Origin of the sequence: Embleya sp. AB8, assembly GCF_049739465.1 — a bacterium.
In the GTDB taxonomy this organism is placed as follows: Bacteria; Actinomycetota; Actinomycetes; order Streptomycetales; family Streptomycetaceae; genus Embleya.
The window spans coordinates 55,929-112,417 of record NZ_JBMHHY010000022.1 but is presented as its reverse complement, the minus strand read 5'-3'; the positions used below and the strand labels follow the sequence as shown (position 1 = coordinate 112,417).

The window sequence follows — 56,489 nt, the reverse complement described above, 5'->3', positions numbered from 1 at the left end:
GCGCCGGCTGGCCCCGGGAGTGCGCTGCGCGCTGCCCGCCGGGCGCGGCACCCCCGATGTCGCGGTACTCGTCCCGGAGGGTCGCCCGGATCCGGCCCCGGGTGCCCGACTGGTCCACCGGCGGGTTCCGCATCTGTACGCGGACATCCGCGAAACCACCGGAGTGATCGGGCCGTTCGTCCTGGTCGGGCGCTCGGCGTGCGGGCGCTGCCTGGATCTGGCCCGCAGCGACCGGGACCCGGGCTGGCCGCGGCTGCTCGCCCAACTCGCCGCGGCGCCCGGCCCCGGCGACGCGCCGTGCGATGTGGTGCTCGCCACCGAGGTGGCCGCCCGGGCCGCCCTTCAGGTGCTCACCTTCCTGGACGGCGGGCTGCCCACGACCGTGGACGGGACGGTGGAGATCGAGCTGCCGGACGGGCTGACCCGGCGCCGCAGCTGGGCACCGCACGCGCGCTGCGACTGCGGGGCCACCCGCCCGGCGCAAGAGGTGGGCCCCATCACACATGGGACGGCGTCCGGTCGGACACAATGGGTCGCGTGAGCGATCTTCCGCGCAGGGCCGTCACCCGCACCGCCAAGCTCGCGTCCCTCCCGCTGGGGGTGGCCGGCCGGGCGACACTGGGCCTGGGCAGGCGCATCGGCGGCCGACCGGCCGAGCTGGTCGCCGCCGAGCTCCAGCAGCGCACCGCGCAGCAACTCTTCAAGGTGCTCGGGGAGTTGAAGGGCGGCGCGATGAAACTCGGGCAGGCCCTGTCGGTGTTCGAGGCGGCGCTGCCCGAGGAGGTGGCCGGGCCCTACCGCTCGGCGCTGACCAAGTTGCAGGACGCCGCGCCACCGATGCCGGCCCGTACCGTACACAAGGCGCTCGCGGACAATCTGGGCACCGACTGGCGTTCGCTGTTCGAGGAGTTCACCGAGACTCCCGCGGCGGCGGCCTCGATCGGCCAGGTGCACCGGGCGGTGTGGCACGACGGCCGCGAGGTGGCGGTCAAGATCCAATATCCCGGGGCCGGCGACGCGCTGATCTCCGACCTCAACCAGCTCGGGCACGTCGCGCGCTTCGCCGGCGCGCTGATCCCGGGCATCGACGTCAAGCCGCTGATCGCCGAGCTCAAGGCCCGGGTGGCCGAGGAGCTCGACTACCAGCTGGAGGCGGAGGCGCAGACCGCGCACGCGGTGGAGTTCGACGGCGACCCGGACATCTTCGTACCGCACGTGGTGCACCAGACCGAGCGGGTGCTGATCACCGAGTGGATGACCGGCAAGCCGCTGTCCCAGGTGATCGACCGGGGCAGCCAGGACGAGCGGGACCGGGCCGGGCACATGCTCAGTCGTTTTCTGTTCTCCGGGCCGGCCCGGACCGGCATGCTGCACGCCGACGCGCATCCGGGCAACTTCCGGCTTCTGGAGGACGGGCGCCTCGGCGTACTGGACTTCGGTACGGTCAACCGGTTGCCCGAGGGGCTGCCCGAGCCGATCGGCCGGGCATTTCGACTCGCGCTCGACGGCGACGCGGACAGCGTCATGCAGGTGCTGCGCACCGAGGGCTTCGTCAAGCCGTCGATCAAGCTGGACGCCGCCGAGGTGCTCGACTACCTGCTGCCGTTCCTGGAACCGGCCGAGGCCGAGGAGTTCACCTTCACCCGGGCCTGGATGCGCGAGCAGGGCGCGCGGATCGGCGACCCGCGCAATCCCGCGTCCGCGCTGGCCCGGCAGCTCAATCTGCCGCCGAGCTATCTGCTCATCCACCGGGTCACGCTGAGCACCATCGGGGTGTTGTGCCAGCTCGGCGCCACCGCGCCGTTCCGCGAGGAACTGGCCACCTGGCTGCCGGGGTTCGCCGACACGGACGAAGCGGACTATCCGGACGAGGAGTTCGACTTCACCCTCGAGGACGTCGAGGAGTTCGAGGAGATCGACGGCGTCGCGGCTGCCGAGGGCCCGGAGGACGCCGCCGGGCGCTGACGACACCCACGCCGAAGGGCGGCACCCCGATCAGGGTGCCGCCCTTCGGCGTATCGGCGGGCCTCGCTACATCACCGCGATGGCGAGGGCGCGGCGCGCCCGCATGGAGGCGACCTCCGCCCGGCGGCGCATCCGGCGCGCCATCCGGACGTGGTACGCCCTGCGTTGGAGCTCCGCGTCGCGGAGCTGTTGATCCATCCGAGCCCTCGCGAGGGCTTCGTTGATCAGATGCAACTCCCTGCTCCTGTCATTGGGAAGAACGGCGTTCATGTCGTGGATGTGCTTCATCGGTTCCTGCGCGTACGCGGTGCTGCTTCGAGTGCTCGTGCGTCGGGGTCCGGCCGGCGGGGTCACGCGACGACCTCCGTCTTGCGCGGACGGCCGCGGGGACGCTTGCGGGCGACGACGACGCCCTGCACGAAGAGCTCGCCACCCCACACGCCCCAGGGCTCGCGGCGCTCGAGCGCGCCCTGCAGGCACATCTCGCGCACCGGGCACTCCCGGCACAGGGCCTTCGCGTACTCGACGTCCTCGGGGGACTCGGCGAAGAAGACCTCGGGGTCGTAGGAACGGCAGGGGATCGTGGCGTCGAGCTGCTCGGTGTCCTCGAACGCGGTGAGGGTCATCAGGTCTACCTCCGATGTCGCTGTGGCTGTGCTGCCGGGTGCGGGGGGTTTGACGTGGGGCACGGGGTGCTCCTGTGATTCGTGGGACTCGTGTCCCCGGTGGTCGCTACTCGGTTTTCGCTGACAGCCGACAAAAGACAAGGGCCGCGGATCCCGGTGTTCGGGATTCCGCGGCCCTGGAGGGTGCCGACCTGACTTCTCGTCAGGTCCTGTTCCTCCAGGACGGATACCCGTTGTTCCCGGCAAAACCGGCCATGGTCATTCCATTGGCCTGCTGCGTTTCCTGCTGCTGCGCCTGCTCGCAAGCCGCCGCAGCCGACGGTCGCTCGCTGCGACGCGTCGCCGTTGCCTGCTCGCCCTGCCACGGACCCTCGGCGCTGCCCGCCAGACCGACGAGACCTGAGGCACCCGCTGCTGCGGACACACCACTGCCGGTGCCGCGCAGTTGCGCGGAGGCGGTGATCAGGGCATCGGTCCCGGCATACGACGGCACCAAGGAGAGCCCGGCCAGGCCGGACTTGAGCAGGTGGAGATCGGCATGCGACAGCTTGGCGGAGCCCACCGACACCACGACCGAAGCGGCGGCGAACGCCTGACGCTGGGCTTTCAGGTTCCTGGTAATCACGACGTTCACCTCCTTCCGAGAGGGTTTCGGGGCAACACCGCAGGGGTGCTTCCAAGTTTCAGTGGACGAGCACGGTCGAACGTTCCGACCGTGCTCGTGAGCGTAGATGCGGTTTGGAGCAAGGCGCAAACGATTTATCGCATGGTCCTCGTCACTCGAGGGAATCCCCTCGGATCTCACCCTTCGTCCGGGGCATCCTCGACCTCCGGAATGTGGCCGTAGAGCTCGGGATCCGGGTCGATCGCGAGATCGTGACCGGCACACAGGGCGAGTACGTCGTCACCGAATCGCTCCAGCTTGGTCCGGCTCACCCCCGGAATCGCGGCGAGTTGGCGCTCGTTGAGCGGCCGGGTCTCGGCGATCGCGGTCAGCGTCGCGTCGGTGAAGATCACGAACGCCGGCTGGCTCTGCTCCTGGGCCCGGTCCAGGCGCCAGGCGCGCAACTGCTCGAAGAGGAACTCGTCGACGTCCGAGGGGCAGTCCAGACAGCGGCCGATCTTGCGTTCGGCGGCGTCCTGCAACGCCCTGGCACACACCCGGCAGCGCACCGGGCCGACCTTGCGCCGGGCCCGGGCGGTGCCGTCGAGGCCGCGCCCGGCGCCCGGCGAGCGGTAGGCGTCCGGCCGCCCCGCGCCCGCCCCGCGACCGCCGTCCGAGCCACGCAGGCCGTCCAGGAAGCGGGACGCCTTGCGCCCGCGACCGCCCGGGGTGCGCGCCAACGACCAGGACAGGGTCAGCTGCTCGCGGGCCCGGGTCACCCCGACGTAGAGCAGCCGGCGCTCCTCCTCGATCTTGTCGGGGGTGTCCGCGTAGGCGATCGGCATCATCCCCTCGTTGAGCCCGACCAGGAACACCGCGTCCCACTCCAGGCCCTTGGCCGCGTGCAGCGACGCCAGCGTGACGCCCTCCACGGTCGGCGCGTGTTGCGCGTTCGCCCGCTCGGCCAGCTCGGCGTTGAATTCGCGCAGCGTCGCGTCCGGTCGCTTGGCGGCGAACTCCTCGGCGAGGCGCAGCAGCGCGGCCAGCGATTCCCACTTCTCCCGGGTCTGGCCGGATCCCGCGGGCGGCTCCGGACTCCACCCGGTGTTGCCGAGCACCGCGCGCACCTCGTCGGCCAGTGCGCCGGCCTCCGGATCCGCGCCGCCGGAGATCGCGTGCGCGCGCAGGAAGCCGGTCGCCTGTCGCACCTCGGCCCGCTCGAAGAACCGCTCGGCACCCTTGAGCAGATAGGCCACCGACCGGTCGGCGAGCGCCTGCTCGTAGGACTCGGACTGCGAGTTGGTGCGAAACAGCACGGCGATCTCGGCGGGCCGCACACCGTCGTCGATCAGTTCGCGGATGCGCTTGGCGGTGCTCTCCGCCTCGGCCTGTTCGTCGGCGTGCTCGACGAAGCGCGGCTCGGGGCCGGTGCCGCGCTGCGAGATCAGCTCCAGGCGGTGCTTGGCCGCCTCGCCGGAGGCGTGCGCGAGCAGCCGGTTGGCCAGGCCCACCACCTGCGGGGTCGAGCGGTAGTCGCGGATCAGCTCGACCAGTTCCGCGTCCGGATGGCGGCGGCGAAAGCCCAGCAGGTAGGCGGGTGTCGCGCCGGTGAACGAGTAGATGGTCTGGCTCGCGTCGCCGACCACGCACAGGCTGCGGGCCCCGGTCGCCCACAGGTCGAGCAGCCGCTGCTGGAGCGGGTTGACGTCCTGGTACTCGTCCACCGTGAAGTGCCGGTATTGCGCCTGCACCGCCTCGCGCACCTCGGGGCGCTCGTCGAGCAGCCCGATGGTGAGCAGCAACACGTCCTCGAAGTCCATCCGGCCCTTGCCGGACTTGATCTTCTCGTAGGCGGCGTAGACGTGGGCGATCTCGGCGGCCGGGCGCGGCGGCTTGCGCCCGGCCGCGAGCACCGCGCCCGGATAGTCGTCCGGCGCGGTCTGGGTGGCCTTGGCCCACTCGATCTCGCCGGTGATGTCGCGCAGCTCGGTGCGATCGGCCCGCAGCCGGCAGTGCTGCATCGCCTCCCGGACCAGCGGGACCTTGGTCTCGACCAGTTGCGGCGGCGGGCCGGCGAACACCTTCGGCCAGAAGTAGGAGAGCTGGCGCAGCGCCGCCGCGTGGAAGGTGCGCGCCTGGACGCCGGGCACGCCCAGGTCGCGCAGCCGGCCGCGCATCTCCCCCGCGGCCCGCGCGGTGAAGGTGACCGCGAGGGTCTGGCCGGGCTGCATCGCACCGGTGAGCACGCCGTAGGCGATCCGGTGGGTGATCGCGCGGGTCTTGCCGGTGCCCGCGCCCGCGAGCACGCACACGGCGCCGTCGACGGCCTTGGCCACCCGCCGCTGCTCGGGATCGAGCGCGTCCAGGACCTCGTCGGGGGAAGCGATCATCGGCCCATCCTCTCAGGCGTCCCCCCGGGCCGAGGCCGGTTGTCCACAGGCGCCGGGATGTGCCCGGGGGCGGAATCAAACCGGGCCCGCGCACGTTGGCGACGTGGACGGCCGTGCCCGGACCGGGCGGACCCAGGACCCGAAGGAGTGCATGACGATGTCGGCCCCCGTGACGATGTACAGCACGACGTGGTGCGGCTACTGCCGCCGGCTCAAGAGCCAGATGGAGCGCGAGGGCATCGCGTACACCGAGGTCAACATCGAACAGGACCCCGCGGCGGCCGACTTCGTGATGAGCGTGAACGGCGGCAACCAGACCGTGCCGACGCTGGTCATCCTGCCGGCCGACGGCGGCGCGCCGCTGTGGACCGCGACCAACCCGAGCCTGGCCCAGGTCAAGGCCGCCGTCGCGGAGGCCGCCGCCGCCTGACCGGGCGACCGGGCGACCGGGCGAGACCCCACCGGCCCGCGACGGGACATCGTCGCGGGCCGGGTCGGTCCGGGCGCGAGCTACCAGTGGTTGCCCTCGTCGAGCGGTTCGCCGTACCACTTCTCGATCAGGTGTCGGGCGATCGAGATCGTTCCGGGCAGCAGTACCTCGCCCGCGTCGACCGCCTCCTTGAGCTGGGCGCGGGTGAACCAGCGGGCCTCGCTGATCTCCTCGCCGTCCACTCGCACCTCCTCGTCCTGCGTGTAGGCGATGAAGCCCAGCATCAGGCTGGAGGGGAACGGCCACGGCTGGCTGGCCAGGTATTCGGTGGACGTGGTGCGCACGCCCACCTCCTCGTGCAGTTCGCGGGCGACCGCCTGCTCCAGCGACTCGCCGGGCTCGACGAAGCCCGCGAAGGTGGAGAGCCGCCGCTCCGGCCAGCTCTCCTGACGGCCCAGCAGGCAGCGGTCGTCCCGGTCCAGGACGAGCATGATCACCGCCGGGTCGGTGCGCGGGTAGTGCTCGGTCCCGCAGGCCGGACAGCGGCGCACGTGCCCGGCGGCGACGATCTCGCTCGGTTGCCCGCAGCGCGCGCAGAACCGGTGCGTGCGGTGCCAGTGGTAGAGCCCGGTCGCGTGCACGAGCAGGCCCGCGTCCCGGTCGTCCAGGAGCGTGCCCAGTTCGCGCAGCGCGCCCTCACGCTCCCCGGCGGCGAGTTCGGCGGGCTCCTCGACGGTGATCGCGAAGTACGGCACGCCGGCCGCGTCCACGCCGAGCAACAATCGCTCGCCCTCGGGCGCGTGCGCCGGGTCGACCAGGACCAGGCGTGGTGCGCCCGCGTCGCCCGACCAGCACGCCCGGCCCTGGGCCAGGACCAGTACGCGCGCGTCGGGCCGGCGCCACGCGGCGGCCAACCACGCCTCGTCCAGGCGGTGTTCGCTCGCCCGGTCGAGGGTGGACCGGGCCAGTAGCTGCCCGGCGACGGGCTTGGGGTGGATCAACTGTCGTCCCTCCCGGATCGTGCGTCGTGCCAGGTCGCCGCGAGGTCCTGCCACAGGTGGGCGGCGGCCTCCGCGCCCTTGAGCAGCAGCGGCTTCTCCACCTTCTCATCGACCGAATGCCAGCCGTCGTCGGGCAGCGAGACGCCCAGGAAGACCACCGGCGCGCCGAGCACGTCCTGCAGATCGGCCTCCGGCCCGGAGCCGCCCTCGCGGGTGTACAGGATCTCCGTGTCGAACGCCCGGCCGAGCGCGCGCGTGACCGAGCGCAGTGCGGGATGGTCGAGCGGGGTCAGGCACGGCCGCACGCCGGTGCCGAAGTCGAGCTCGCAGCGGATCCCGGCGGGCACCCGCTCGGTCACCCACGCGCGGACCAGTTCGGCGATCCGCGCCGGGTCCTGCCGGTCCACCAGGCGGAACGAGATCTTGGCATGCGCGGACGCGGGCACGATGGTCTTGCGGCCGGGGCCGGTGTAGCCGCCCCAGATGCCGTTGACCTCGGCGGTCGGGCGCGCCCACACCCGCTCGAGGGTGGTGTAGCCGGCCTCGCCGCTCGGCGCCGCGGACTTGGCGTTGACCAGCCACGCGTCCTCGTCGAACGGCAGCTTGGCGAACAACTGCCGTTCGTGGTCCGTGAGTTCGCCGACCTCGTCGTAGAAGCCGGGAATCGTCACGTGCGCGTTGTCGTCGTGCAGCGCGGCGATCAGTCGGGCCAGCGCGGTGGCCGGGTTGGGTACCGCGCCGCCGAACGAGCCGGAGTGGATGTCGGCGGTGGGGCCGAAGAAGTCGATCTGCAGCTCGGCCAGGCCGCGCATCCCGGTGCACGTGCTGGGCGTGTCCGCGCCCCACATGCCGGTGTCGGACACCACGACCACATCGCACGCGAGCCGGTCCCGGCGCTCGCGCAGCAGCGCGGGCAGGTGCGGCGAGCCGGACTCCTCCTCGCCCTCGACGATCAGCTTGAGGTTGACCGCGGGCGTGTCGCGTCCGGTGGCCGCCAGGTGCGCGCGCACCCCGAGCAGGTGGAAGAGCACCTGCCCCTTGTCGTCGGCCGCGCCGCGCGCGTACAGCCGGTCGCCCACGTCGGTCGGCTCGAACGGCGGCGTACTCCAGCCGTCGGCGAGCGCGGCGGGCTGCACGTCGTGGTGTCCGTAGACCAGCACGGTGGGCGCGTCCGGGTCGGCCGAGGGCCACTCGGCGAACACCGAGGGCAGCCCGGGCGTCTCCCATACCTCCACGGTCGGGAAGCCGGCCTCGCCCAGCGCGCCGGCCAGCCACCGGGCGCTGCGCTCGACATCGGCCGCCGCGGCCGGGTCGCCGGAGATCGAGGGAATGGCCAGCCAGGTGCGCAGGTCGGCGAGGAAGTCGGCGGCGTGCGCGTGTACGTGGCCGGCGATGTCGGGGTCGGGATTGCTCATACGTTCGACCATATGCCTGCCGTCCGAGCGCGCGGCACGCGGCGCGGGCCGAGGCAAACACGACGCTCGCGCATTCGGCGGGTTACCGTCGGCCGATGACCACGTTGCGTGTCGCGACCTTCAATCTCCTGCACGGCATGGATCTCGCCGACGGCGTGTCGGACCCGGCCCGACTGCGGGCCGCGCTGGCCGAGTTGGACGCCGACATCGTCGCCCTCCAGGAGGTGGACCGGCATCAGGAGCGCTCGGGCGGGGCCGATCAGGCGGCGCTCGCGGCCGAGGCGCTGGGCATGACGCAGTGGCGCTTCCTGGCCTCGGTGCACGGTGTCCCGGCGCCGGTGTCGGGGTGGACCGAGGACGAGCCGGTGCCGGGCGAGCGCCGGGTCTACACGGCGGGCGAGCGGGGCGAGGGCGGGCCCGGCTACGGCATCGCGCTGCTGTCCCGGCTGCCGGTGTCGCGTTGGCGGGTGCGGCGCTTCCCGGCCGCGCCGCTGAGCCTGCCGCTGCGGGTGCAGGGCCGGCCGGGCCTGACCCGGGTGCCGGACGAGCCCCGGGGCGTGCTCGCGGCGGTGGTCGAGGGGCCGCACGGGCCGTTCACCGTGCTGGCCGCGCACCTGTCCTTCGTCCCCGGCTGGAACATCTCGCAGTTGGCCCGGATCCGCCGCTCCACCGCCGACCTGCCCGGCCCGCAGCTGCTGCTCGGCGACTTCAACCTGCCGGGCCGGATCCCCCAGGCGGTGGTCGGCCGACGCGGGCGCGGTGCGGGCGCGGTCCGCTGGCGCTCGCTGGCCCGCGTCCCCACCTACCCCTCGTACCATCCGCGCGTGCAGTTCGACCACGTGCTCGGCCACGGCATCGGCCCGGAAGCGGTCCGCCGCACCGAGGCGGTCCGCCTGGGCGTCTCCGACCACTGCGCCCTGGTGGTCGAACTGAAGGTGGGTTAGCGCCGCGGCTCAGGCGGTCAGTCGGGCCCCGCGCAGCCCGTCGTGCCGGGCGACGACCGGGCGGTATTGCAGCAGGACCATCGCCGCGTCGTCCTGGAGGGGGTGGCCGACGTGGCGCTGCACGTCCGCCTCCAGGCGGTCCAGGGTGTCCTCGACGCCGGGCAGCGCGTCCGGGGCGCGGTCGGGCAGCGGGTAGAACTCGCCGGCCGCGTTGCGCGCCTCGATGATGCCGTCCGTGTAGAGCAGCAGCCGGTCGTCGCGCAGCAGCGGCACCCGCAACACCGGCAGCTCGAGCCGGCGCAGGTCCAGGATGCCCAGCGGCGGCGTCGGGGCCGGCGGGTCGAGCGGGCGCGCGTGCGCCCCGCGCAGCAGCAGCGGGGCCGGGTGGCCGCAGTTGAGCACGTCCACGCTGTCCGTGTCGTGCGGGAAGCCGAGCAGGATCAGCGTGACGAACTCCTCGTCGTCCTCGCCGAGTCGACGCTCCAGGCTGGCCGAGAGCCGGCGGGCCACACCCGGCAGGTCCTGCTCCTCGTACGCGGCCTCGCGAAACGCGCTGAGCACCGCGGCGGCGGTCCGCACCGCGCCCAACCCCTTGCCGCGCACGTCGCCGATCGCCACCCGGATGCCGAACGGTGTGGGCACCACCTCGTACAGATCGCCGCCGATCCGCGCCTCGGCCGCCGCCGCGCGGTAGCGCACGCCGACGGTGAGCGGGCCCATCGTCTGCGGCACCTGGGGCAGCAGCACCTCCTGGGCCGCCTCGGCCACGCTGCGCACCTCTTCGATGGTGCGTTCCTGGCGCATCCGTACGTGTACGCCCAGCCACGCGGTCATCGTCACCAACGCCACCGAGAGCAGCGTGACGTAGGGTTCGCCGCCGCCCCGGCCCTCGCCGAGCGCGGCCAGCATCAGCGAGACCAGGCCCGCCACCGCGCCGGTGATCAGCGGTCCGCGCGGCGCGGTCTGGGTCAGGCCCGACATCGCCGGCGCCACCGCGAGCAGCGGGCCCACGTGCACGTTCTCCGGCGTCCCGGCGGCCAGCACGACCACCGCGAGGATCACCAGGAACGGCAGCAGGCGCAGAATCAAGCCGATCACCGGCAGCAGCGGCCGGTCGCCCGCAACGCCGACGAGCCGCAGTGCCCGTCTCGTCTTCGCTGTTCCGCGCACCGGTGCCGTATCCCGTCCCGTTCGAAGTTCGCCGTCGTGTCGATCCTCATAAACCATACGAGTGTCGGAATCCGGCCGCATCGGGCCCATCGTCACCCGTTCGGGGTTTCCTCGGGATCAACGACCGAGGTCGGCGGGTGGTTCGTCGCCATCCATGAACAACTGTTCCAATTCGTCCCGGCCGGGCAGACCCTTCGGCCGGACGAGTTCCCCGGTGCGTACGTACAGGAACGCCGCCGAGACGTCCTCGATCGACACGTCGGCGTATTCGGCCCAGGCGAGCCGGTAGACCGCGAGTTGCAGCGGGTCGGCGTTCTGCACCCGGTTGGTCTTCCAGTCGACCACCTCGAACCCGGCGCCCTCGCGGTAGACCGCGTCGATCCGGCCGCGCACGATCCGGCCGCCGAGGAAGAGCTGGAAGGGCGCCTCCACCCGGTGTGGGGCGCGCTGCGCGTACGGGGTGCGCAGGAACGCCTCCTGGAGCGCGAGCAGGTCCGCCTCGTCGGTGATCTCCTCGTCGGCCGCGCCCGGCAGGTCGTCCGGTTCCAGCAGGGGACGTTCGCCGAACAGCGACTCGACCCACGCGTGGAACCGGGTGCCGCGCCGGGCGGCGGGCGCGGGCGGGCGCGGCATCGGCCGGGCCAGCTCACGGGCCAGCCCGTCCGGATCGTTGGACAGGCGCAACATCTGGGACGCGGACAACGTCGCGGGCAGCGGCACCTCGCGCACCCCGGATCGGCCGCGGCGCAGTTCCTCGGCGAGCCGGATCAGGTCGCGATCCCAGGACTCGATCAGGGCCAGCTGGTCCGGGGTCGGCTCGACGGCGGCGGGGGCCTCCACCGAGGGATGCCCGGCACGTACCTCGTCCGCGTGCTCGCGGGCCTCGTCGTGGCCGCGCGAGGGCCGCGCGTAGGCGGGCGGCGGCCCGGGCTCGTCCTCCGGCGGCGGCGCCTCGTCCGGGTCCACCGGTACGTATGTCCCGTACGCCTCCAGCGGCACCGCCTCGTCGGCCGCCGGCGCCGCTTCGGTATCGAACTCCGGCTCGACCGACGGGTGTTGCACCGCGTGGTCGACCCGCCGGGCGGCCTCGCGGCGGCCCAGCTCGGCCAGTACGGCGGCGGCGGCTCGGCGGCGCTCGACCAGCGCGGTCGGGTCCAGGGGCAGCGGCCAGGCGTGCTCGACGGTCGCCGCGAGGTGCGGGTTGACCGGTTCGGCGGGCTCCGGCGTCCACACCTCGACCGTGCCGTTGCCCGCCAGGCAGTGCGCGCGCAGCCGGTCCAGGAACTCGGACGGGCCGCGCGGCTTCTTCTGGGTACTCCCCCACCAGTGCCCGGACCCGATCAGGAGTTGTTTGGGCCGGGTGAAGGTGACGTAGCCCAGGCGCAGCTCCTCGATCGCCTGGTGCTCGCGCATCGCGGCGTCGAACGCCTTGAAGCCCTTGGCGGTCGGGTCGGGCAGCACCGCGAGGGCGTCCGCGTCGCCGCGCAGCGGGTGCGGCAGGGCCTTGCCGTTGGTGATCCACTTGGTCTGCGTACGCACGCTCGGGAAGACGCCCTCGATCAGCCCGGGGACCGCGACCACCGCCCACTCCAGGCCCTTGGACTTGTGCGCGGTGAGCACCTTGACCGAGTCGCCGGCCGTGGGCAGGCTGCCGTCCAGGCCCTTGTCGTGTTCGGCGGCGGTGCGCAGGAAGGCCAGGAACGCGGTCAGCGAGGGGTCGCCGTCCAGGTCGGCGAAGCCCGCCGCGATGTCCAGGAACGCGTGCAGCGTCTCGCGTCGCCGGGCGGCAAGTGCGCCGGGCGACGCGGACAGCTCGACCTCCAGGCCGGTGCCGGCGAGCACCCGATGCAGCAGGTCCATCAGCGGCTCGCCCAGATGCCGGCGCAACTCGCGGATCTCGGTGGCCACCCGCGCGAACCGGCGGCGGGCCTCGGCGGAGAACGGGTATTGCTCGCCGGGGTCGGCCAGCGCGTCGGAGAGCGAGACCACCTCGGTGGGGTCGATCCCGGCCACCGCCTCCTCCAGGCGCGCGTCGGCGTCGTTCGCGCCGGCGCGAACGACGCGGACCAGTTCGGCGGCCCGGCGGCCGAGCAGAGCCAGGTCGCGCGGCCCGATCCGCCAGCGCGGCCCGGCCAGGAGCCGGACCAGCGCGGAGTTGGCGGTCGGGTCGTCGAGCACCTCGCAGGTCGCCACCAGGTCGGCCACCTCGGGCAGGTGCAGCAGGCCGGACAGGCCGACCACCTCGACCGGGATGTCCCGGCGGACCAGCGCCGCGTGGATGTCCGCGAAGTCGGCGGCGGTGCGCGCGAGCACCGCGACGTCCCCGGGGGTGATCGGGTTGCCGTCCTGGTCCAGGACGGTCTCGATCGCGGTGCCGATCCGGTCGGCGAGCCAGTCGATCTCCTCGTGCTGCGTGGGCAGCAGCGCGGCCACCGTCCGGCCCTCGTGCTCGGCCCCTGGGCCCGGGCGCAGCGCCTCGACGCCGCTCTCGGGGGTACGCAGCGGCCCGGAGAGGTCGTTGGCCAGGCTCAGGATCCGGCCGCCGCTGCGCCGGTTCTCGGAGAGCGAGTAGCGGGCCGCGGGGACGCCGTCGCGGGCGGGGAAGTGCACCGGGAAGTCGTGGATGTTGGCCACCGAGGCACCGCGCCAGCCGTAGATGGCCTGGCACGGGTCGCCGACCGCGGTGACCGGGTGGCCGTGCCCGAACAGGCCCTGGAGCAGCACTCGCTGGGCCACCGAGGTGTCCTGGTACTCGTCGAGCAGGACGACCCGGTAGGTGTCCCGCAGGATCTCGCCGACCTCGGGCCGCTCGCCCGCGATCTTGGCCGCGTAGGCGATCTGGTCGCCGAAGTCGAGCAGGTCGCGGCCGTTCTTGGCCCGGTCGTAGGCGGCCACCAGGCGGCTGAGGTCGAGCCGGCGGCGGGCCGCCTCGGCGGCCTTGCGGGCCGCGGCCGAGGGCTTCGCGGCGGCCTCCACGTCGGCGACGAAAGCCCGGTCCCAGTCCCGGAGCCGGTCGATCGGCACCAGGTGTTCGGCCAGTTCGCCGGCCAGGTGCAGCACCTCGGCCACCACGTCGGGCAGCCGGCCGGTCAGCGTCGGGAACGGGCCGCGCGCGGTCCGGGCGGCCCGGGCGGCGAGCTGATAGCGGGTGGCGTCGGCGAGCAGGCGGGCGGAGGGTTCCAGGCCGATCCGCAGGCCGTGTTCCTGGAGCAGCCGGCCGGCGAAGGCGTGGTAGGTGGACACGGTCGGCTCGCCCGCGTCCTCGTCGGCGGGGATCTCGCCGCCGCGCAGTTGGCCGATCGCCTTGCGTACCCGCTGGGCCAGCTCGCCGGCGGCCTTGTTGGTGAAGGTGAGGCCGAGCACCTGGTCCGGGCGCACCTGCCCGGTGCCCACCAGCCACACCACGCGCGCGGTCATCACCGTGGTCTTGCCCGACCCGGCGCCGGCCACGATCACCCCGGGCGCGAGCGGCGCGAGCACCGCGTCCAGCTGCTCCGGGGTGAACGGGATCCCCAGGAGACGACACAGGTCGTCCGGGTCGGTCAGTACGGCGTGCACCGAGGAAGACTAGCCCCGCACGGCGACAGGGACGGTCGCGGTGCGGGGCCGGGCGGCCCAGGGCCGGGCGGTGCGGTCGCCGGTCAGGCGTCCTTGAACTGCTTCTTCAGGTCGTCCTTGCTGAACGACTCGGCAGGCGCCTTCGGCTCACACTTCGTCTTGCCCTTGCTGAACTTCATCGTCGCCTTGCCCTTGCCCTCCGACTTGATCATGAACGGGAAGGGCTTGCCCTTCTCCTTCACGTAGAGGGTGGTGGTCTCACCCTCCTCGTCCTTCTTGCTGAGCGGGATCACCTTCACGCCGTCGATCTTGACCGCGTCGCCCTTGGTCACGCCGCTGGTGTCGCCGTCGAAGAGGGCTGCCATGCTTGCCAGGCCGCCCTCTTCCTCGTCCGCCGGGCTCTTCACGAACTTGCCGGCCACCGTGGCCGCGGCCCGGTCGATGACGGCGGGCGGGACGCTCCCGGTCATCGACATCTTCCAGAAGGGCACGTCGGCCTTCAGGTACTCGTCCTTGCCGATCACGATGATCTCGGCCCGATTGCCGTCGATGGTCATCGTGCCCTGCACGTCCGTGCCGTTGCGGATGCACAGGTCCCAGTCGATCCGGGTCTCCTCGTCCTGCCCACCGCCGACCATCTTGTAGTCGTCGACGGACTTGATCAGCCGCTGCGCCTCGTCGGCCAACGTCTTGGCGTCGGTGCCGGCATTGGACTTCGCCTCCGAGCCGCCGGCACAGGCGGTCAGCCCGGCCAGGGCGAGGGCAACGACGGGGACGATCACGGCCATGCGTGGGATGCGCACGAAACTCCTTGATAGGGACTGGGGAGTTGGTCGTGAACGAGTATGGCGATGGCAAAAAACGATTTATTCGCCGCCCCAAATTGACCGCTTTCACCCGGATCGGTACCACCGCCCCGATCGGCATGGCAGTGCGCAGGCCCGATCAGTCGACCGTCATCCGACCCTCCGGGCGCGCACTGCAACATCTGCGGAAGTCGCAGCGGTCGCAGTGCGAGCCGGTGGTGGGGGTGAAACGTTCGCCGATGATCCGGCCCGCCACGTCGGCCAGCAGGCCGCCCACCCACGTCCCGCCGTCGGGGTCGGGCAGCGGCGGGTCCTGGGCCAGCACCAGGGGCTGCCCGGTGTCGGCCCGGTCCGGTGAGCGCAGCTGGATCAGCTCGGCGCCGCCGGATCCGGGTCGGCCGGCCGCGAAGTCGGGCAACTCGTCGAGCGCGCCGTTGGCGACCGCGACCTGGTAGACCGCGAGCTGCGGATGGCCCTCGATCTCGTTGCGGGTCGGCGGTTTGCGGCCGGTCTTGAAGTCGACCACGTACGCCAGGCCGTCCGCGCCGCGCTCGACCCGGTCCATCGAGCCCCGGATCGACACCCGATACTCCCCGGCGGTCAGCTCGACCTCGAAGTCGTGTTCGGTCGCCGCGACCACCCGGTGCCGCTCGTGCGTATGCCAGGACAGGAACCGCTCCAGTGCGGTCCGAGCCTCGTCCTTCTGCTGCTCGGACTGCCACGGCGCGTCGAACGCCAGCGCGTCCCAGACCCGATCCAGCCGGTCCATCAACACCGGCAGCTCGGCCGCGGTGGCGCCGGTGCCCACCTCGTCGGCGAGCGCGTGTACGACGTTGCCGAAGCCGAGCGCCGCCGAGCGCGGCGAGTCCGCGTGCACCTCGCTGCCCAGGAACCAGCTCAGCGCGCAGTCGCGGACCTTGGCCACCGAGCTGCCGGACAGCCGGACCGCACCGCCCGGATCACGGATCGGCACCCCGGGATCGGTCGGCTCGACCAGCCCCCACCACCGGTCCGGATGCGCGGCCGGGACCAGCAACTGGCCCTCGTCGTCGCGCAGATCGGCGAGCGCGGCCAGCCGGCGGGCGGCGGCCCGGCGCACCACCGCCGGGGCCAGCGGATCCACCGCCGCCGACCGCAGCTCGGCGACCAGCGCGGAGGTGGACAGCGGACGCCTGGGCCGTTCCTTGACCTCCACCGGCGGCACGCCCAGCTCCTCCAGGAACCGCGAGGGCTGATCGCCGTCGTCGTAGCTGGAGTCGACCGCGGTCACCACGAGCCGCTCCTGCGCCCGGGTGATCGCGACGTAGAACAACCGCCGCTCCTCGGCGAGCAACGCGCCCGGGGACAGCGGTTCGGCCAGGCCGTCCGAGCCGATCCGGTCCGCCTCCAGGAGCGAGCCGCGCCGGCGCAGGTCCGGCCACAGGCCCTCCTGCACGCCGTGCACCACGACCAGGCGCCACTGCAGGCCCTTGGCCCGGTGCGCGGTCAACAGCCGCACCGACTCGCCGCGCAGCGCGCTCTCGTCGAGCCGGTCGCCGGGAATCTGCTGGGCCTTGAGCTCGGCCAGGAAGTTGAGCGCGCCGCGATGCCCGGCCCGCTCCTCGGCCCGGGCGGCCACCTCGAACAGGGCCACCACCGCGTCCAGATCGCGGTCCGCGTTGCGTCCGGCGGTGCCGCCGCGCAACACCGCGCGCTCGAGTCGGCCGGGCCACGGGGTGCCCTGCCACAGCTCCCACAGCGCGTCCTCGGTACTCCCGCCGCCCGCGAGCACCCCGCGCGCCTTGCCGATCAGCAGGCCCAGGCGCAATGCCCCGCCGCCGACCCGCTGCGCTATCCCGACCAACTGCCCCGGCTCGGCCAGCGCGTCCCGGATCAGCTCGGCCGACGGTCGGGTACTGGTCACCGACGCGCCGGCGGCGGCCCGCTCCTCGGCCCGCAACGCCCGCCCGAGCAGCCGCAGATCACCTGCGTCCAGACCGCCCAGCGGGGACTGCAACAACGCGCGCGCGGTCTCCGCGTCGAGCACGCCCGGATCGGCCGCCACGTGCAGCGCGGTCAGCAGCGGCGACACCGCCTGCTCGGCCGCGATCGGCAACTCGTCGCCGGCGATCTCCAGCGGCACCCCGGCCGCCGAAAGGGCCCGCCGCAGGCCCGGTATCGAGCGTGCCCCGGACCGCACGAGCACCGCCATCCGCCCCCACGGCACGCCGTCCTCCAGGTGCGCGCGGCGCAGGATGTCGGCGGTGTTGTCCAGTTCGGCGCCGGGCGTGGGGTACGTGTAGACCTCGACCCGGCTGGGATCCTCGGCGCCGGCCACCGACGGGATCAACTCGCGGTGCGCGCGCACCCGGTCCCCGGGCAACCGGCTCAGCGGCATGCGTCGGGTGACCACCCGCGACGCGGCCAGCAGTCCGGCCGGGGCCCGGCGCGAGGTGCGCAACACCACGATGTCGGCGGGCGTGCCGTCGGCGCGCGGAAAACGGTGCGGGAAGTCGAGGATGCCGTTCACGTCGGCGCCGCGGAACGCGTAGATGGACTGGTCCGGATCACCCACCGCGATCAGCTCCCGGCCGTCCCCGGCCAGCGCCGCGAGCAGCCGCACCTGCGCCGGATCGGTGTCCTGGTACTCGTCGACGAACACCGCCCGGTAGCGCCCGCGCAGGATCTGGGCGATCTCCGGCTGCTCGGCCAACAACACGGCGCGGTGCACCAGTTCGGCGTAGTCCACCACACCCTGCGCGTCGATCACGTCCAGGTATTCGGCCAGGAAGTCGGCCGCCGCGCCCCAGTCGCGCCGCCCGGTGTCCTTGGCGAACCGGGCCAACGCGTCCGGGTCCAGGCCGAGTTCGCGGCTGCGCGCGATCACCGCGCGCACCTCGTCGGCGAAGCCCCGGGTGCCCACCGCCGCGCGCAGTTCGGCGGGCCAGGTCAAGCTGCCCTCCTCGACCCCGCCCGCGAGCAGCTCGCGCACGAACACGTCCTGCTCGGGACCGGTCAGCAGGCGCAGCGGATAGCTGAACAACTCGGCGGGCTGGTGCTCGCGTACCAGCGCGTAGCAGAACGAGTGGAACGTGGTCGCGGTCGGCACCGCCGCGGTGCGGGCGCCGGCGGCGCGCAGGCGTGCGGTCAACCGGTCGCGCAGTTCGCCCGCCGCCTTGCGGCCGAAGGTCAGGACCAGGATCTCCTCGGGCCGGATCCCGCGCGCCACCCGGGCCGCGACCGCCTCCACCAGGACGGTGGTCTTGCCCGTACCGGGACCGGCGAGCACCAGGAGCGGCCCGCCGCGGTGCTCGACGACGGCACGCTGATAGTCGTCGGGGATCACCGGCGCGGGCGGCGCCACCGGGGTACGCCGCAGCCGGTAGGCCGGAGTCGGGGTGGTCATCTGGTCGGGGAAGCCTTCGGGTCGCCGTCGAATCCTGCGTCTGCCCGGACCGCGCGCCGAGCCGGAGCGGGGCCGGGTGCCCGGCCGAGTCGCCGCCCGGGTCCGGTCCCGCGGATCCTGGTGGGTCGGCCGCGCCCCGGTCGGCAGGGCGCGGCCGATGCCCATCAGATCACACCCGCGACCATCGCCCCGGCGGCACGCCGCACTCCGGGGCGCCCCGAACCCGACCACGACGACCCGCCGGGCCGCGCCCGGTCAGGGCGTCGGCGGCGGCTCGTCGCCGCCCGGCACCTCGTCGGGGTCCGGGATCCAGCGCGCCGAGCCCATGTCCACCCGCTCGCCGCCCGAGCGCAGCGGGGTGCCCTCGGCCCGATAGTGCGCCGGAGCCCGGACCGCGTGGCTGTCCGGCAACGAGCCGTCCGCGCGCACCACGCGCCACCACGGCACCCCGCCGCCGAACAGCGCCATCACCCGGCCGACCTGCCGGGGGCCGCCTTCCTGCAGGGCCTCGGCGATGTCGCCGTAGGCCATCACCCGCCCGGGGGGAATGCGCTCGACCAGGTCGAGCACCCGCTCGGCGAAGGGGTTGGGGTCACTCATCCGCACATGGTGGCAGAGTCCTCGGACAGCGCGTCGCAGCACCGACGAACCCCGTTCGGCCGCACTTCGGCGCGGCCGGGCGCAATCGCGGGCGCGGGTCGTGGCACCATCGACGCGGTGGTGACGGGTGATTCGAGAGCATGACGGAACGATCGCGGCGGGGGCCCCCGGGAACGGGCGCGCCCTCGTAGTCGAGCCCTCACAACCACTGCGGGTGCACCGATCGTCCGATTTGATCCGGGTCCTGCTCGGCGTACTCGCGCTCGGCGTGGTCTTCTTCCTGGCCAGCATCGCCCGCCAGACCACCTCCGGCCTCGAGTCGGACATCGTCCGCGGCGCCCAGAACAGCACGCCGCACCTGTTGCTCAACCTCTCCGGCGGGGTGTTCGCCGTCGCGGTGCTCGTGGTGCCGGTGGCGTACGGCATCGAACGCCTGGTCAGCCGGGACGGGTTGCGGGTCGCCGACGGCGTGATCGCCGCCGCGGTGACCTATCTGGCCTCGCTCGGCCTGGACTGGTGGATCACCGGCCCGGGCCCCGAGGCGCTGCGCGACGCGCTGACCCGGCCGCTGCCGATCCCGCAGATCGGCCGGACCGATCCGGTGCACGGCTACCTCGCGCCGATCGTCGCCTACGTCACCGCGGTCGGCCTGGTCCGCAGGCCACGCTGGCAACTCGTGGTGTGGACACTGCTCCTGCTGAACGCGGCGACCGTGCTGGTCGGCGGCTACACCACGCCGGTCGCGCTGCTCACCAGCGTGCTGTTCGGCCGCACCATCGCCTACGCGACGTTGTACGCGGTCGGCCTGCCCAACACCCGTCCCCCGGCCGAGTCGGTGGTCGCCGCGCTGCGCCGGTTCGGCCTGGTCGCGCTGTCCTGCGTACGTACCGACGACGGCCCCGAGGAGACCCGCCGCTACGCGGTCCGGCTGGCCGACGAGCGGGTCCTCGACGTGACCGTGCTCGACCGCGACCAGCAGGCCTCCGGCGCGATCTACCGCTTCTACCGCCTCCTGGTGCTGCGCGGGGTCACCCAGCGGCGCACCGTGTTGTCCACCCGACGGGCGCTGGAGCAGGAGTCGCTGATGGCGTACGCGTGCGCCGACGCGGGGGTGCGGGCGCCGCGCCTGGTGGCCACCACCGAGGTGGGCCCGGACGCCTCGCTGCTCGCCTACGCGCACGTGCCCGGTCGCACCCTGGACACGCTGGACGACGAGGAGATCACCGACGAACTGCTGGCCCGGCTGTGGGAACTGCTCGGCCTGCTCCAGGCACACCGGCTCACCCATCGGCGCCTGGTCGCGGAGAGCGTCCTGGTGGACGGCAACGGCGAACCGTGGCTGGTGGACCTGCGGGCGGGCGAGATCGCCTCCGGCGACCTGGCGCTGCGGATCGACACCGCACAACTGCTGACCACGGTGGCCCTGCGGGTGGGCGAGGAACGCGCGGTGCACACCGCCGCCGAGGTGCTCGGCGCGGACACCGTCGCCGCGTGCCTGCCCCTCCTGCAAAAGGTCGCGCTCAGCCGGAGCACCCGCGCGGTGTTGCGCCGGGACAAGAACCTGCTGTCCCGGATCCGCGAACAGATCCTCGAACTGCGCCCGCAGGCCGAGGTCGAGCCGGTGCGGTTGGAGCGGATCCGGGCCCGCACCCTGGTCACCGTGCTGGCCAGCGCGTTCGCCGGCTACTTCCTGCTGTCCCAGCTCAGCCACGTCAACCTGGGCGAGATCTTCAGCAGCGCCAACTGGGGTTGGGCGGCGATCGGCCTGCTGGCCGCGTCGCTCAGCTACGTGTGCGCCGCGCTGATGCTGCTCGGCTTCGTCCCGGAACGGCTGTCGCTGTTTCGCACCAGCATGGTGCAACTCGCCGGTTCGTTCGTGAAGTTGGTCGCACCGCCGGCGGTCAGCGGCGTCGCGCTGAACACCCGCTACCTACAGAAGGCGGGCATCCCACCGACGCTGGCCGCGGCCAGCGTCGGGGTGTCCCAGCTGGGCGGACTGGTCTTCCACGTCGGCCTGTTGGCGTTCTTCGGCTACATCGCGGGCACCGCCGAGACGCCGTCCTTCGCCCCGTCGGGCGCGGTGATCGCAGGTCTGCTGATCCTGGCCCTGATCACGCTCCTGGTGACCGCCGTACCGCCGCTGCGCCGCTGGATCGTCAAACAGCTGCGCCAGCTCTTCTCCGGCATCGTGCCGCGGCTGCTCGACGTGCTCCAGACCCCGAAGAAGCTGGCCGCCGGGCTGGGCGGCACGGTGTTGCTCACGCTGTCCTTCATCCTGTGCCTGGACGCCAGCGTGCGGGCCTTCGGCGGCTCGGCCAACTTCGCCGCGATCGCGGTGGTCTTCCTGGCCGGCAACGCGATCGGCTCGGCGGCGCCCACCCCGGGCGGCATCGGCGCGGTGGAGGCGGCCCTGATCGCGGGCCTGACCAGCACCGCCCGGCTCCCGTTCGAGACCGCGACGGCCGCCGTCCTGCTCTACCGCTTCCTGACCTTCTGGCTCCCGGTCCTGCCCGGCTGGCTGGCCTTCACCCACCTGCAACGCAAACAGGCGATCTGAGCCCGGGTACGCAAAACGCCGGACGGACCGAAATCGGCTCGCCCGGCGTTGCGGGAACTCGCGGAGGCCCGAAAGCCCGGCCGGCTAATAGACCGGCTTCTCCGGCTCGATCTGGTTGACCCAACCGATCACGCCGCCACCGAGATGCACGGAGTCCTTGAAGCCCGCCGCCTTGAGCACGGCCAACACCTCGGCCGAGCGCACGCCGGTCTTGCAGTTGAGCACGATCCGCCTGTCCTGCGGCAGGTCCTCCAGGGCCCGGCCCATCAGGAACTCGTTCTTGGGGATCAGCCGCGAACCCGGGATCTTGACGATCTCGTACTCGCCCGGCTCACGAACGTCGATCAGGTCGATGTTCTCGCCCGCGTCCAGCCATTCCTTGAGCTGACGGGGGGTGATCGTGGAGCCGAGCGCGGCCTCCTGGGCCTCCTCGGACACCACGCCGCAGAACGCCTCGTAGTCGATCAGCTCGGTGACCGTCGGGTTCTTCCCGCAGACCGCGCACTCCGGGTCCTTGCGGACCTTGACCGTGCGGTACGTCATCTCCAGCGCGTCGTAGATCATCAGCCGGCCGACCAGCGGCTCACCGATGCCCATGAGCAGCTTGATCGCCTCGTTGACCTGGATCGACCCGATCGACGCGCACAACACGCCGAGCACGCCGCCCTCGGCGCACGAGGGGACCATCCCGGGCGGCGGGGGCTCCGGGTAGAGGCAGCGGTAGCACGGCCCGTGCTCGGACCAGAACACGCTCGCCTGACCGTCGAAGCGGTAGATCGAACCCCACACGTACGGCTTGTTCAGCAGCACGCACGCGTCGTTGACCAGGTAGCGGGTGGCGAAGTTGTCCGTGCCGTCCACGATCAGGTCGTACTGCCCGAAGATGTCCAGCACGTTGTCGGCCTCGAGCCGCTCCTCGTGCAGGACCACGTTCGTGTAGGGGTTGATCTCCTTGACCGAGTCGCGCGCGGACTCCGCCTTGGACCGCCCGATGTCGCTCTGCCCGTGGATGATCTGACGCTGCAGGTTGGACTCGTCGACGGTGTCGAACTCGACGATGCCGAGCGTGCCGACCCCCGCCGCGGCGAGGTACATCAGCGCCGGCGACCCCAGGCCACCGGCGCCCACACAGAGCACCTTGGCGTTCTTCAGCCGCTTCTGCCCGTCCATCCCGACGTCGGGGATGATCAGGTGGCGCGAGTAACGACGAACCTCGTCGACGGTCAGCTCGGTGGCCGGCTCGACCAGAGGTGGTAGCTGCGACACGGAAACTCCGATGGTCGGACTGTCTATCTCGGCTCTTTTCCTACCGCAACAGTGCCACGCACGTCCCGATTCCCGGGCACCGGGTCCGGTCCGTGAGACATGCGCACGGCAACGCCGCCGGGCCCCTTCGACCGGGCCCGGCGCGGTTGCTTCGAACTACCTGCCGGGCTTGCCCGACGGGTACGGCCACGGGTTGGCCTCGCAGGTCTGGCCCGCCATCGCGCCGTCCCGCGCCACCCGGGTCTTGGTCTGCTGCATCATCACCGGCGCCAGATCGGCCCCGATGCCGCCCGCACCACACGCGTATTCGTGGTTGTGCCCGAGCCGGTGGCCGACCTCGTGGTTGATCAACATCTGCCGGTAGCCGACGATGTCGTCCCCGTAGGCGGTCGAACCCTGCGCCCAGCGCCACGCGTTGATCATCACGTACGGGGTTCCGTAGGCGTCGCACGAGACATTGTCCGTGCGGGTGTCGCCGACGATCGGGCCACACGCCTTGTGCACCGTCTCGGGGCTGGACAGGCGCACCACGAAGTTCGCGTTCGGCGCGTCGGTGCGCTCGAACGTCAACCCGCCGCTCGCCCAACTGCGCTTGTCGTTCAGCGTCTTCTGCACGGTCGTCGCGAACAACTCGCCGTCGAGTTGGAGTCCCTCCTCGATCTGGACCGCGTAGGTGTACTTACGCCCACCACCGGGCGCGGCCTCCTTGCCCGGCACGGTGTCGAACTTGCCGCTCAGCCCCAACTTCGGATCCAGCGGGAAACGCACCGTCAGCTGGTCGGTGGTGGTCGGCGACTGTGGTGTGGGCAGCGGCAGCGAGGAGGCGCCGCCCTGCTGCAACGGGTCCCGGTCGGTGGAGCGCGACGGGGCCTTGTCGGTGGGTCGGGTGCCGTCCCCCGGCGCGGCCTGGTCGTCGCCGGCCGCCTGGGTGGACGAGCCCTCGTCGGGCATCTGCAAGACGACCGCGCCGGCGAGCACCGCGCCGGTGACCACCACACCGCCCGCCGCGACCAGCGTGCGCCTGCCCTTGCGCGGCGCGGGCCGGTTCGCCCGGCGGGTCTGTGCCCGCCCCTTGGGCGGGACGCCGCCGGCGTCCGGCTCGAAGCCGGGCTCCGGCTCGGACTCCTCGCGGGCCGCCAACTCGGCGTAGTCGTCCACCGGTTCGGCGGCGAAGGACAACTCTTCCGGTGCGAGCTCGGGCGCCGAGGCGGCCCACGGCTCGGCCTCCATCGGATACTGCCCGGCCCCGGCCGCGTGCGCGGGCTCCTTGGGCAGTTCGTACAGCGCGTCCGCCAGCGGGTCCTCGACCGGCGCCACGACCGGGTAGGCGCCCGACGTGTCGTAGCCGTAGCCGACGAAGCTCTGCGGCTCGAACGTGGTGGTGTCGTAGCTCGGCGCAACGGGCGCCTCGACCACCGCATGCATCCCGCTCGGGTAGCCGTCCGCCGCGTAGAGGTCGTTCGCGTAGCCGACCGCCGCGTAGCCGCCGGTCGAGCCGGCCACGCCGAACGTCCCGGTGTCGAACGAGCCCGCGCCGCCGAAGCCCGACGCGGCGAAGGTGTCGGTGCCGAAGCCGTCCACGCCGAAGGTGTTCGCCGGGTAGCCGCCCGTCGCGGGTTGCGCGCCGTACGGCTCCAGCGGGTCGTCCCAGTGCGCGGGCTCGCCGGGCATGGTCCCGGTCGCCGCCCACGTGCCCGAGTCGGCGGCGGGCGCCGGGTGCTCCCAGCCGTAGCTCCCGGTGTGCTGCTGCGGTTCGGCGTAGCCGTAGCCGTAGCCCGGGTCCGCGGAATAGCCGTGTTGGCCGGTGTCCTGGTCGACGTACCCGGTGCTATACGACGGGTCGGCCCCGCCGGCGGCCCAATCGCCGCCGTAGCCGTCCTGCTGGAGCTGTCCGTAGCCGGCCTGCTGCGGCACCGCCGCGTAGCCGCCGGAGAGCCCGTCGTCCGGCAGCGGTTCGCCGCCGTACTGCACGCTCGTCTGCACGCCCGAGTGACGTCCCATGAGTCTGCGTTCACCCCACCACGTTCGACGGCGATAGGGCCCCGTCGAGAAGTTCGCGGAAACCCCGGGCCACCACGCGGGGGTGTTCGAGCATGGCCACATGCCCGGACTCGGGGACCATGATCAGGCGGGCATCCCGGAAGGTCTCGGTCGCGCGTTTGGCCATGCGCGGGTCGACCAGCTTGTCCCGGCGGCCGTAGACGAGCAGCGTCGACGCCCGCACCTCGGCCGCCTGCCGCCAGAGGGCTCGCTCGCCGCGCTCCAGGTAGGCCCCGATCACCGACCGGGTCGAGTGCGAGAACGCGTCCATCATGTACGGCAGTTCGAGCCGGCGCCGATATTCGGCGGCGGCGTCCGCGAAGGCCTTGTCGCCGACCGAGCGCGGGTCGCCGTACATCGTCGCGATCGACATCCGGGTGCGGGCCTCGGGCGTCATGTTGCGACTGAGCCGCAGCAGCGCGCGGCCCACGCCGGGCACCCCGAGCAGCGCCGTCGGCAACACCGAGGGCCGCACCCGCAGATCCGGCAGCGCGGGCGAGATCAGGGTCAGCGTGCGCACCAGATCCGGTCGCCGAGCGGCCAGCCGAGTGGCCACCGTGCCGCCCATCGAGTTGCCGAACACATGCACCGGGCCCTTGCGCAACGACAGGATCGCCCCCTCGACCGCGCGACAGTGCGCGGAGATCGAGTAGTCGCCGCCGTGCGGCGGCGGCGAGTGTCCGAAGCCGGGGAGGTCGATCAGCTCCACGGAAAGATCCGACCGCAGTTCCGCGGCCAGTTCCGTCCAGTTCAACGAGGAGCCGCCGAGGCCGTGGATCATCATCGCGGGCGGCAGGTCGGGATCGCCGAGCGCGTCGCGGCGCACCACGATCTCGCTGCCGGTGGCGACTTCGACCGTACGCGCAGGCCAAGGCGTGGTGTCGGGGTCGCCGGCGGGGCTGAGGATCGTCACGGTGGGCAATATTACGAGATGATCACTGAGACGGAAGGGCGGATGCCTCGGCCGAACTCGCTCGGTCGGGCGGTCTCGACTCTTATGCCCTGTTTCATGACGTCACTCTAAACGCTGCGCACATCACGTTTCGACATCGATCCCGAATGTTCGGCAACGGATCCGAGGCGGACCATGGACTTGCGGGCCCGTCGCATGACGGCGGACCGCGCGGGCAGGGAGGCCGTATGTACCGAAACGACGATACCTCCGAGTTCGAAGACGTCACGGTCGGTGACGCCCGAGTGGACGACGATACCGCGAACGACCCCGAGATCCCGGTCACCGACGCGGTCGAGCAGCACACCGCGGTGGCGCCGGACGACGGGGACGAGGACGACGAGTGGGCGCAGGTGCCCGACGAGGTGGACCCGGCGGACGCCGGCGAGCAGCGCCGAGGAGTCGGGCGCGCCGGCGACGACGACTACCGCTGACCGCCCCCGCACAGGGCTCACGCAGGGGTCCCACGCGCCTCGCGCGCCCCCTTGTGGGGTTCGCCGAGGGCGCGGGATCCTGTTTCGTTGCGCCACGAAACTTACGCCCTGGGTTACCCGAAAGTAGGATGACGTGGTGGAGAGACCCGCCGGATCACCGAATCATCCGGCGCCCGCGACACGTTGAGCGACACCTTGAGGAGCCCCGTGACAGCCATCCAGGATGCGGATCCCCGTCCTCGCGGTACCCGGCTGCCCCGGCTCGCGCGCAGGACGCAACTCCTCGGCGCCGCCCAGGAAGTCTTCGTCAAGCAGGGCTACCACGCCGCCGCGATGGACGACATCGCCGAATGCGCCGGCGTCAGCAAGCCCGTGCTCTACCAGCACTTCCCCGGCAAGTTGGAGCTTTACCTGGCGCTGCTCGACCAGCACTGCGAGGCGCTGTTCGCGGCGGTGCGGCGGGCGCTGGAGTCCACGCACGACAACAAGCTGCGGGTGGCCGCCACGGTCGACGCCTATTTCGCCTTCGTCGACGACGACGGCGGCGCGTTCCGGCTGGTCTTCGAGTCCGACCTGACCAACGAGAGCGCCGTGCGCGAACGGGTGGAGCGGGTCAGCGAGATGTGCGCCGAGGCGGTCAGCAAGATCATCGCCGAGGACACCGGCCTGGGCCAGGAGGAGTCGATGTTGCTCGCCATCGGCCTGACCGGCATGGCGCAGGTGACCGCGCGCTACTGGATCGCGCGCGGCGCGACCATCCCGCGCGACACCGCCTCGCTGCTCGTCTCGTCGTTGTCCTGGCGCGGCATCTCCCGCTTCCCGCGCAAGGACGACCCGCCGCACTGACCGCGCCGACCTGCGCATACGGCCGCGCCGGCGATCTTGTTCCCGTCCGGCGTTCGCGTTCGGCGTACCCGTCATGGCATTCGGTGACCCCGGCTCTCGACTAGCCTGCTGGGGTAGGTACGGCCCGCGGTTGTCGCGGCGCCGATCTCCAGAATTTCAAGGCCGGAGGGACAGCCGTGGAGATCAAGATCGGCGTACAGCACGCCGGGCGGGAGCTGGTGCTGGAGAGCACGGACAACCCGGAGGACGTCGAGCGGGCCATCGCCGACGCACTGTCCGGCGCGTCTGCGCTGCTGTCCCTGACGGACGAGAAGGGCCGCCGGGTGATCGTGCCGGCCGACCGGCTCGCCTACGTCGAGATCGGCGAGTCGTCGGCCCGCAAGGTCGGCTTCGGCGCGACCGCCTGAGTCCGCGCGACAGTCCGCGTCCGAAGGCGGGTGGATCCGATTCCGGATCCACCCGCCTTCGGCCCTTTCCGGGACGTGCTGCCCGAGTGGCGTCGACGGGTCAGGACGCCAGCCCGAGGGCGGCCATCCGGCCCTGGTGCGCCTCGGTGATCCGGTTGAACATCCGGCCGATCTCGGCCAGGTCGAAACCGGGACCGGCGCCGCCGCCGATCAGCATCGTGGACAGCGCGTCCCGCTCGGCGGCGACCCGCTGCGCCTGGCTGAGCGCCTCGCCCATCAGCCGCCGGCCCCACAGCGCGAGCCGGCCCGCCACCTTGGGGTCGCGCTCGATCGCGGAGCGCACCGCGCCCACCACGAAGGCCGAGTGCCCGGTGTCGCGCTGTACCTCGACGATCAGATCGCGACTGACCTCGTCCAGGTGCGCGGCCACCTCACGATAGAAGTCGGCCGCGATGCCGTCCCCGACATACGCCTTGACCAGACCCTCCAGCCAGTCGGCGGGCGCGGTGTGCACATGGAACTGGTCCAGCGGCACGACGAACGGGTCCATCGCCTCGGCCGGGTCCGCGCCGAGCGCAGCGATCCGGTCGCGCAGCAGCGTGTAATGGTGGAACTCGGCCACCGCCATCGCGCCGAGCGCGGCCTTGTCGTCCACGGTCGGCGCCATCTTGGCATCCTCGGCGAGCCGCTCGAAGGCGGTGATCTCGCCGTACGCGAGGACGCCGAGCAACTCGATCACGGCGACCCGCATCTCCCCCGTCGGCTGCGTACCCTCGCTCATGTCCACCCCTTCGCTCCCTGCCGCCGCCCCAGTGTGCACAAGTACGCAGCGTAGTGAGCGCGCCTCGGTCACGGTGGCATCACGTCCGGGCGGACTCGCCCATCTCCGGACAAGCAGTAATGAGCATCACCCCACCGGCCGCACGCCGCCGGGTATGGTGGTAGTGAACGCGGATGCCCGGTCGGAGGACGACTGGCTCCGACCGACCCGCTCGGGTGGCCGCCCGAAGGCGAGAGGTCCCGTGCCGCGCCCCGCAATTTCGGTGGGCGCCACGGTCTCGACCCGCTTTCGGTAAGGACGGCCCCCAACACACAGAAGAGGCTGGACCCCTGACAACTTTTCGTGAACTCGGAGTACTTTCGGAAACCGCCGAGGCACTCGAAGCCCTCGGCATCGTCGAGGCTTTTCCCGTCCAGGAGATGACCCTCCCGGTCGCCCTGTCCGGCAACGACGTGATCGGCCAGGCCAAGACCGGCACCGGCAAGACCCTCGGCTTCGGCATCCCGCTGTTGCAGCGGATCGTGGTGGCGGCCGACATCGAGGCCGGCCGCGCGCCCGCCGGCACCGTTGCCGGCCGCACTCCGCAGGCCCTGGTCGTGGTTCCCACCCGCGAGCTGTGCGTGCAGGTCACCAACGACCTCCAGGCCGCGGGCAAGCTGCGCAACGTGCGGGTGCTGGCCGTCTACGGCGGTCGGGCCTACGAGCCGCAGATCGACACCCTCAAGAAGGGTGTCGACGTCGTGGTGGGCACCCCCGGTCGGCTGCTCGACCTGGTCGGCCAGGGGCATGTGAACCTGTCCGAGGTCAAGATGCTGGTCCTGGACGAGGCCGACGAGATGCTCGACCTGGGCTTCCTGCCCGACGTGGAGAAGATCGTCGAGCGGCTGCCCGCGCGTCGCCAGACGATGTTGTTCTCGGCCACCATGCCGGGCCAGATCATCACCCTGGCCCGCCGCTACATGAGCCGTCCCACACACATCCGCGCGTCCGAGCCGGACGACCTGGGCGCCACCGTCAAGTCGGTCCAGCAGCGCGTCTACCGGGCGCACGGGCTGGACAAGCCCGAGCTGATGGCCCGGGTGCTCCAGGCCAACGGGCGCGGCCTGGTCATGGTGTTCTGCCGGACCAAGCGCACCGCGGCCGACCTGGCCCAGGGCCTGGCCGAGCGCGGCTTCGCCTCGGCGGCGGTGCACGGCGACCTCGGTCAGGGCGCGCGCGAGCAGGCGCTGCGGGCGTTTCGCAACGGCAAGGTGGACGTGCTCGTGGCCACCGACGTCGCGGCGCGCGGGATCGATGTCGAGGGTGTCACCCACGTGGTGAACTACCAGTGCCCCGACGACGAGAAGACCTACCTGCACCGGATCGGCCGGACCGGTCGCGCGGGCGCCTCGGGTACCGCGGTGACGCTGGTCGACTGGGAGGACATCCCGCGCTGGAGCCTGATCAACAAGGCGCTCGACCTGGGCTTCGCCGACCCCGTCGAGACCTACTCCACGTCGCCGCACCTGTTCACCGACCTGGACATCCCCACCACCGTGGGCAGCGTGCTGCCGCGCGCCGACCGTACCCGTGCGGGGCTGGGCGCGGAGGACGTCGAGGACCTGGGCGAGACCGGCAAGAACAGCCGGGGCGGCTCGGGCCGCAAGAGCGCGGGCGGGCGCAGCCGCAGCGGCCCGGCCGCTTCGGGGCCGGCGGCATCGGGACCGGCCGCGGCCGACACCGAGGTCGCCGCCGACCCCAGTCGCCGTCGGGCACCGGGCTCGCGGCGCCGCCGTCGGGTCAACGGCGAGGCCGGGGAGGGCGTGGCCACGGTCGCGCCGACCGCGACCTTCGTCGAGCCGACCGCGGTCCCCGCGGCGGTCGCCGGCTCGGCGCCCGCCGACGGCCCGGCCGTGGATTCGGACGCCGACGGCGACCGCGCACCGCGGCGTCGCCGCCGCCGCACCCGCCGCCGCCCCGAGGGCGCCGAGGCCGGCACGGTCGCCACCGACGAGGGCTGAGCAGGACCCGCCGGCCAGAGGTACGCACGGCCTCCGGCGCGAAGCACGGACCACCACGTCCGGGCCTCGCGCCGGGGGCCGTTTCGTTGTCCGGAAGGGCACCAGGGCCTGGGCCGGCCGGGCCGGGTGCCCCCGCCGACGTGAGCCGGGCGGACCCGAATACTCGGCAGGCGGAAGTGCGGATGATCACGTGGGCACCTCGATGGGGTCCTTCCCCTCCCCGACAGACGCCACGGCCTGGGCCGCCGCCGACGAGGGCTTGGCGGGGCTGAGCGGTCGGCGGGCCGGAATACGGGCGATCACATCCGGGCCTCGCGCCGGGGCCGTTTCGCTGTCCCGGCGGAGACGCCGAGGCCCGTGACGTCGCCACCGACGAGGGCCGGGCGGGCCCGGTAGCTCGGCGGGCCGGAGTGTGGGTGATCACGTGGGTGGCTCGTGGCGGGAGGGCGTTGGCGTACCTGTGGGTAAGTAGGCTCGAAGGTGTGAGTACGCCACGCTTTTTGACCTTGCCCGGGACCGTCCGCTCCCGTCGCCTGGCGACCGGGCGCGGAGGATTCGCCGTTCTGGAGGGCACGCCGCCGGCCGCCGGGGGCGTCGTCGGCACCGCCGTGTTGGTGCCCGGGTTCACCGGCAGCAAAGAGGACTTCATCGCGCTCGGCGACCCGCTGGCCCGGCGCGGATTCCATACCGTGGCCCTGGACCAGCGCGGACAATACGAGAGCGCGGGCCCCGCCGACCCGGCCGGCTACACCCGTGACGCGCTCGTCGCGGACGTGCTGGCGGTCGCCGACGCGGTGTCCCCCGATGCGCCGATCCACCTGGTGGGCCACTCGTTCGGGGGCCTGGTCGGCCGCTCGGTGGCGCTGCGCGCGCCGGCCCGGCTGGCCTCGTTGACCCTGATGAGCACCGGGCCGGCGGCGATCTGCCCGCCCGAGATCGACCGGCTGCTGCTGCTCGAGGAGGTCCTCCCGGTGCTCACCGGCCAGGAGGTGTGGGACGCGATGCAGGCGGTCGAGCAGGAGGGCGGCCTGCGGCCCCCCACCGACCCGGCGATCGCCGCGTTCGTCCACGCCCGCTGGCTGGGCAACACGCCGGCAAGCCTGTCGGCGATGGCCGAACAACTGCGTACCGAACCCGACCGGGTCGCCGAACTCGCCGCGCTCGTCGCCGCCGGGCTGCCCGCCCTGGTGGTCTCCGGTACCGAGGACTACGCCTGGCCGGTGCCCTGGCAGGCCGACATGGCCGCCCGCCTGGGCGTCCCGCACGTGGTCGTCCCCGACACGTTCCACTCCCCCAACGTGGAATCCCCGGAGGCCACGGCGACCGTGTTGGCCGACTTCTGGACCCGGGTGGGGGCGTAGGCGGAGCGGGCCTGACGCCGGTGCCGGGCACGGCACCGGACGCCGCCGGCCCCGGACGCCCGACGAAGGGTGTCCGGGGCCGGCGGCATTCCGCGCCACGCGACGGGGTCAGGGCACCAACAACACCGGGCACACCGAGCGGTGGGCGACCGTGTCGCTGACGCTGCCCAGGAACAGGCTGGCCACGCCGCCGTGTCGGCGGGCGCCCAGGACCAGCAGGTCGGCGCCGAACGCGCGGGCCTGGTCGAGGACCGCGTTGGGCACGTCGCCCCGGACGGTTTCCTCGGTCCAGCCCTCGACGTTGGTCACGCCGGCCGCCTTGAGCGTGTCGACCGCACTCGTGACCACCTTGACCGCCGCATCGGCCGTCTCGTCCTCGACCACTCCGCCGACGCCGCCGCCGTCCACCACGTCCAGGGTCTGCACATGCAGGACCCGAATGGCGCCGCCGGTGGCGACGGCCAGTCGAGCGGCGTGTGCCAGGACGCCGTCGGCCTCGGGCGTGGAGTCCACCGCGACCAGAATCCGCTCGTACATGTCGTGCACTTCCTTTTCCACGAGTGTCACCGGTTCCACAGGTCTCAACGGTCCTACCGGTGTCCAACCATTTGTACTCGCCCCGCCGAGTCACGCCGCCGCCGGGACCACCTGCACCGGGTGCGCCGTCGGCGTGGTGTCGCGGTGGTCGACCGCGGCCAGCGTGCGGCGCGCGCCGTAGAGCACGGCCGCGGCGAGCACGCAGGCCGCGCCGGCGACCAGGAACGGCACGTGCACGTCGAAGTGCTCCTCCAGCTTGGGCGCCAGGAACGGCGCCGCGGCGGCGGCGAACCAGCGGACGAAGTTGTATCCCGCACTCGCCACGGGTCGCGGCGAGTCCGAGACTTCGAGCGCCAGCTCGGTGAACACGGTGTTATTGATACCGATGAAGGCGCCCGAAACGATGACCCCGATCACAATGACCGTCTTCGAGCCGTAGGCGAGCACCGCCAGGTCGGCGGCGAACAACAGCAGGCTCACCGCGGCCACATGCGCGGAACCGAATCGGGCCTGCAGGCGGGGTGCGATCAACACCGAGGACACCGCGAGCAGCACACCCCACGCGAAGAACACCGCTCCGCTCCGATACGGGCTCATGTCCAGCACGAACGGGGTGAACGCGAGCACCGTGAAGAAGCCGTAGTTGTAGAAGAACGCCCCGGCCGCGGTGGTCGCCAGGCCCTTGTGCCCGAGTGCCTTGAGCGGGTCGAGCAGGCCGATCTTCCGTTCCGGTCGCGGTTGTTCCTTCAGCAGCCCGACGATCAGCGCGAAGCCGATCGCCATCAGCGCGGCCGTGCCGTAGAACGGGTAGCGCCAACTCGCGTCGCCGAGTACCGCGCCGAGCAGCGGCCCGCAGGCCATGCCGAGCCCGAGCGCGGATTCGTAGAGCAGGATCGCGGCGGCCGAACCACCGCTCGCCGCGCCGACGATCACGGCCAACGACGTGGACACGAACAGCGCGTTGCCCAGCCCCCACCCGGCCCGGAACCCGACCAGTTCGCCGACCGAGTCGGAGGTGCCGGCCAGTGCCGCGAAGACCACCACGAGGGTGAGCCCGAGCAGCAGGGTCCGCCGACCGCCGATCCGGCTGGAGACGAAGCCGGTCACCAGCATGGCCACCGCGGTGATCAGGAAGTAGCTGGTGAACAGCAGCGACACCTGACTCGGCGAGGCGTCCAGGCCCTTGGCGATCGAGGGCAGGATCGGATCCACCAGGCCGATGCCCATGAAGGCGACCACCGCCGCGAATGCGGTGGCCCACACCGCCATCGGTTGCTTGAGGATGCCGCCCTGCCGCGGGGCGTGGTCGGCTCGGGTGTCGCCCCGGGTCGGCCCGCTGTCGGATTGCGACCGCATGCGAGACCTCCGAACTTCATCACTTGATTACTTGATCACTTCAGTACTCGGCACCTCAGTGCTTGTTAGCTTCGCTAATTAATGTAGCTTACATCTATCTGGTCGGCAAGCAGCACCACAGCAGAACGGAAGAGCCGGAACAAGCGCGGCTCAGCCCTCGATCGACTCCGTGCCGGACAGCCCGAACTCCTGGTTGAGCCGGTCCCAGAAGCCGTTGCGCAGCGCGCGGCGCAGCTCCTCGTGCGGGCGCAGCGAATACTGCAGCACGCTCTCCGCGTCCACGAGCAACCCTCGGTCGATCGCCTGCGGCAACATCGGGCCCGGCATCAGGTCGGCCAGGTTCTCCCGCCCGCGCACCACCAGCCAGCGCTTGGCGATCTCCTGGCCGATCCGCCACGCCTGATCGGCGGTCGGCGGCCCGCCGGGCTGCACGCCGAGCCCGCCGGCGTGCGACGGCGGCAACATCACCGGCGTTACGCACGTCTCGCAGAACTCGCGGTGCAACATCCGGGTGACATCGGCCTCCCACACCAGCGGGTCGGCCTGATTGGTGCCATACGCGGGCTCGACGCCCCACAGGTGCACCCGCACGCCGTACGACTGGGCCGCCTCGACCGCCGAGACCAGGTCCTCGTCACCGCTGATCACCACCGCGTCGTCGATCGCGTGGTTGCGCGCGAGCGATTCGAGGTCGCTGCGGATCAACGAGTCGACGCCCTTTTGCTGGTTGTGCGCGTTGAGGTTGCCGAGCCGTACCTTGACATCCGGGAGTTCGGCGATCTGGCGCTGTTCGACGGTGTGCACCCGCTCGCGTGCGCCGTCGTACCAGTAGACCCGCAACAGCCGGCCCTCGGGAAAGACCCGGCGCGCCTCGTCGATCAGGCCGGTGATCAACTGTTCCGCGTCCACCCGGAAGGCCCGGCGCTCGGCCGAGCCGGCCACGAGCAGGCCCATCGCGGCGTAGACGTAGCCGACGTCGACGAACAGCGCGTGGGTGCCGAAGTGCAGGGGCGGTGAGACGGACCGGACCAGTACGGCCGGGCGGGTGAACGCCTCCGCCGGGTCCGGCAGCGGTCCGGGGGCGTCCGCGAAGCCCGCGACCGGGTGGTCCTCCGCCGGACCACCGTGCTCGGCGCCGAGGTCCTCGCCGGATTCGTGCACCACGGCGCCGAATGCGGCCGTCGCGCCCGTCCGGAGGTCGTCCTCTCCCGGATCGTGCAAAGTCTCTCGTCCTCCCGTGGCGAATGTCGGATGTGTTCAGACCGCATTGTCCTATGCCGGTCGCCGTCGCGTCCTCGCCGCTCGCCGCACGATGCCGCGTCATGCGTCACGTGTCGGCCGGGGAAAGTCGGGAAAGGAACATTTCAGTCATGGGAATGCTATCGGTGTGACTGCTGTTGTTCAGGACGGTGCCGGTTGTGACCCCTGTGGGTCCTGTCCGATCCGAATGGATCCCGGCGCCCAATCCTTGTAGACGGGGGCGTGATCGTGTGTCGGGTCCCCGTGCGACTTCGGACCGGAGGGAAGGGAGACGCGTATGCGTTACCGAATCACCAACCTCAGCCGAGCCCAGGAAAAGACCGGAACCAACCCGGTCAACTGCGCCGTCGACATCGACACCGTGCAGGCGGCCCTGAAACGGGCCGAAGCCTATGGTGAGCGTTTGTACATTCGCCCCGTCAAGGTGGCGGAAACCGGCTGAACAGGCTGTATCGGTTGGATCGGAATGACCCGAGGGCGCTCCCCCGTTTTTTTGGGGGGAGCGCCCTCGGCATGTCCGGGGCCGGCGACCGGAGTTGCTCAGTGGCCTCGGGCCACCCAGGCGTCGTAGTCGCCCGCCTCCGCGCCGATCGTCGTCTCGTCGCCGTGACCGGTGAGCACGCGCGTGCCCTCGGGCAGCGCGAGCAGGCGGCTCTTGATCGAATCGAGGATCACCGGGAACGACGAGAACGAGCGCCCGGTGGCCCCGGGGCCACCCTTGAACAGCGTGTCGCCGGAGAAGAGCACGGCCGGCTCCGGCGCGTACAGGCACACCGCGCCGGGCGCGTGCCCTGGCGTGTGCAGGACGCGCAGTTCGATCCCGGCGACGGTGAACCGTGCGCCGTCGGCCAGTTCGGCGTCCGGAGCGCGGTCGGAGTACACCGCGTCCCACAACATCCGGTCGCCCGGGTGCAGATGGATCGGCGCACCGGTCAGCTCGGCCAACTCGGCGGCGGCGTTGACGTGATCGTTGTGGCCGTGGGTGAGCACGATCGCGGTCACCGTACGGTCACCGATCCGGGCCGCGATCGCCGCCGCGTCGTGCGCGGCGTCCACGACCAGCACCTCGCGGTCGTCGCCGATCAGCCACACGTTGTTGTCCACGTCGAAGTCCTGGCCGTCCAGCGAGAAGACGCCCGAGGTGACCACCCGGTCGATGGTGATCCCCGTCCCGGCCCCCATCACAGGATCACCACCGAGCGCAGCACGTCGCCGTGGTGCATCTTCTCGAACGCGGCCTCGACGTCGTCGAGCGTGATCCGCTCGCTGACGAACGCGTCCAGGTCGAAGCGGCCCTGGCGGTAGAGGTCGATCAACATCGGGAAGTCGCGCGACGGCAGACAGTCCCCGTACCAGGACGACTTGAGCGCGCCGCCGCGCCCGAACACGTCGAGCAGGGGCAGTTCGATGGTCATCTGCGGGGTGGGCACACCCACCAGGACCACGGTGCCGGCCAGGTCGCGGGCGTAGAACGCCTGCTTGTAGGTCTCCGGCCGGCCGACCGCGTCGATCACCACGTCGGCGCCGAAGCCGCCGGTGAGTTCGCGGATCGCCTCGACCGGGTCGCCCGCCGTCGAGTTCACCGTGTGGGTGGCGCCGGCCCGGCGGGCCCATTCCAGCTTCCGCTCGTCCAGGTCCACCGCGATGATCCGCGCCGCGCCCGCGAGTCGGGCGCCCGCGATCGCCGCGTCGCCGACGCCGCCGCAGCCGATCACCGCGACGGTGTCACCGCGGCCGACATTGCCGGTGTTCACCGCCGCGCCGAGGCCGGCCATCACGCCGCAGCCGAGCAGACCGGCCGCGGCCGGGTCGGCCTCCGGGTCCACCTTGGTGCACTGTCCGGCGGCGACCAGGGTCAGTTCGGCGAACGCGCCGATGCCGAGTGCCGGGCTCAGTTCGGTGCCGTCCGCCAGCGTCATCTTCTGCTTCGCGTTGTGCGTCGCGAAGCAGTACTGCGGCCGGCCGCGCCGACACGCGCGGCAATCGCCGCACACCGCACGCCAGTTCAGGATCACGAAGTCGCCGACGGCCACCTCGGTGACCCCGGCGCCGACCGATTCGACGATGCCGGCGGCCTCGTGGCCGAGCAGGTACGGATACTCGTCACCGATGCCGCCCTCGCGGTAGTGCAGGTCCGTGTGGCACACGCCGCACGCCTGGACCTGCACCCGCGCCTCGCCCGGACCCGGGTCCGGCACCACGATGGTCTCGATCGAGACCGGGGCACCCTTGCTCCGCGCGACCACGCCGCGTACCGACTTGCTCATGTCCTCCGCCTCTCCCCAACCGGTCGATGTTGCGCTTGGCACCTTATGGCTTCGCCTCGATGAACCCCCGGATCCCGTCCGCGCACAGCTGTACCGCGATCGCGGACAGCAGCAGGCCGGAGAGCCGGGTGACCAACACCACGCCACTCTCCTTGATGATCTTGATGATGCCGAGCGAGAAGCGCATGGTCAGCCACAGCACCACGTGGATGGCCACGATCGCGGTCCACACGCCGACGTACTGCCCGGCGCCGTCCGCCTTCTGCACGCTGACGATCGCGGCCACGATGGCGCCGGGGCCGGCCAGCAGCGGGGTGCCGAGCGGGACGAGCGCGACGTTGACTTCCTTGTTCTCGGTCGGCTCCTCGGCCTTGCCGGTCAGCAGGGACAGCGCTACCAGAAGCAGCAGCAGGCCGCCGGAGACCTTCAGGGCCGGGATCGAGACGTGCAGGTAGTCGAGAATCTTCTGGCCGAAGAGACCGAAGACGGAGATCACACAGAACGCGACGGTGGCCGCCTGCCAGGCCATGCGCTTGCGCACGGCCTGCGGTCGGCCACCGGTGAAGCTCAGGTACAGCGGGATGATGCCGGGCGGATCCATGATCACGAAGAGTGTGACGAAGGACGAGCCGAAGATGGTGACGTCGAACCAGTTCATGGGGTGATGGGTCTTGCTCCTGTTGCCAGTTCCGCGATCGCCCCGTACGACTCAGGATCTGTAGTGATTTCTCCGAGATTGATCGTTTTGCGGGTGCCATGGTAGTCACTCGAACCGGTGGTGATCAGCCGCAGCTCTTTGGCGAGACCACGCAGGTGGACCCGCATCGCGTCGTCGTGGTCCAGGTGGTCCACCTCGACGCCGGCCAGACCGGCCGCCGCCAGCTCGGCGATCGTGTCGTCGGAGACGGTCCGGCCACGCTTGGTCGCGCCGGGGTGGGCGAAGACGGCTACCCCGCCCGCGCCGGTGATCAGCCGGACCGCGTCGACGGCGTGGATCTCGTACTTCGGTACGAAGGCCCGCCCGCCGTCCTTGAGCCACTCGGCGGTGAACGCGCCGGACACGTCCGCGACCACGCCCGCCTCGACCAGTGCGGTGGCCACGTGCGGGCGGCCCACCGCGCCGCCGGCGGCGATCTCCCGCACCCGGGCCCAGGTGATCGGCGCGCCCAGTTCGCGACAGCGCTCGACCATCGCCTCGGCCCGGCGGACCCGGTCGGTACGAACCAGCTCGCGGGCGCGGGCGAACTCGGGCTCGGCGGGGTCGAACAGGTAGGCCAACATGTGCAGGCTGATCCCGCCCTCGGCCACACACGAGATCTCCGCGCCGCGCACCAGGGTCAGCCCGGCGGGCAACGCCTCGACCGCGGCGGCCCAGCCCGCGGTGGTGTCGTGGTCGGTGAGCGCGACCACGTCGAGACCGACCGCGCGCGCGGCACGGACCAGTTCGGCGGGCGAGTCGGTGCCGTCGGATGCGGTGCTGTGGGTGTGCAGGTCGATGCGCACGCGGACCTCGTCTGCCGGGAGGGTCGATGGACGCTCCCGACCCTAAAGCGTGTCTTCAAGCCCCCGTGGAGCAGCCCGGCCGGCGGTTCGGGGCTCCGCTCGGTCAGCAGTCGAGCAATTGCGGGGACAACGCGCCGCACGGGAGGAGTTGCAACTCGGCGCCGGCGTCGCGCAGATCGGTGAGTACGACGTCGTCGTAGACCAGGTGGCCGGCCTTGCCCGGCCACAGGATGGCCCACAACCACAGGCCCATCGCCTCGCCCGCGTATACCGCGCGGTCGGCCGGCGCGTCGGTGACGCACCACAGCGGGGTCGGCCGGCCGGCCGCCATCACCTTCGTCGGCACGGACTTGACGAACTCGCCGCCCGGGTCGTGCCCGATCAACCCCGCGTAGCGGGCGCCGAGTCCGACACCCACCTCCTCGGCGACCAACACCAGTTCGCCGCGCCCGCCGAGCGGGGCGGGACCGGTACACGCGACCGCGACCGCACGCGAGCCGCCACGATCGTCGCCCGCGTGGGCGACGCCGGTGTAGAGCCAACCGACCGGCAACGGCCAGGGCAGCCAGACCGGTACGCGCGCTCGGCGGACCACGGCGTCCAACGCCTCGACGCTCGGCGGCACCACGGGTTGGAGCGGGGGCACGGCGCCATGGATCTCGCACTCCCACGTCTCCGAGAACAGACCCGGAGCGCGGACCCGGCCGCCGCAGCGGGGGCAGCTCGGCTCGCCCTTCATAGGACAAGACGGTCCACTGCGCGGGGCCTCGCGTCAAGGACGATCACTCCTTCGATGCGTTCACACGCCCGACCGGCGTACGACTGCCGCAAGCGCGCCGTGCGCACACGCTGCGCGCGCCCTGGGCAACGGGGCTGGGGTTGCGGGGAGGTGGGTCGGCGGGAGGTGGGTCGGCGGGGCGAGCGCCCGTGGGTACGGCGCTAAGCTCGGGAGGCATGCGGCTCATTCCCTGCGTCGGCGCGATCGTCCTTGATTCGGAGGGACGCGTGCTTGTGGTGCAACGCGCGAAAATGCCGGGCGAGGGACAGTGGTCGCTGCCCGGCGGGCGGGTCGAGGCGGGTGAGACCGACGCGGTCGCACTCGCCCGGGAGATGCTCGAGGAGACCGGCCTGGAGGTGACCGTCGGGCCGCTGGTCGGCTCGGTGCACCGACCCGCGCCCGGCGGCGGCACCTTCGAGATCCGCGACTACGCGTGCACTCCGCATGGCGGGACGCTGCGCGCGGGCGACGACGCGGACGCGGTGCGGTGGGTGGCGGCGGGCGAACTGGGTCGGCTCGACCTGGTCGACGGGTTGCTCGACGCGTTGTTGGAGTGGAACGTACCGGGGGTGGCGTGAACGGGTCTTCGGTATCCGGCGCACGGTTGTTGGTCGTCGGCTCGCTCAACGCCGACCTGGTGGTGCGGGTCGCCGCGCACGCCCGGCCGGGCGAGACCGTACTCGGTGGCGATCTGGTGGTACATCCGGGCGGCAAGGGCGCCAATCAGGCGGTCGCGGCGGCCCGGCTCGGCGCGGACGTCGCGCTGGCCGGACGGGTCGGCGACGACGGGCACGGCCGGCTGCTGATCGAGACGTTGCGCCGCGAGGGCGTACGCGTCGAGGTGACCCGGACGGTGGCCGGCGCCACGGGCGTTGCGTTGATCACGGTGGACGACGCGGGCGAGAACACGATCACCGTGGCTCCGGGGGCCAACGGCCGCTTCGGGCCGGTGGAGGTGACCGACCTGGTGCCGGCGATCGAGGCCGCCGCCGTGGTCTCGCTCCAGTTGGAGATCCCGCTCGACACGGTGTGGGAGGTGGTTCGGCGGTGCCGGGCGGCGGACACCCGGGTGGTGCTGAACCTGTCGCCGGTCGTGCCGAGGGAGGTGTTGCGGGCCGCGTCGGTGCTGGACGCGTGCGACCCGCTGGTACTCAACGAGCACGAGGCGAAGGCAACGACGGGCGCCGCGAACGCGCGCGACGCGCTGGCGGTGTGGCGCACGCTCGACCCGCGCCCACGTTCGATCGTGCTCACCCTGGGCCGCGACGGCGCGTTGGTCGCCGAGGGCGACGCGGAACCGGTACACGTGGCCGCGCCGAAGGTGGCCGCCGTGGACACCACGGGCGCGGGCGACGCCTTCACCGGCGCGTTGGCCTGGCGTCTGGCCGCCGGGGACGACCTGGTGTCGGCCACGCGGTACGCGGTCCGGGTGGGCGCGGCGGCGGTGCGGCGGGCGGGCGCCCAGTCGTCGTACCCGACGGCGGCCGAACTGGCGTAGCGCGGGCGGGTCGTACCGGATCGCATCGCACCGGTACGACCCGCCCGGGCTCAGTTGGCTCTCGGTCGGCCCTCGGTTGGCCCTCGGTCGGGTCTTGGTCGGCTCTCGGTCGGGTCTTGGTCAGCTCTCGATCAGCGCCGGGCGGCCCGGTTGTTCGCCGCCGCGCTGCTCGCCGTAGCTCTGCTTCGGGACCATGACCTTGCGCTTGAACACGCACACGAGCGTGCCGTCCTGCTTGTAGCCCTTGGTCTCGACGTATACGACGCCACGATCGTCCTTGGACTTCGACTCCCACTTGTCCAGCACCAGGGTCTGTCCGTAGATGGTGTCGCCATGGAACGTGGGTGCCACGTGTCGCAACGACTCGATCTCCAGGTTGGCGATCGCCTTGCCGGAGACGTCCGGCACGGACATGCCGAGCAGGAGCGAGTAGATGTAGTTGCCGACGACCACGTTCTTCCCGAAATCGGTGGTGTTCTCGGCGTAGTTGGCGTCCATGTGCAGCGGGTGGTGATTCATGGTGAGCAGACAGAACAGGTGGTCGTCGTACTCGGTCACGGTCTTCCCCGGCCAGTGCTTGTAGATCGCACCGACCTCGAACTCCTCGTAGTAGCGGCCGAACTGCATCTCGGTCCCCTCTCGCCTGGTGCCACAACATCGAACAGGACGTTCGCGTCCGACGGTCGTCGAGCCCGAGTCGGGTACCCGCCCCGGTGGGGTCGGGTGGCGACGGCTCGACGGGCGCGCCGGCGGATGGGTTCGAGGATAGGGAGCCGGGGGCGGGACGCAGTAGGGGGCGCCTCGTGACGTGGGTCATGGACGAGGCGGGTGGGTTCGCGTAGGGGGTGTCGCCGTTGGGACCGACCGCCGGTGCCGGGCCGGGCCGGGTCGGGTTGGTTGGTCGGTCGGCCGGGCGGGCGGGCGGCCAGCCGGGCGGGCGGCCGGCCGGCCCGGCTCCGGCGGCGATGAACCCTCGGGGCGGGCAGGGGCACATTGCCCTTGCCCGCCCCGAGGGTTCGATCCGGGCGCCGGTCGGCCCGTTCGGACCGGCCGATGCTTCCGGACGGATGCCACGGCGTCGAGGTTCAGCCGACCGCGCGCCGGATGACGATGTCGTCGAGCCGCGTGCGGGCGTGGACCTTGACCTTGTTCTCGAACGCGTCGGAGTTGTCCTGCGCGGTCAGGAGGTTGCGCACCGACCCCTTCGTGCTCTTGGCGTCCACCCAGGCGGCGGTGCCCTCGCTGATGCCGACCTCGATGCCGCCGGAGGCGTTCACCAGATCCGCCTGGCCGCGCGTCATCCGGCCGATCCGGATGGGGCAGTTGGCCGTCTTGACGACGACATTGCCATCGGCGCGATCGACGTCGAAGCTGCCGCCGGCGCTGCTGACGTCGACGTCGGACCCGGCGTGGCCGATCCGGATCTTGCCGGTCGAGCCCTGGTAGCTGACGGTGCCCCTGATCTCGCCGATCTGCAGCCCGGCCGTGCCGCCTTCGACGTTGGCGGTCCCGGCGACGTACCCGATCGCGATGTCACCGCCGGCGAGCTGCCCCCGCAGCGTGCCGATGCGGTCGAGTTGGATCTGCCCCGAGGACAGGCTCAGCTCGCAGTCGCCGAGCAGGCCGTCGGCGTGTACGTCCGTCCATGCCGTGTTCAGGACCAGCCTGGATCCGGCCGGCAACTCGATCGAAATGGCGACGGAGCCGCTTTTTTCCCCCGCCTTGGTCGTCTGAATCGACAGTTCGCCGGAGGAGAAGTCGACCTTGGTGCCCTCGGCCACCTTCACGTCCGACTTGTTCGTCCTGTTGAGGGGCTCGACCAGCACCACCGTGTCCGACCGCTCGCTTGCGGCGAGCCGCACCCGGGCGCCGGCCGTGGCCAACGTGACATTGATCGGCTTCGGCGTGGCGAAAGTAGGCATGACAAATCTCCCTTTGTTGTGTGCATCCGGTCGAGCGTGTGTCGTCGAGCGCGCGTCGTCTCGTACGTGTCGTCTCGTACGTGTCGTCGAATATGTGAAGCGCTGGTTGGCGGGCGGCTCAGCCGACCCAGCCGATGAACTGCCCGTCATCGCGCCCGCGCTGTCTTCGCTGGTCACCGACGAGCGCGGCGCCGACCACCCGGACCAGCCAGGCGTTGGTCGACAATCCCTCGTGATCGGCCGCTGCTTCGATGCGTTGCTTGAGTTGTTCCGGCGGCCGGAAGTTGATCCTCGATATGGCGCCGTCCCGGCCGGTGAGCACAGGCGCTGTCAGCGCCGGATTCGGTGCGGGCCCGTCTCCTTCGGTCTCCCCATCTCCCGGTGTGACCACGAAGAACGGGTCACAACCGCGCAGCCGAACCTCAACCGAACCAGTGGCCATCTCCCGGGTGATCTCATCCGCAGCCGCCGACAGGGCGTCGAGCAGGGTCAACCGGGTGGCGGACGCGACCGACGCTGCCAGGCGCTCTGCCGGCACCGTCGCCTCGCCCGATCCGGCCACCGCAAGAAGCTCTTGGCGAAGGCTTTCGGTGTATGGCGTGAGGTCCATGCGCCAAATCATGGCGCCATCTCGGCGCCATGTCAAGACATCAGTGCCAGGATGGCGCCATATTCGGCTCAGGCGTGCGCCAGCGGCCGGGCCACCGTCGGCGAAGGGCATGGTGAGGTCGACCGGGACACCGATCACGCGGCGCACGCTTGGGGCCGCGGAAGCCCGCCGACATCCCGAACTTGGCGACATCGAGGCAGTCCGTCCGCTCCTTGGCTGCCGGAGGCGCCGGCTCAGGCCGACGTGGACATCGGGTGCTTGGGTGCTTGGGTGCTTCGGGCGGGGGCCGGCGCTCCAGGAGGGCGTCGAGGGCGCGGACCCGGGACTGCTGCGGCGAACGCTCGTGCGCGAGCCTGCCCTCGGCCGCCAAGACAACGAAGCCGGAGACACGCTCACGGTACGTCCGTACTGTCCGGGCCGAGCCCGGCACGGAACCATCCGGACACGTCGAAACCGTGCGCGCGTCGAACGCTTGCGAGATTGTCAAACCCCGGCGCCCACCCCGGCGCCGCTTCGCCCTGCGGGGCCGCGAGTCCGGCACGGTTCTCCGTCCGGCCGAGCGGGCCAAAGCCGGCGATCCCCCTACCGGATGCGGTGATGATCCGGACAGGGCCGCGCCGAACCCACACGAGGTGCGCCGAAAGCCGGTCGGATGCCGTGTGTCCTGCTGTTGCGAACGAGCGCCCTGCCTCAGGCAGTTGCGGACTCGACGCAGTTGCCGCCGGTGCCGCGGGTGCCGCCGCTGCGGCTGCTCGTGCGCGGGCGTTGCTGACCAACTGTCATCCGGACCCGAACTCCTGCAGGATTTCCGCGCGGAGCTGTCATCCCTTGAGCGTGCGCACGAGTTCGGTCCACGAGGAGGAGCCGACTTCGAGGTGACCGCGGGCTCGGTCTTTGGTGTCCCGAATGCCGGTGGCCGCTTGGAGGGGGGCCACCTCGACACAATCCTGGTTCGCGTGGGATCGGGTGCTCTTGCGCCAGGCGTTCATCGCAAGGCTCACAGGCTGTCCAATCTCGTCGTGATCAACGAACGCGTGTCGTGTTCGGCCGGCGCGCGCTGTTCAGAGGACTTCAAGTGCCGACGGTACCGCTGAATCGAGCGTTCGTCGCTGCCTGGTTGCGCGCCCGACTGGTATTCGAGGTGGACGGTCGGTGTGCCCAGAGCGGTGGATTCGAGGAGGGTGGCGGCCCCTGGCGCACCAGTTCGGTCCACGCTGCGGGGCCGACTTCGAGATGGCCCCCGGCTCGATCCTTGGTGTCCCGAATGCCGGTCGCAGTGGGAAGCGGTGCCACCTCTACACACGCTTCCTGGGCCTGCGAGCCGGTGGCCTTACGCCACGGGTACTGGTCGACAATGGTCACAACGCGTCCACTCTCTGCGAGATCATCTGCTTGAAGCGCCTTCTGATGCTGCGGTGTCTCGATAGAACGCGAGATCACGCCGATACCGTTTGACGACGCGCTCATTCCTCGTCAGCTGAGCGCCTGCCTCGTACTCCACGTACGTGACGGCTGTCGAAGGGGCTGGTGGATTCAGGATTGTGATCGCTCCCAGAAACGGCAACGAGCGCGCGGTGTAGGGCACGATCCGCAGGCTTACGTTCGGCAGTTCGCCGAGTTCGAGCAGGTGGCGCAGTTGCTGGCGCAAGGCTAGCCGACCGCAGAAGGCGTTCCACAGTGCCGACTCGGACAACGTCACAGTGAGTTCTGCCTGTCCGATGGTGACGACGTCCTGTCGCCGAAGGCGTACGGCCAGAAGAGCCTCGGCATCATCGGGGTCGGGCACGAACGCCGATCTCATGATGGTTTCGCGGGCGTACTCCGGAGCCTGCACGAGGCCCGGTACCAGAGTAGATCCGACAACCACGCTCACGACTTGCGATTCGAGGTGAATCAACTCTTCGTACTGGGTGCTCAGGACGGACTCGTACTGCGTCCACCACGCGTGCGGTCCGCTGGTGCTTTCCGCCCCGATTAGGCGCGCCAACCGCGCGAGCATCATGGGTGTCAGTTGCAGTGGACCGGTAAGCGCCACCACGTGGCCCCACGAGATCGTCATCAGGCCGGTTTCCAGCCGTGACTGCGTGGACTTGGCCCACCCCGCCTGGGTCGCTGCGGCGTCCACGGTCATGCCACGTTCGCGGCGCAACTCCCGCAGTATCCCGGCCGCACTCATGACGCGCTCCATGGGCGACGTCCCCTTCCGAATGCACTTGATGATGCGACATTGCCGGAACACGTGTTGCGTGCCAACGTGAGAATGTGACTACCAATGGCGACGGTGTCGCTGTAGGTAACGCTCACCCATGCTCTGGATGGAGAGTCACTCCCACGGCCGAAAGTCTCCAACTCCACTGAAACCGCCCGAGGTTAGCCCACTCCCCGAGCGCACGGACGCTTGGATTCGCGACGGTCATTCCGGGCTGCGCGAGGGATTGAATCCGCCACGACGCGACTTGTGCTCGCGTAGCCGTCTATGCGGCTCCGCCGGGCTCAGTCCGATGAACTCCCCTGATCTGCCGCTGAATTGAGGTCCAAGGGGAATCCCGGCGCTATGCGCCGGTCGGGCGTCGACTGTTGTCGTCGCCTCTTCAATCCGGCAGCGGCCGGGCGTCTCGATTGGACGCGTGAGCCCGGCCGCTGTCCATCTACCGCTGTGAGGCAGTGATGGAGAGCCAAGAGTATCGGGCTGGTGGCGGTCGGTCACCGGTTGTTGCGGGTTGTCGGGTTCGGCATGTGAATGGGCACGCGGATTTGCCGGAGGGAACGGTGGTGGCGCTTCCTCCGGCGACGGAGCCGCTTGCGGTGGTGCGGCCGGAATCGGCCGGGCAGTCGCCGTACCTGTGCGCGGTCGGGCATTTCGTGGTGGCCGAACCGGCCGTGCTGGCACGGCAGTTGTGGCGGGTGGATCACCTTGGGCGGGAGTCGGAGGCGGTGGTGCTTCCCGTCGGGGTGGAGCGCCTGTCGCTTGCCGAGCGGGGTGTTTCGGTGCGGGTGGCGGGATGAACCTCCGTTATGAGTGGTCGGAACTTCCGCTTCGGGTACGGGAGTTCGTTGCCTCGGTGGTCGGTTCGGTCGGGTCGGTGGTGCCGGTGGTGGGTCCGTATACGAGTTCGTTCGCGGCGATGGTGGTCACTGGGGCGGGGGATGCGGTGTTCGTGAAGGTGGCGGAGGAGGCCACTGCGCCGTTGTCGGCTCGGGCGCAGACCAGTGAGGTTGCGGCGAGTGCGGTGGTCGGGGTCTTGTCGCCTCGGTTGCTCGGGCACGGGTGCGTGGACGGGTGGCGGGTGCTCGTGTTCGAGCATGTCGAGGGGCGGCCCGTTCAGTTGCGTCTGGGGTCGCAGGATCTGGCGCAGGTGGTGGGTGTCGTGGATCGGATCGGGCGGATTCGGCCCGGGCGCGGTGCGGGGTTGCCGACGTTGGTGGGGCGGTTGCGGGAGCACGTTGCGCAGGGGCGTGGCGGGCCGTTGTGTGGGGATCGGTTGCTGCACACGGATCTGACGTCGGCGAACATGATCCGTCGGGCGGACGGGTGGGTGTCCGTGGTGGATTGGGGTCGGGTGGCGGTGGGGGCGCGGTGGGCGGAGGTCGCCTTCCTCGGGTCGCATCTGGTGGGTGCGGGGCACGAGTTGGGTGAGGTGCGACGGTGGATGTGGCGGTTTCCCGAGTGGCGGCGGACCCCGCATTCGGCTCGGCGGGCGTTGGCGGAGGCGGTGGTGGGGCATACGGCGGGAGAGGCGACCTGGTGGCTCGACCTGGCCGATGCCCCGGTCCGATGCGGCGAGGTGGGGCGATGAGCGGGTGCATTCCCGACGAGGAGGAGGAAGTCCCCTGTGATGTGGGGGACTTCGTGTGGACCTTCCACCCCGACGGCGACCAGATCGGGTCGGGACACGTAGTGGATGTGGACGTGCCGGGAGGCACGGTCACGGTGGAGGACCGCGACGGGCGGCGGCGGTCGTTTCCGTTCGGCCTGGTCGAAGCGCCGCCGGTGCGGCGCGACCGATAGAGCCACCCACTGCGACCCGTGTTGGTCGCGGGGGCGGCGGGGGTGATGCCTTGAGGCGCGTCGCCGGTCACGCCGACCGATGAGGACGCCCCATGCGCGGCAAGGGAGTTGGCGCGTCCGGCCGTATCGGTGACGGGCGCCGCGCGGGGATGGGGCTCGACCTTCGACGGCGAACCCATCCCCGCGCGCCCTCTTCAGACCAGAAAGGACACCCACCAGCGATGACATACCAATTCGGGTGGACGCGCGGTGCTTCGCCAGGCGCGTCGGCCGTGGACCGCTTCCAGGACGAGCGACTGAGCCTGCTCGTTCGGGAGTGGGTCGACGGGGCGGACGTCGAAACGCCTCCGCCTCCGCCTCCTGCACCTGCACCGAGCCCGAGCTTCCGCCGGCACCGACTGTGGGGGTTGTCGGTGTGGTTGCGCGTGTTGCGGCGGGGGCGATGGCGTGCGCGATGAGTACCCGGCACCCGTCGCCGACCGCGTCCGACGGGTGCCGTTCTCACCTCGGAGGACGGCGTGTCTTCGCAGCTAGCCTGACTCCATGACGCAACAGGTGAGCACGGTGGTGCTGATGTGTGGTCTTCCGGGATCGGGCAAGACCACGTACGCGATGGGGCTGGTGCGAAGCGGTTTCAAGCGGCTCTCGATCGACGAGGTGGTCTGGCAACGACTCGGACGGCGCGATGCCGGCCTGGTGCTGGAGGCGAAGGCGTTCGATCGGCTCAAGGAGGAGGTCCGCCGCGAGCAGCGGCAGGAACTGGTCAAGCTGATGCTTGCCGGGCGCGACGTAGTGGTGGACTACAGCTTCTGGAGTCGCGCCGCCCGCGACGACTACAAGGCGTTGATCGAAAGCCACGGCTGCCGCTGGGAATTGGTCCACCTCAGGGCCGATCGAACGATGTTGGAGCGTCGCCTCGAGATACGGAACGGCGAGGTGGGCGCCAACTCCGTCACCGTGGACGCGAAGCTGCTCAACCGCTACCTGGCCAACTTCGAGGAACCGAACGGAGAGGGTGAGCAAGTCTTCGTACAGCCCTCGACTTGACGACCTGAAGCTGCTCGACGGGGAGGGGACGCCCGCCCCCGGGGACACCCGACCCCTTGGGGTCCAGGCGGGCCAGGCCGATCTCGTTGAAGCGGTGGATCGCTCCCACCACCAAAACGACGAACCTGCCCGGGCGCGGCGCTAGCCTCCGGATCGTGAACGAGAACGTGTACGTGGGCAGCGCGGGCAAGGATGCGGCACTGGACCGGGGATGGCTCCTCGGACACTTCAAGAACGCCGACGATCCCCGCCACAGCGAAGCTGTCGAGATCAAATGGGGTGTCCATCCGCGTGGCGACGAACGAAGGGAATGGGTGAGAGGCGAGGAGCGAACGACTTTTCTGCTGCTCGTCAGCGGTCGCTTCCGCATCGAACTCCCGGGCCGCAGTGTTCTCCTGGAACAGCAGGGTGATTACGTCGTCTGGGGCCGCGGAGTCGACCACTCCTGGTTCGCGGAGGAGGAGTCGGTGGTGGTGGCGGTCCGCTGGCCATCCGTACCCGGCTATGCCGTGGCACAGCAGGATCCGGCACAGTCACAGGGTTGACCGCTCATGTGTGGGGTCGAGGCCACTCGTAGATGGCTGCGGCCGGCGCACCCACCTCTGCCGGTCCGCGCGCCGGACGGTGGGTGCGCCCCCAGGCCACGAACACGACGCGAGCGGACCGGCAGTGGCCGCTGGATCAATTGGCGGTGTCGGGCGCTTCGTTGCAGCCGTCGTCCGGGTGGTTTCCCGTGACCGTGTCGCGGTCCAGCGTCAGATGAGCGCCGATGTAGTTGAGGGAGATGGCGCCACATGCCTCGCCTGCGGTATTGCCGATGACGGTGCTGGTGGTGAGGGTGGCGTGGTAGGACCCCGACCGGATCTGTTTCCTGTAGTACCCGTGAACGGAAACGCCACCGCCCGTGCTGCTGGCGAAATTGCCGGCGATCGTGGCCGAGGTGACGTTGAACGACCCGTTGTACGAGTGCTTGTAGATTCGGTAGAAAATGCCGCCCCCGTCGTCTGTGCTCCGGTTGCCGGTGATTGTCGTACCGGTGACCGTCAGATCGCTGCGTTCGGTCCTGATTCCACCACCGTCCGCCCCGGGGGCGTTGTCGGGGTCGCGACCGGTGGCGTTGCCGGTGATTGTGCCGCCGGTGATGGTCAGGTTCGCAGTGGTTTCGATACCGCCTCCTTCGCCGGCAGACCCCTTGGACCCCGGGTACTTGTCGCCGGGGCCGCCTGCTCCGCCGTCGCCGGAGAAGTTGAAGCACACGGTGGTGTCCTCAAGCACCGCTGTGTCCGACGTCAGCTTGAGTCCGCCGCCTTCGCCACCGATGCCGCCCCCGCTGCCGTACCCGAAGAGGCCTCCCTTGAGCGCACCGCCCGCGCCGCCGGTCCCCCCGGCGTTGCCGCAGATCACGCTGTGCCGGGCGGTGACCCGGGAGGCGTCGCGCGCGGCGATGCCACCGCCGGCCCCGCCCCGGCCGGCGGAGTGGTAGGCGGGCTCGATGGCGTCCGCCCCTCGTCCTCCTACTCCGCCCCGGTTGCCGCCGACCGCGGTGCGCACCAGGGTCAGCGTGCCGGCGTCGATGGTGATGCCGCCGCCGTCCCCGCCTGGGCCCCCACCGGGATATCCCGACTGTGGCTGCGCTCCGCCGGCGCCGGCGGTGTTGCCGACGATGCGGGCGTCGGTGGCGGTCAGTGCACCGCCCGGTCCGATGTATATGCCGCCCCCGGAACCGCCCGCCTCGCGCGGTGCGCCCGCGCCCGCCGTGTTGCCCGCCACCACGACCCGGGTCAGGGTCAGCGCGCCGGTCGCCAGGATGCCGCCGCCGTTGCCGCCGGGTTCGGCTCGGCCGCCCGTGACGGTCAGGTCGGAGAGGGCCACCGCCGCACCCTCGTCGCGCAGGATGCGGAAGTCCGGGGCATCGGCGGCGCGGGTGAGGATGGCGCCGCGGCCGTTGATCGTCGTGGCGGCGGTAAGCGCCGGCAGCGGGGTGGTGAGCCGGTACGTGCAGCCCCCGGCCAGGGTCAAGGTGCTGCCGGGATGGGAGTTGGCCGTACTGATTGCCTCGCTCAGCCGCGCCTGATCGCACGTCACCGAGACGTCTGTCGAGACGGCTGTGGACGGGTCGAGGGGTACTGCCGCCGCCGGTACGGCCAGTACGCCGGCGGCGGTCGCGGCGAGGAGGGTGGACACCGATTTCGCTTTCACACGGACCTCCTGGGTCATGTGTGCATCGGTAGTAATCGGTGGTGCTTTTGGCACGACCGATCCTGCCGGCGCACCCGACCCTCGCCTATGCGGATTCGGGTCACCGCGACCGTGGGCGATGGCGCGATGTCATCGGGTCACCGCAATAGGCCGATCGTCGCCGCTATAGGCCCGCCGTTACCGCAACAGGCCGATCGCCACCGCAACAGGCCGATCAAGACCGGGACTTGCCCGACCCGCCCCCCACTACACCCCCGCTACGCCCCTCAACGCCCCCCACGATCCCGACCCGGCCCGACCCGCCCCTCCCCCGATGCCCGACCGGCCCCCGACCCCCGGTGCGCCGGCATCAGGTTGATCGCCCCCAGCATGGCCAGGACCCCGACCGCCGCCGCGCCCCCCGCGATCAACGAGGTGTCGCGGTAGCGCGGAATGCTGAGCAGGAAGCCGCCGGTGCACAGCAGCGCGCCGATCATCACCACCATCGCCACGATGCCCGGCTCCCGACCCCGCCCGCGCAGCAACATCGTCAGGCCGGCGAAGGCGACGAACGCGCCCAGTGCGGTGATCGCCCAGAGCACCTGCTGTAGATCCATGGCGTCCGGCTACCCAACCCCGATCCGGCCCGAGCGCCGATCGTGGGAAATGGCACCGAATGGGTCAAGTCTTCGGGGCGGCTTCCGGGTGCGGTCTTGGCGGGGCTTTGTGTAACAGCTAGATTCACTCTTGACGCGACTGAATGGTTTCATACAGAAGAGCAACAGAGGCAGAAAGGGCGCCGCCATGTCGGACCACACCGCAGGACCGCGCGAGGTTCGCGCACCGCGCGGCAGCACGCTGAACACCCGGGGCTGGCAGCAGGAAGGCGCCCTGCGGATGTTGATGAACAACCTCGATCCCGAGGTCGCCGAACATCCGGACAAGCTGGTCGTCTACGGCGGCACCGGCAAGGCCGCCCGCGACTGGCGCTCCTTCGAGGCGATCACCCGTACCCTCACCACGCTCAAGCAGGACGAGACGCTGCTCGTGCAGTCCGGTCGGCCGGTCGGCGTGATGCAGACCCACGAGTGGGCCCCGCGCGTCCTGATCGCCAACTCCAACCTGGTGCCCGACTGGGCCAACTGGGAGGAGTTCCGCCGGCTCGAAGCCGCCGGGCTGACCATGTACGGCCAGATGACCGCCGGTTCGTGGATCTACATCGGCACCCAGGGCATCCTCCAGGGCACCTACGAGACCTTCGCCGCAGTCGCCGCGAAGCGCTTCGGCGGCACCCTCGCAGGCACCATCACGCTCACCGCCGGCCTCGGTGGCATGGGCGGCGCCCAGCCGCTGGCCGTCACGATGAATGGCGGCGTGGTGATCTGTATCGACTGCGACCCCTCGCGGATCGACCGCCGGATCGAGCACGGCTACTGCGACACCCGCGTCGAGACGCTGGACGCCGCGCTGCAACTCGCCGTCGAGGCGCGCGACGCCCGCCGCCCGCTGTCCATCGGCCTGCTCGGGAACGCCGCCGAACTGGTCCCGCAGCTGCTCGCGATGGACGCCCCGATCGACATCGTCACCGACCAGACCTCGGCCCACGACCCGCTCGCCTATCTGCCGATCGGCGTCGCGTTCGAGGACATGGCCGAGTACGCGCGCACGAAGCCCGCCGAGTTCACCGACCGCGCCCGCGAATCGATGGCCCGGCACGTCGAGGCCATGGTCGGCTTCCTGGACAAGGGTGCCGAGGTCTTCGACTACGGCAACTCGATTCGCGGCGAGGCGCAACTGGCGGGCTACACCCGCGCGTTCGACTTCCCCGGCTTTGTCCCGGCGTACATCCGCCCGCTGTTCTGCGAGGGCAAGGGCCCGTTCCGCTGGGCCGCGCTCTCCGGCGACGAACGCGACATCGCCAAGACCGACAAGGCCGTGCTCGACCTGTTCCCGGAGAACGAGTCGCTGGCCCGCTGGATCAAGCTGGCCCAGGAGAAGGTGCACTTCCAGGGTCTGCCGGCGCGGATCTGCTGGCTGGGCTACGGCGAGCGCGACCGGGCCGGCGAGCGGTTCAACGACATGGTCGCCTCCGGCGAGCTGGCCGCGCCGATCGTGATCGGCCGCGACCACCTGGACTGCGGCTCGGTGGCCAGCCCGTACCGGGAGACCGAGGGCATGCTCGACGGCTCGGACGCGATCGCCGACTGGCCGCTGCTGAACGCGATGGTCAACGTGGCCTCCGGCGCCTCGTGGGTGTCCATCCACCACGGCGGCGGCGTCGGCATCGGCCGCTCGATCCACGCCGGTCAGGTCACCGTCGCGGACGGCACGCCGCTGGCCGGCGAGAAGATCCGCCGGGTACTGACCAACGACCCGGGCATGGGCGTGATCCGGCACGTGGACGCGGGCTACGACCTGGCCGGGGACGTCGCGGACGAGCGTGGTGTCCGGGTGCCGATGCGGGAAGGCGACGCGTGAGCACCGGCTTCGAGGCGATGTGGCGCGACCTGCTTCCGGTGGGTCGCGCCGCGACCGGCGGCTACCGGCGCTACGCCTGGACCGGGGCCGACGCCGAATGCCGGGCCTGGTTTCGCGAACAGGCGGAGCAGCGCGGGCTGTTGTACGAGGAGGACCGCAACGGCAACCAGTGGGCCTGGACCTCGCCCGGCGCCGACGCGATCGTGATCGGTAGCCATCTGGACTCGGTGCCCGACGGCGGCGCCTACGACGGACCGCTGGGCGTGGTCTCCTCGTTCGCCGCACTCGACCTGCTGCGCGAACGTGGCGTACATCCGGCCCGCCCGCTGGGCATCGTCAACTTCGGCGACGAGGAGGGCGCCCGGTTCAACGTCGCCTGCGTCGGATCCCGGTTGTCCGCCGGGGTGTTGACGCCGGATCAGGCCCGCGCCCTGGTGGACGCCGACGGGATCGCGCTCGGCGACGCGATGGAGCGGGCCGGGTTCGACCCGGCCGGCATCGGCGCCGATCCCGAACGCCTGGCCCGAATCGGCGCGTTCGTCGAACTGCACGTCGAGCAGGGCCGCGACCTGGTGCACCGGGACCGCGCGGTGGGCGTGGCCTCGGCGATCTGGCCGCACGGCCGCTGGCGGTTCGACTTCCGGGGCGAGGCCAACCACGCCGGCACCACCCGGCTGGTGGATCGGCGCGACCCGATGTTGACGTACGCCAACACCGTGCTGGCGGCCCGCAAGAAGGCCCAACTCGCCGGTGCCCTGGCCACGTTCGGCAAGGTTGACGCACAGCCCGGCGCGGCCAACGCGATCGCCGCCGAGGTGCGCGGCTGGCTCGACTCGCGTGCCGCCGACGAACGCACCCTGGACGAGGTGGTCGCCGACATCATCCGGGCCGCCACCGAGCGCGGCGACCGGGACGGGGTCTGCGTGCAGATCACCCGCGAGTCGTACACCCCGATCGTCGAGTTCGCCGGCCCGCTGCGCGATCGGCTCGCCAAGCAGCTCGGCGGCGCGCCGATCCTGCCCACCGGCGCCGGGCACGATGCGGGCATCCTGTCCGCCCACGTGCCCACCGCGATGTTGTTCGTCCGCAACCCCACCGGCGTGTCGCACTCGCCGGCCGAGCGGGCCGAGCTGGTGGACTGTCTCGCGGGCGTCGACGCGCTGGCCGACGTGGTGACCGACCTGATCGGCGATTCGACGAGCGAGGACCTCGGGTGAGCGAGTATTGGTGTGAGCTGGTGCGGACCCGCACCGGGATCGAGCGCGACGTGGTGCTCTCGATCGTCGGCGACCGGATCGAGTCGGTCACCCCCGACCGCCCGGTGCCCGCCGGCGCCACGGTGTTGCCCGGGTTCACCCTGCCCGGCCTGGCCAACGCACACTCGCACGCCTTCCATCGTGCGCTGCGCGGACGCACCCAGACCGGCACCGGCACCTTCTGGACCTGGCGCGACCAGATGTACCAGGCCGCCGGCCGGCTCGACCCGGACACCTATCTGGCGCTGGCCCGGGCGGTGTACGCGGAGATGGCGCTTGCCGGGATCACCTCCGTCGGCGAGTTCCACTACCTGCACCACGGCCCGAACGGCACGCCGTACGCCGACCCCAACGCGATGGGCCACGCGCTGATCGAGGCGGCCCGCCAGGCCGGCGTCCGGCTCACCCTGCTGGACACGTGCTATCTGCACGGCGGCCTGACCGCCGACGGCTACCAACCCCTGGAGGGTGTGCAACGCCGCTTCGGCGACGGGAGTTCGGACGCCTGGTACGAGCGCTGGAGCGCGCTGCGCGGCGACGACAACACCCGGATCGGCGCGGCGGTGCACTCGGTCCGGGCATTCGCCGCCAAGGACGACTACGCGACCTGGGCCACCCGTACCGAGGGTGTCCCGGTGCATGTACACCTGTCCGAGCAGCCCGCCGAGAACGCGGCCTGCCTGGCGCATCACGGGCTTACCCCCACCGGGCTGCTGGACGCGCACGGATTCTGGAGCCCGCACGCAACGGCGGTACACGCCACCCACCTCACCGACGCGGACATCGCCGTGCTGGCCCGGACCGGCGCCGGCGTCTGCTTCTGCCCGACCACCGAACGCGACCTCGCCGACGGCATCGGCCCGGCCGGCGAACTGGCCGGGTCCGGCGTGCCGTTGTCGCTGGGCAGCGACAGTCAGGCGGTGATCGACCTGTTCGAGGAGGCCCGCGCGGTCGAACTCGACGAGCGGTTGCGCACCGGGCGGCGCGGCCACTTCACCTCGGCCGCGCTGCTCGCGTTCGCCACGGTCACCGGGCATCGTGCGCTCGGTTGGCCGGACGCGGGGCGCATCGAACCGGGTGCGCTCGCCGACCTGACCACGATCGGCCTGGACTCGGTCCGGCTCGCGGGCACCGTCCCACGACTGGCCACCGAGGCGGCCGTGTTCGCGGCGACCGCGAGCGACGTCACGCACGTCATGGTCGGCGGGCGATCGATCGTCCGGGACGGCGTACACCAGCTGGTGGAGGCGGTGCCGCAGGCGCTGACCACCGCGATTCATGGGCTGTTCGGCTGATCGACCCACCGCCATGCCGGCCGATCCGCCCCCGGGTCGGCCGGCCCCCATTCGCACCGGAAGGGACCACTCGCGCGTGGCCACCACCCTGATCACCAACATCGGCTCGCTGGTCACCAACGACCCCGACCTCGGCGCCGGCCCGCTCGGCCTGCTCACGGACGCGGCCCTCGTGCTCGACGGCGACCGCATCGGGTGGGTGGGCCCCGCCGCGAACGCCCCGGACGCGGACACCCGCCACGACGCCGAGCAGCACGCGGTACATCCGGGCTTCGTCGACTCGCACGCCCATCTGGTCTTCGCCGGGGACCGGACCGCCGAGTTCGACGCGCGGATGTCCGGGCAGCCCTACGCGGCCGGCGGCATCCGGACCACGGTCGCCGCGACCCGGGCCGCGAGCGACGACCAACTGGCCGCGAACGCCGGGCGGCTGGTCGCCGAGGCGGCCCGGCAGGGCACCACCACGATCGAGATCAAGTCCGGCTACGGCCTCACCGTCGCCGACGAGGAACGTGCGTTGCGGATCGCCGCCGCGTTCACCACCGAGACCACCTACCTGGGCGCGCACATCGTCGCGCCGGAATACGCCGAGGACCCGGCCGGCTACGTCGACCTGGTCACCGGCCCGATGCTGGACGCCTGTGCGCCGCACGCCCGTTGGGTGGACGTGTTCTGCGAGCGCGGCGCGTTCGACGGCGACCAGGCGCGGGCGATCCTGGCGGCGGGCATGGCCAAGGGCCTGACCCCGCGCGTGCACGCCAACCAGCTCGGCCACGGACCGGGTGTGCAACTCGCCGTCGAACTCGGCGCCGCCTCGGCCGACCACTGCACACACCTCACCGACGCCGACGTGGACGCGCTGGCGGCCGGCGACACGGTCGCCACACTGCTCCCGGGCGCCGAGTTCTCCACCCGCGCGGTCTACCCCGACGCCCGCCGGCTGTTCGCCGCCGGGGT

At 71.5% G+C, this 56,489-nt stretch carries 53 protein-coding genes (2 of these 53 cut by a window edge); 22 read left to right on the top strand and 31 right to left on the bottom strand.

What is annotated here, in order from left to right; genetic code table 11:
• A protein-coding gene (locus ABIA38_RS30350; protein WP_424642066.1) for a ThiF family adenylyltransferase crosses the window boundary here: on the top strand, positions 1-541 show its final stretch. Its footprint begins 581 nt before the window's first position; only the last 541 of its 1,122 coding nucleotides appear in the window; its start codon lies beyond the left edge, outside the window; the stop codon is at positions 539-541.
• Positions 538-1,965, top strand: coding sequence for an ABC1 kinase family protein (locus ABIA38_RS30345; RefSeq protein ID WP_424642065.1), 1,428 nt, complete (start codon positions 538-540; stop codon positions 1,963-1,965). Before ABIA38_RS30350 ends, ABIA38_RS30345 begins: the two co-directional genes overlap by 4 nt.
• Positions 1,966-2,031: 66 nt before the next feature.
• Here the strand turns inward: ABIA38_RS30345 and ABIA38_RS30340 are convergent, their stop codons facing one another.
• From ABIA38_RS30340 to ABIA38_RS30325, 4 genes are all read right to left on the bottom strand, one after another.
• Positions 2,032-2,253: a hypothetical protein gene (locus ABIA38_RS30340; RefSeq protein ID WP_424642064.1), complete on the bottom strand. Its 222-nt coding sequence runs from the start codon at positions 2,251-2,253 to the stop codon at positions 2,032-2,034.
• A 62-nt stretch (positions 2,254-2,315) separates the two neighbouring features.
• Positions 2,316-2,654, bottom strand: a complete 339-nt coding sequence (locus ABIA38_RS30335; RefSeq protein ID WP_424642063.1) for a WhiB family transcriptional regulator — start codon at positions 2,652-2,654, stop codon at positions 2,316-2,318.
• A gap of 139 nt (positions 2,655-2,793) precedes the next feature.
• Complete coding sequence (locus ABIA38_RS30330) at positions 2,794-3,225, bottom strand: hypothetical protein (RefSeq protein ID WP_424642062.1); 432 nt, start codon at positions 3,223-3,225, stop codon at positions 2,794-2,796.
• Positions 3,226-3,392: 167 nt separating this feature from the next.
• Positions 3,393-5,585: an ATP-dependent DNA helicase UvrD2 gene (locus ABIA38_RS30325; RefSeq protein ID WP_424642061.1), complete on the bottom strand. Its 2,193-nt coding sequence runs from the start codon at positions 5,583-5,585 to the stop codon at positions 3,393-3,395.
• 157 nt (positions 5,586-5,742) lie between these two features.
• Here ABIA38_RS30325 and ABIA38_RS30320 point away from each other — a divergent pair, with 157 nt between their 5' ends.
• Complete coding sequence (locus ABIA38_RS30320; protein WP_424642060.1) at positions 5,743-6,015, top strand: mycoredoxin; 273 nt, start codon at positions 5,743-5,745, stop codon at positions 6,013-6,015.
• Between the two features lie 80 nt (positions 6,016-6,095).
• Here the strand turns inward: ABIA38_RS30320 and nudC are convergent, their stop codons facing one another.
• Both nudC and ABIA38_RS30310 read right to left on the bottom strand, forming a co-directional pair.
• Entirely contained in the window at positions 6,096-7,016 is a 921-nt protein-coding gene (gene nudC / locus ABIA38_RS30315) for an NAD(+) diphosphatase (protein WP_424642059.1), read from the bottom strand.
• The gene (locus ABIA38_RS30310) at positions 7,013-8,431 is read right to left on the bottom strand and encodes a dipeptidase (protein ID WP_424642058.1); all 1,419 of its coding nucleotides are present in this window, start codon (positions 8,429-8,431) and stop codon (positions 7,013-7,015) included. The genes nudC and ABIA38_RS30310 overlap by 4 nt, the downstream gene beginning before the upstream one ends.
• A gap of 95 nt (positions 8,432-8,526) precedes the next feature.
• Between ABIA38_RS30310 and ABIA38_RS30305 the strand changes: the two genes are divergently transcribed.
• On the top strand, positions 8,527-9,375 hold the full coding sequence (locus ABIA38_RS30305; protein WP_424642057.1) for an endonuclease/exonuclease/phosphatase family protein: 849 nt from the start codon (positions 8,527-8,529) through the stop codon (positions 9,373-9,375).
• 9 nt (positions 9,376-9,384) lie between these two features.
• Here ABIA38_RS30305 and ABIA38_RS30300 read toward each other — a convergent pair whose 3' ends face one another.
• The 5 genes from ABIA38_RS30300 to ABIA38_RS30280 form a co-directional block, all read right to left on the bottom strand.
• On the bottom strand, positions 9,385-10,545 hold the full coding sequence (locus ABIA38_RS30300) for a PP2C family protein-serine/threonine phosphatase (RefSeq protein ID WP_424642056.1): 1,161 nt from the start codon (positions 10,543-10,545) through the stop codon (positions 9,385-9,387).
• Between the two features lie 117 nt (positions 10,546-10,662).
• Entirely contained in the window at positions 10,663-14,103 is a 3,441-nt protein-coding gene (locus ABIA38_RS30295) for a UvrD-helicase domain-containing protein (protein ID WP_424642055.1), read from the bottom strand.
• 83 nt (positions 14,104-14,186) lie between these two features.
• Positions 14,187-14,906 (bottom strand): hypothetical protein, encoded by a 720-nt coding sequence (locus ABIA38_RS30290; RefSeq protein WP_424642054.1) that lies wholly within the window; start codon positions 14,904-14,906, stop codon positions 14,187-14,189.
• A gap of 142 nt (positions 14,907-15,048) precedes the next feature.
• Complete coding sequence (locus ABIA38_RS30285; protein WP_424642053.1) at positions 15,049-18,294, bottom strand: ATP-dependent helicase; 3,246 nt, start codon at positions 18,292-18,294, stop codon at positions 15,049-15,051.
• Positions 18,295-18,549: 255 nt separating this feature from the next.
• Complete coding sequence (locus ABIA38_RS30280; RefSeq protein ID WP_424642052.1) at positions 18,550-18,894, bottom strand: MGMT family protein; 345 nt, start codon at positions 18,892-18,894, stop codon at positions 18,550-18,552.
• Between the two features lie 214 nt (positions 18,895-19,108).
• On the opposite strand from ABIA38_RS30280, the gene ABIA38_RS30275 reads away from it, so the two are divergent.
• Positions 19,109-21,451 carry a lysylphosphatidylglycerol synthase transmembrane domain-containing protein gene (locus ABIA38_RS30275; protein WP_424642051.1) on the top strand — a complete coding sequence of 781 codons (2,343 nt, stop codon included), beginning with the start codon at positions 19,109-19,111 and terminating at the stop codon, positions 21,449-21,451.
• Between the two features lie 84 nt (positions 21,452-21,535).
• Here the strand turns inward: ABIA38_RS30275 and moeZ are convergent, their stop codons facing one another.
• The 3 genes from moeZ to ABIA38_RS30260 form a co-directional block, all read right to left on the bottom strand.
• The gene (gene moeZ, locus ABIA38_RS30270; RefSeq protein ID WP_424642050.1) at positions 21,536-22,717 is read right to left on the bottom strand and encodes an adenylyltransferase/sulfurtransferase MoeZ; all 1,182 of its coding nucleotides are present in this window, start codon (positions 22,715-22,717) and stop codon (positions 21,536-21,538) included.
• A gap of 156 nt (positions 22,718-22,873) precedes the next feature.
• Entirely contained in the window at positions 22,874-24,718 is a 1,845-nt protein-coding gene (locus ABIA38_RS30265) for a DUF3152 domain-containing protein (RefSeq protein ID WP_424642049.1), read from the bottom strand.
• A gap of 10 nt (positions 24,719-24,728) precedes the next feature.
• Complete coding sequence (locus ABIA38_RS30260) at positions 24,729-25,670, bottom strand: alpha/beta fold hydrolase (RefSeq protein WP_424642048.1); 942 nt, start codon at positions 25,668-25,670, stop codon at positions 24,729-24,731.
• Positions 25,671-25,897: 227 nt separating this feature from the next.
• Here ABIA38_RS30260 and ABIA38_RS30255 point away from each other — a divergent pair, with 227 nt between their 5' ends.
• The 3 genes from ABIA38_RS30255 to ABIA38_RS30245 all read left to right on the top strand — a co-directional run bounded on the left by ABIA38_RS30255 (position 25,898) and on the right by ABIA38_RS30245 (position 27,396).
• A complete protein-coding gene (locus tag ABIA38_RS30255) occupies positions 25,898-26,143 on the top strand; it encodes a hypothetical protein (RefSeq protein ID WP_424642047.1) in 246 nt (81 codons plus the stop codon).
• 207 nt (positions 26,144-26,350) lie between these two features.
• Positions 26,351-26,989, top strand: a complete 639-nt coding sequence (locus tag ABIA38_RS30250) for a TetR/AcrR family transcriptional regulator (protein WP_424642046.1) — start codon at positions 26,351-26,353, stop codon at positions 26,987-26,989.
• 176 nt (positions 26,990-27,165) lie between these two features.
• Entirely contained in the window at positions 27,166-27,396 is a 231-nt protein-coding gene (locus ABIA38_RS30245) for a DUF3107 domain-containing protein (protein ID WP_424642045.1), read from the top strand.
• Positions 27,397-27,496: 100 nt separating this feature from the next.
• Here ABIA38_RS30245 and ABIA38_RS30240 read toward each other — a convergent pair whose 3' ends face one another.
• On the bottom strand, positions 27,497-28,177 hold the full coding sequence (locus tag ABIA38_RS30240; RefSeq protein WP_424642044.1) for a ferritin-like fold-containing protein: 681 nt from the start codon (positions 28,175-28,177) through the stop codon (positions 27,497-27,499).
• 419 nt (positions 28,178-28,596) lie between these two features.
• Here ABIA38_RS30240 and ABIA38_RS30235 point away from each other — a divergent pair, with 419 nt between their 5' ends.
• Both ABIA38_RS30235 and ABIA38_RS30230 read left to right on the top strand, forming a co-directional pair.
• Positions 28,597-30,177 (top strand): DEAD/DEAH box helicase, encoded by a 1,581-nt coding sequence (locus tag ABIA38_RS30235; protein ID WP_424642043.1) that lies wholly within the window; start codon positions 28,597-28,599, stop codon positions 30,175-30,177.
• Positions 30,178-30,659: 482 nt separating this feature from the next.
• Positions 30,660-31,538, top strand: coding sequence for an alpha/beta fold hydrolase (locus tag ABIA38_RS30230; RefSeq protein WP_424642042.1), 879 nt, complete (start codon positions 30,660-30,662; stop codon positions 31,536-31,538).
• A gap of 108 nt (positions 31,539-31,646) precedes the next feature.
• On the opposite strand, the gene ABIA38_RS30225 is transcribed toward ABIA38_RS30230, so the two are convergent.
• The 3 genes from ABIA38_RS30225 to ABIA38_RS30215 all read right to left on the bottom strand — a co-directional run bounded on the left by ABIA38_RS30225 (position 31,647) and on the right by ABIA38_RS30215 (position 34,652).
• On the bottom strand, positions 31,647-32,075 hold the full coding sequence (locus tag ABIA38_RS30225) for a universal stress protein (protein ID WP_424642041.1): 429 nt from the start codon (positions 32,073-32,075) through the stop codon (positions 31,647-31,649).
• Positions 32,076-32,165: 90 nt separating this feature from the next.
• Positions 32,166-33,344: an MFS transporter gene (locus ABIA38_RS30220; protein ID WP_424642140.1), complete on the bottom strand. Its 1,179-nt coding sequence runs from the start codon at positions 33,342-33,344 to the stop codon at positions 32,166-32,168.
• A gap of 237 nt (positions 33,345-33,581) precedes the next feature.
• Positions 33,582-34,652 carry an NYN domain-containing protein gene (locus ABIA38_RS30215; protein WP_424642040.1) on the bottom strand — a complete coding sequence of 357 codons (1,071 nt, stop codon included), beginning with the start codon at positions 34,650-34,652 and terminating at the stop codon, positions 33,582-33,584.
• Between the two features lie 316 nt (positions 34,653-34,968).
• Between ABIA38_RS30215 and ABIA38_RS30210 the strand changes: the two genes are divergently transcribed.
• On the top strand, positions 34,969-35,133 hold the full coding sequence (locus ABIA38_RS30210; RefSeq protein WP_424642039.1) for a hypothetical protein: 165 nt from the start codon (positions 34,969-34,971) through the stop codon (positions 35,131-35,133).
• 98 nt (positions 35,134-35,231) lie between these two features.
• Here ABIA38_RS30210 and ABIA38_RS30205 read toward each other — a convergent pair whose 3' ends face one another.
• From ABIA38_RS30205 to ABIA38_RS30185, 5 genes are all read right to left on the bottom strand, one after another.
• Positions 35,232-35,873: an MBL fold metallo-hydrolase gene (locus ABIA38_RS30205; RefSeq protein WP_424642038.1), complete on the bottom strand. Its 642-nt coding sequence runs from the start codon at positions 35,871-35,873 to the stop codon at positions 35,232-35,234.
• Positions 35,873-36,958: an S-(hydroxymethyl)mycothiol dehydrogenase gene (locus ABIA38_RS30200; protein ID WP_424642037.1), complete on the bottom strand. Its 1,086-nt coding sequence runs from the start codon at positions 36,956-36,958 to the stop codon at positions 35,873-35,875. The genes ABIA38_RS30205 and ABIA38_RS30200 overlap by 1 nt, the downstream gene beginning before the upstream one ends.
• 43 nt (positions 36,959-37,001) lie before the next feature.
• Positions 37,002-37,616, bottom strand: a complete 615-nt coding sequence (locus tag ABIA38_RS30195; protein WP_424642036.1) for a MarC family protein — start codon at positions 37,614-37,616, stop codon at positions 37,002-37,004.
• Positions 37,613-38,461 carry a PHP domain-containing protein gene (locus ABIA38_RS30190; protein ID WP_424642035.1) on the bottom strand — a complete coding sequence of 283 codons (849 nt, stop codon included), beginning with the start codon at positions 38,459-38,461 and terminating at the stop codon, positions 37,613-37,615. Before ABIA38_RS30190 ends, ABIA38_RS30195 begins: the two co-directional genes overlap by 4 nt.
• Before the next feature lie 103 nt (positions 38,462-38,564).
• Positions 38,565-39,200, bottom strand: a complete 636-nt coding sequence (locus tag ABIA38_RS30185; RefSeq protein WP_424642034.1) for a DUF6758 family protein — start codon at positions 39,198-39,200, stop codon at positions 38,565-38,567.
• A gap of 215 nt (positions 39,201-39,415) precedes the next feature.
• On the opposite strand from ABIA38_RS30185, the gene ABIA38_RS30180 reads away from it, so the two are divergent.
• On the top strand, positions 39,416-39,817 hold the full coding sequence (locus tag ABIA38_RS30180; RefSeq protein WP_424642033.1) for an NUDIX hydrolase: 402 nt from the start codon (positions 39,416-39,418) through the stop codon (positions 39,815-39,817).
• Complete coding sequence (locus tag ABIA38_RS30175) at positions 39,814-40,737, top strand: ribokinase (protein ID WP_424642032.1); 924 nt, start codon at positions 39,814-39,816, stop codon at positions 40,735-40,737. The genes ABIA38_RS30180 and ABIA38_RS30175 overlap by 4 nt, the downstream gene beginning before the upstream one ends.
• A 120-nt stretch (positions 40,738-40,857) precedes the next feature.
• Here ABIA38_RS30175 and ABIA38_RS30170 read toward each other — a convergent pair whose 3' ends face one another.
• The 6 genes from ABIA38_RS30170 to ABIA38_RS30145 form a co-directional block, all read right to left on the bottom strand.
• Positions 40,858-41,364 (bottom strand): MaoC family dehydratase, encoded by a 507-nt coding sequence (locus ABIA38_RS30170; RefSeq protein ID WP_424642031.1) that lies wholly within the window; start codon positions 41,362-41,364, stop codon positions 40,858-40,860.
• Between the two features lie 458 nt (positions 41,365-41,822).
• The gene (locus tag ABIA38_RS30165; protein WP_424642030.1) at positions 41,823-42,836 is read right to left on the bottom strand and encodes a hypothetical protein; all 1,014 of its coding nucleotides are present in this window, start codon (positions 42,834-42,836) and stop codon (positions 41,823-41,825) included.
• Entirely contained in the window at positions 42,778-43,269 is a 492-nt protein-coding gene (locus ABIA38_RS30160) for a hypothetical protein (RefSeq protein WP_424642029.1), read from the bottom strand. Before ABIA38_RS30160 ends, ABIA38_RS30165 begins: the two co-directional genes overlap by 59 nt.
• An 821-nt stretch (positions 43,270-44,090) precedes the next feature.
• Entirely contained in the window at positions 44,091-44,258 is a 168-nt protein-coding gene (locus tag ABIA38_RS30155; RefSeq protein WP_424642139.1) for a DUF397 domain-containing protein, read from the bottom strand.
• An 82-nt stretch (positions 44,259-44,340) separates the two neighbouring features.
• Positions 44,341-44,736, bottom strand: a complete 396-nt coding sequence (locus ABIA38_RS30150) for a DUF397 domain-containing protein (RefSeq protein WP_424642028.1) — start codon at positions 44,734-44,736, stop codon at positions 44,341-44,343.
• Positions 44,654-45,457 (bottom strand): helix-turn-helix domain-containing protein, encoded by an 804-nt coding sequence (locus ABIA38_RS30145; protein WP_424642027.1) that lies wholly within the window; start codon positions 45,455-45,457, stop codon positions 44,654-44,656. The genes ABIA38_RS30150 and ABIA38_RS30145 overlap by 83 nt, the downstream gene beginning before the upstream one ends.
• A 584-nt stretch (positions 45,458-46,041) precedes the next feature.
• Between ABIA38_RS30145 and ABIA38_RS30140 the strand changes: the two genes are divergently transcribed.
• The 5 genes from ABIA38_RS30140 to ABIA38_RS30120 all read left to right on the top strand — a co-directional run bounded on the left by ABIA38_RS30140 (position 46,042) and on the right by ABIA38_RS30120 (position 48,870).
• On the top strand, positions 46,042-46,275 hold the full coding sequence (locus tag ABIA38_RS30140) for a hypothetical protein (RefSeq protein ID WP_424642026.1): 234 nt from the start codon (positions 46,042-46,044) through the stop codon (positions 46,273-46,275).
• Entirely contained in the window at positions 46,272-47,066 is a 795-nt protein-coding gene (locus ABIA38_RS30135) for a phosphotransferase (protein ID WP_424642025.1), read from the top strand. Before ABIA38_RS30140 ends, ABIA38_RS30135 begins: the two co-directional genes overlap by 4 nt.
• Positions 47,063-47,278, top strand: a complete 216-nt coding sequence (locus tag ABIA38_RS30130; protein WP_424642024.1) for a hypothetical protein — start codon at positions 47,063-47,065, stop codon at positions 47,276-47,278. Before ABIA38_RS30135 ends, ABIA38_RS30130 begins: the two co-directional genes overlap by 4 nt.
• Before the next feature lie 543 nt (positions 47,279-47,821).
• Complete coding sequence (locus tag ABIA38_RS30125; RefSeq protein ID WP_424642023.1) at positions 47,822-48,325, top strand: AAA family ATPase; 504 nt, start codon at positions 47,822-47,824, stop codon at positions 48,323-48,325.
• A 155-nt stretch (positions 48,326-48,480) separates the two neighbouring features.
• Positions 48,481-48,870, top strand: a complete 390-nt coding sequence (locus ABIA38_RS30120) for a signal peptidase I (RefSeq protein WP_424642022.1) — start codon at positions 48,481-48,483, stop codon at positions 48,868-48,870.
• 136 nt (positions 48,871-49,006) lie between these two features.
• Here ABIA38_RS30120 and ABIA38_RS30115 read toward each other — a convergent pair whose 3' ends face one another.
• Together ABIA38_RS30115 and ABIA38_RS30110 are read right to left on the bottom strand one after the other, a co-directional pair.
• Complete coding sequence (locus tag ABIA38_RS30115; RefSeq protein ID WP_424642021.1) at positions 49,007-50,524, bottom strand: hypothetical protein; 1,518 nt, start codon at positions 50,522-50,524, stop codon at positions 49,007-49,009.
• Positions 50,525-50,790: 266 nt separating this feature from the next.
• Positions 50,791-51,120: a hypothetical protein gene (locus ABIA38_RS30110; protein ID WP_424642020.1), complete on the bottom strand. Its 330-nt coding sequence runs from the start codon at positions 51,118-51,120 to the stop codon at positions 50,791-50,793.
• 187 nt (positions 51,121-51,307) lie between these two features.
• Here ABIA38_RS30110 and hutU point away from each other — a divergent pair, with 187 nt between their 5' ends.
• From hutU to hutI, 4 genes are all read left to right on the top strand, one after another.
• Positions 51,308-52,981, top strand: coding sequence for a urocanate hydratase (hutU, locus tag ABIA38_RS30105; RefSeq protein WP_424642019.1), 1,674 nt, complete (start codon positions 51,308-51,310; stop codon positions 52,979-52,981).
• Positions 52,982-52,998: 17 nt separating this feature from the next.
• A complete protein-coding gene (locus ABIA38_RS30100) occupies positions 52,999-54,198 on the top strand; it encodes an allantoate amidohydrolase (protein ID WP_424642138.1) in 1,200 nt (399 codons plus the stop codon).
• Positions 54,195-55,532 (top strand): formimidoylglutamate deiminase, encoded by a 1,338-nt coding sequence (locus ABIA38_RS30095; protein WP_424642018.1) that lies wholly within the window; start codon positions 54,195-54,197, stop codon positions 55,530-55,532. The genes ABIA38_RS30100 and ABIA38_RS30095 overlap by 4 nt, the downstream gene beginning before the upstream one ends.
• 76 nt (positions 55,533-55,608) lie before the next feature.
• Positions 55,609-56,489 carry the 5' portion of an imidazolonepropionase gene (gene hutI, locus ABIA38_RS30090; RefSeq protein ID WP_424642017.1) on the top strand. The gene runs 286 nt beyond the window's last position, so the window shows 881 of its 1,167 coding nt (coding positions 1-881); the start codon lies at positions 55,609-55,611; its stop codon lies beyond the right edge, outside the window.

What these genes read in the sequence shown, in the direction of transcription:
- ABIA38_RS30340 (WP_424642064.1), bottom strand. Translation starts at nt 2,253, where the DNA reads ATGAAGCACATCCACGACATGAACGCCGTTCTTCCCAATGACAGGAGC.
- ABIA38_RS30325 (WP_424642061.1), bottom strand. Translation starts at nt 5,585, where the DNA reads ATGATCGCTTCCCCCGACGAGGTCCTGGACGCGCTCGATCCCGAGCAG.
- ABIA38_RS30320 (WP_424642060.1), top strand. Translation starts at nt 5,743, where the DNA reads ATGTCGGCCCCCGTGACGATGTACAGCACGACGTGGTGCGGCTACTGC.
- ABIA38_RS30310 (WP_424642058.1), bottom strand. Translation starts at nt 8,431, where the DNA reads ATGAGCAATCCCGACCCCGACATCGCCGGCCACGTACACGCGCACGCC.
- ABIA38_RS30305 (WP_424642057.1), top strand. Translation starts at nt 8,527, where the DNA reads ATGACCACGTTGCGTGTCGCGACCTTCAATCTCCTGCACGGCATGGAT.
- ABIA38_RS30285 (WP_424642053.1), bottom strand. Translation starts at nt 18,294, where the DNA reads ATGACCACCCCGACTCCGGCCTACCGGCTGCGGCGTACCCCGGTGGCG.
- ABIA38_RS30280 (WP_424642052.1), bottom strand. Translation starts at nt 18,894, where the DNA reads ATGAGTGACCCCAACCCCTTCGCCGAGCGGGTGCTCGACCTGGTCGAG.
- ABIA38_RS30265 (WP_424642049.1), bottom strand. Translation starts at nt 24,718, where the DNA reads ATGGGACGTCACTCGGGCGTGCAGACGAGCGTGCAGTACGGCGGCGAA.
- ABIA38_RS30255 (WP_424642047.1), top strand. Translation starts at nt 25,898, where the DNA reads ATGTACCGAAACGACGATACCTCCGAGTTCGAAGACGTCACGGTCGGT.
- ABIA38_RS30240 (WP_424642044.1), bottom strand. Translation starts at nt 28,177, where the DNA reads ATGAGCGAGGGTACGCAGCCGACGGGGGAGATGCGGGTCGCCGTGATC.
- ABIA38_RS30235 (WP_424642043.1), top strand. Translation starts at nt 28,597, where the DNA reads ATGACCCTCCCGGTCGCCCTGTCCGGCAACGACGTGATCGGCCAGGCC.
- ABIA38_RS30225 (WP_424642041.1), bottom strand. Translation starts at nt 32,075, where the DNA reads ATGTACGAGCGGATTCTGGTCGCGGTGGACTCCACGCCCGAGGCCGAC.
- ABIA38_RS30220 (WP_424642140.1), bottom strand. Translation starts at nt 33,344, where the DNA reads ATGGCGGTGTGGGCCACCGCATTCGCGGCGGTGGTCGCCTTCATGGGC.
- ABIA38_RS30210 (WP_424642039.1), top strand. Translation starts at nt 34,969, where the DNA reads ATGCGTTACCGAATCACCAACCTCAGCCGAGCCCAGGAAAAGACCGGA.
- ABIA38_RS30205 (WP_424642038.1), bottom strand. Translation starts at nt 35,873, where the DNA reads ATGGGGGCCGGGACGGGGATCACCATCGACCGGGTGGTCACCTCGGGC.
- ABIA38_RS30200 (WP_424642037.1), bottom strand. Translation starts at nt 36,958, where the DNA reads ATGAGCAAGTCGGTACGCGGCGTGGTCGCGCGGAGCAAGGGTGCCCCG.
- ABIA38_RS30195 (WP_424642036.1), bottom strand. Translation starts at nt 37,616, where the DNA reads ATGAACTGGTTCGACGTCACCATCTTCGGCTCGTCCTTCGTCACACTC.
- ABIA38_RS30185 (WP_424642034.1), bottom strand. Translation starts at nt 39,200, where the DNA reads ATGAAGGGCGAGCCGAGCTGCCCCCGCTGCGGCGGCCGGGTCCGCGCT.
- ABIA38_RS30180 (WP_424642033.1), top strand. Translation starts at nt 39,416, where the DNA reads ATGCGGCTCATTCCCTGCGTCGGCGCGATCGTCCTTGATTCGGAGGGA.
- ABIA38_RS30170 (WP_424642031.1), bottom strand. Translation starts at nt 41,364, where the DNA reads ATGCAGTTCGGCCGCTACTACGAGGAGTTCGAGGTCGGTGCGATCTAC.
- ABIA38_RS30160 (WP_424642029.1), bottom strand. Translation starts at nt 43,269, where the DNA reads ATGGACCTCACGCCATACACCGAAAGCCTTCGCCAAGAGCTTCTTGCG.
- ABIA38_RS30155 (WP_424642139.1), bottom strand. Translation starts at nt 44,258, where the DNA reads ATGAACGCCTGGCGCAAGAGCACCCGATCCCACGCGAACCAGGATTGT.
- ABIA38_RS30150 (WP_424642028.1), bottom strand. Translation starts at nt 44,736, where the DNA reads ATGAGCGCGTCGTCAAACGGTATCGGCGTGATCTCGCGTTCTATCGAG.
- ABIA38_RS30145 (WP_424642027.1), bottom strand. Translation starts at nt 45,457, where the DNA reads ATGGAGCGCGTCATGAGTGCGGCCGGGATACTGCGGGAGTTGCGCCGC.
- ABIA38_RS30135 (WP_424642025.1), top strand. Translation starts at nt 46,272, where the DNA reads ATGAACCTCCGTTATGAGTGGTCGGAACTTCCGCTTCGGGTACGGGAG.
- ABIA38_RS30130 (WP_424642024.1), top strand. Translation starts at nt 47,063, where the DNA reads ATGAGCGGGTGCATTCCCGACGAGGAGGAGGAAGTCCCCTGTGATGTG.
- ABIA38_RS30125 (WP_424642023.1), top strand. Translation starts at nt 47,822, where the DNA reads ATGACGCAACAGGTGAGCACGGTGGTGCTGATGTGTGGTCTTCCGGGA.
- ABIA38_RS30110 (WP_424642020.1), bottom strand. Translation starts at nt 51,120, where the DNA reads ATGGATCTACAGCAGGTGCTCTGGGCGATCACCGCACTGGGCGCGTTC.
- hutU (WP_424642019.1), top strand. Translation starts at nt 51,308, where the DNA reads ATGTCGGACCACACCGCAGGACCGCGCGAGGTTCGCGCACCGCGCGGC.
- ABIA38_RS30100 (WP_424642138.1), top strand. Translation starts at nt 52,999, where the DNA reads ATGTGGCGCGACCTGCTTCCGGTGGGTCGCGCCGCGACCGGCGGCTAC.